Here is a 44452-nt window from a genome sequence, read left to right as displayed (position 1 = left end):
GGCCCGCGCAACGAGCGAGGAGCGGTGAGCGACCAATGAAACGGAGCGAACCCGACGCAGCGAGTGAAGTGGTCCGCGAGGAACGAGCGGCCCGCGCAACGAGCGAGGAGCGGTGAGCGACCAATGAAACGGAGCGAACCCGACGCAGCGAGTGAAGTGGTCCGCGAGGAACGAGCGGCCCGCGCAACGAGCGAGGAGCGGTGAGCGACCAATGAGGCTGCCGATCGCGGCGGGGCTGGCCACCGGCTCGGTCGCTCTGACGCTCTACGCCCTGTTCGAGGGCGGTGCCTGGTTCTGGGCCGGCGTGGGCACGCTTCTGGTCACGACGACGGTGGCGTCCCTCGCGTCGCGGTTCGTCCTGCCGAAGTGGGCGGTGCCGCCCGTGCTGCTGCTCGCGGTGGCGGTGTTCCTGTCGGCCACGTTCGCCAAAGAGGAGACGTGGGCGTGGGTGATCCCGACCAAGGCGTCGCTGCTGCGGGTGGGCGAGTTGCTCGCGGAGGGGTTCGCGGACATCCAGCATTACGCCGCACCGGTGCCCGCCGAGCCTGGCGTCAGCCTGCTGACGGCGACCGGCATCGGCCTGATCGCCATCCTGGTCGACCTGTTCGCGGTACGGCTGCGCCGCGCGGCGCTGGCGGGCCTGCCCCTGCTCGGCCTGTTCACCGTGCCCGCGGCCGTGCTGACCGAGCCCGTCGCCTGGCCCGCGTTCGTGATCGCGGCGATCGGCTATGTCGGGCTGCTGGTGGCGGACGGCCGTGAGCGGCTCAGCCACTGGGGCCGCACGGTGCTCGTACGGCGGTCGCGTATGGCGGGCGCGGACAAGGCGGACTCGGGGCGGCTGGCGCTGACCGGCAAGCGGATCGGCGCGACCGCGATCACACTCGCGATCGTCGTTCCCGCGTTGATCCCGGCGCTGAGCCCGGATCCGCTGTTCGGTTTCGGCGTGGGCAACGGCTCCGGGCGGGGCGGCGGCAGCATCGGCATCCCCGACGCCATCGCCAAGCTGAGCGGCCAGCTCTCGCAGCAGCAGAACGCGACGGTGCTGACCTACACCAGCGCCGACGACCTGCCGCGCTACCTGCGGATCTACTCGCTCGACGTCTTCGACGGGACGAAGTGGACGGTGAGCCCGCTTCGCGGGCGTCCCGAGGATCGCGTGTCCGAGGGACCGCTGCCCCCGCCGCCGGGCCTCGGGCCCGGGATCGCGACGAAGCAGGTGGAGGGCCGGATCAACGTGAGCGAGGACATCGACTCGCTGCGCTTTCTTCCCCTTCCCTATCCTGCGGTCCAGGTCGACGCCGACGGCGACTGGCGGGCCGACCAGGCGTCGCGGATGGTGTTCTCCACGAGGGACGAGGCCGCGGGACTGGAATATCGGGTGGTCGTGGACGAGCCGCGCCTCTCGCGCGCCCAGCTGGATGTGATGGGGACGGCCACGCCCGAGGCCCGCTATCTCGCGCTCCCGGAGCAGCTCGACCCCAAGATCGCGGCCATGGCGAAACGGGTGACGTCACAGGGCGTCACGCAGTACCAGAAGGCCGTCCTGTTGCAGGAGTGGTTCACCAAGAACGGCGGCTTCACCTACAGCCTGCAGACGAAGGGATCGGGTGGTGACGCGCTGTCGCGGTTCATCCTGACCGACCGCACAGGGTACTGCGAGCAGTTCGCCAGCGCGATGGCCGTGATGGCCCGGATGGTCGGCATTCCGGCCCGGGTGTCGATCGGCTACACGGGCGGCACGAAGATCGGGAACTCCTGGTCGGTGCGCACGCACGACGCGCACGCCTGGCCGGAGCTGTACTTCGAGGGCGCGGGCTGGCTGTCTTTCGAGCCGACGCCGACCGGCGCCGCAGGGCAGGGCACGGCCCGTGTGCCCGACTACGCCCTGCCCCTCGCCCCTGAGACCACGCCGTCGGCCGGCCCGTCCACGGGTTCGGTGTCGGATGACGACGACACCACCGGCGCCCACGCCCCGATCCGTCGCAATCCGCGGGACTTCGACCGCGATCTCGGGGCCGTTCCGGTCACCGTGGACCCGGGGCCGCCGATGTGGGCCAAGATCGCGATGGGAGTGGCCGCGGTCCTGCTGCTGGCGCTGATCCCGGCCGGGGTGCGGCTGGTGGTGCGCCGGCGGCGGGGCGCGCTGACCCGGCGCGGGAACACCGGCCGCGGCGGGGTGGAGCCCGCGATCAGGGCGGCCTGGGCGGAGCTCTGCGACACGCTGACCGATCTCGGCATGTCCCGGGAGCAGAGCGAGAGCCCGCGCGCGCTCGCCAGAAGGCTGACCGAGACGTACGAGTTCGACGCGGAGACGGGGAACGCGATCACGAGCATCGCGACGGCGGAGGAACGGATGCGCTACGCGGCGTCTCCGCCGTCCGCCGGGCCGGGGGCGGCTGATCTGGCGAGGGTACGGCGGGCGTTGGCGGCCGCGGTTTCGAGGAAGAGCCGGACCAGGGCGGTGCTCGCCCCACGATCGACGCTGCTGCGGCTCCGGTCGGCCGGCACAAGGGTCCTGGATGGGTTCGACCGCCTGGAGGGAATCCGGTTCCGGCCCCTGGGCAGGGGCGGGGCGGGCACCCGGATGGGCACGCGGTAGTCGGGCCGCTTGCCGGGGAACGGGTCACGCGCGACCGCAGTCCCCGAGGGAGCGTCGGTGGCGGCTCACATCGCGTGAGTCGCCACGACCGACTCCCCTGCGAACGTCGTCACCGGGAGGCGGTCACCGCTCGTCGGTGCGGCGGCGCCAGCGCTCCTCCATGCGGTCCATGAACCCCCTCCGCTGCGGGCGCCGGCCCCGCGGCTGGGCGACGCCCGGGCTCTCGCCGCCGAAGCCGTTCATGCGCTTCCAACTGGACAGGCCCCACAGGCAGGTCGCCAGCATGACCACGAATCCGGCGACGCCGAGCCAGATGTTGTTCGCCACGACGCCGACCATCAGCAGGACGATGCCGAGTACGAAGCCGATGGACGCCTTCACCAGGCGGCGCTTGTAGTGGCCGCGCGGATCACTGATCCGAACGGCGTTGGCCCACTTCGGGTCCTCGGCGTAAAGGGCCTGCTCGATCTGGTCGAGCAAGCGCTGCTCGTGCTCAGACAGCGGCACGGCGCCTCCCAAGGACGGCCCCATTTCGGGGAAGACGGCAACGAACGACACGGGGTGTCCGGACCTCGCGGTCGGTTATCCCCAGAATACGAGGCTGTAGACGTAGACGAAAGAAAACGTCCAACGTGGTCCAAACCGGAGGTGACGTCATAGATCCATTGGACCAAACGGACGCTGAACAAGCGAGGCCGGACGGACCGCATCGGGGCCGAAGCGCCGGATCGCCTTGTCCATCGCCTGTTCGGCCTCCCGCCAGCCCGTCTCCCGCTCGCCGAGGCTGAGCTGGCGGGCGGCCGAACCGGCGGGGCGGAGGTTCTCCACCCGCACTCCGACCAGCCTGAGCCGGACCCGATCCAGCCCGGCGGCCTCGAAGAGCTCGCATGATGTGGTGAATATCTCCTTTGCGACGTCGGTCGGCTCGCGCAGCGTGCGGGACCTGGTGATCGTGGTGAAGTCGGAGCGGCGCAGCTTGACGCTGACCGTCCGGCCGACGTTCCCGCTCGCCCTGAGCCGGGCGGCGACCCGCTCGGACAGCCGCAGCAGCTCCCGCCTGATCGTCTCCGGATCGTCGACGTCGAAGGGGAACGTCTCCTCGTTGCCGATGCTCTTGTCCGGGGTGTGCGGCACCACCGGGCGCTCGTCCCGCCCCCAGGCGAGGGCGGCCAGGTGGACGCCGGCCGCACCGAACTCGCGCTGGAGGGTGGCGACGGGCACCTGGGCGAGGTCGCCCACGGTGCGGATGCCGAGCCGGACCAGCGCCTGCTCGGTGCGCTCGCCGACACCCCACAGCGCGGCGACGGGCAGCGGATGGAGGAAGTCCACCACGCCGTCCGCCGGGACGACGAGCAACCCGTCGGGCTTGCACTGACGGGAGGCGAGCTTGGCCACGAACTTGGTGCTCGCGACGCCGACCGAGCAGGTGATGCCGTACCGCTCGGCCACCTGCTCGCGGATCATCGCGGCGATGGCCGCGGGACGGCCGAGCCGGCGCAGGGCGCCGCCCACGTCGAGGAACGCCTCGTCCGAGGCGATCGGCTCCACCTCTGGGGTGATCGACCGGAAGATCTCCATGACGCCCCTGGAGACCTCGGCGTACTTCCCGTGGCTGGGCGGGATGACCGTCGCCCGGGGGCAGACGCGCATGGCCCGGGTCATCGGCATCGCCGAGTGCACACCGAAGCGCCTGGCCTCATAGGTGGCGCTGAGCACCACCCCGCGGGCCCCCGCGGCGCCGACGATGACCGGCAGGCCGCGCAGCTCGGGCCGGTCGAGGAGCTCGACGCTGGCGAAGAAGGCGTCCATGTCCACGTGCAGGATCGGGCAGCCGCTGTCGTCGGCCAGCCCGCCGCCGCCTTGGGGGAGCATCTGCTTCCGGGACACGTCTCTGATCCTATCCGAACGTCCGTTCTATTGATAGGCGATGACGTGCACCTGCGTGGCGATGTCGCGTAGCACCGGGTGGGCCGCGGCGGCCTGCTCCAGCTCGATCAGCGCGGCCGGGTCGGCCTCGGCGAGCCGGCTGGGCACCAGGTCGGCGAAGACGCGGACGCCGTGCACCGCTCCGACGGTGAACCCGGCCTTGGCCAGGAGGCCCGTCACGGCCTCGCGGGTGTACCTGCGCGGCGTCGGGTCGCGGTCGCCCCAGCGCCCGGCCGAGTCGGCGAGCACCTGGCGCGCCTCGCCGAAGTTCCCCGACAGGGCGCGGTGGATGGCGGTGGCGACCGGGTTGGCGGCAAGGACGCTGACCACGCCGCCCCGGCGCAGGATGCCGGCGGCGGCGGTGAGCGCGGCGGCGGGGTCCTCGACGTACTCCAGGACGCTGTGGCAGAGCACCAGATCGGCGCTGTCCTGCTCCAGGAGGTCGCCGAGGTCTCCGGTATCCCCTTGCAGACCCTTGACGCTCACGCCCGTCTCAGCGGCCCGGCGCTCCAGAGCCGCCAGCGAGTCCGGTGTCGGATCGACCACGGTGACGGCGTGCCCGAGGCGGGCCAGCGGCACGGCGAAACCGCCCGTGCCACCCCCCGCGTCCACAATGTCCAGCGACCCACGGCCCGTGGCGGCCATCCGCTCCGCCAGGACCGCGCGGAGCGCCTCCCAGACGACGGTCTGCCGCGTGGCGTCACGCACTTTCGCCCCTCCCTCGTACGGCTCCAGCCAGCCTAACGGCACGGCCGAGCGCCGCCGGGCGGAGCCGGGAACGGCGCGGGAGCCGAGACCGTACGCGGGCAGCCCGCAGGGCGAGAGCGCACCCTACGCGGGCGGCCATCAGGGCGGACGCCGCGCGGGCGACCGTCAGAGCGAGAGCGACGGCTTGAGCTGCTTGAAGCGGGCGAGCAGTCCGTTGACGAACTGCGGCGACTCGTCCGTGGACAGCTCCGCGGCGAGATGGACCCACTCGCTGATCACGACGCCCTCGGGCACCTCGGCCGACCAGAGCATCTCGTAGGTGCCGCCGCGCAGGATGTTGCGGTCGACGGCGGGCATGCGCTCCAGCGTCCAGCCCTCGGCGTACGTCGCGAGGAGCTCGTCGATGCGGGTCAGGTGTCTGGCCACGCCCTCGACGAGGGTGGAGGTGTACTCGTTGACCGGCGGCTCGGCGCGCTCGACGCGCTCGGCCAGGACGTTCAGCGGGCTCTCGTCACGCGCCTCGGCCTCGAAGAGGATGTCGAGCGCGCGCCGTCGGGCTTTGCCCCGAGCTGACACGTCAGGCCCGACCGAGGTATTCGCCGCTGCGGGTGTCGACCTTGACCTTCTCGCCGGTCGTGATGAACAGCGGAACCTTGATCTCGGCGCCGGTCTCCAGCTTGGCCGGCTTGGTGCCGCCGGTGGAGCGGTCGCCCTGCAGGCCGGGCTCGGTCTCGGCGATGGTCAGCTCGACGGCGGCGGGAAGCTCGACGTAGAGCACGTTGCCCTCGTTGATCGCCACCGTGGCCAGCATGTTCTCCAGCAGGTAGTTGGCGGTGTCGCCGACCGCGGCGCGGGAGACGTGCAGCATGTCGTACGTCTCGGTGTCCATGAAGACGTAGTCCTCGCCGTCGAGGTACGAGTACTGCATCTCGCGCTTGTCGACGTTGGCCACCTCGACCTTGACGCCCGCGTTGAAGGTCTTGTCCAGGACCTTGCCGGACATGACGTTCTTCAGCTTGGTGCGGACGAACGCGCCGCCCTTGCCGGGCTTGACGTGCTGGAACTCCACGACGGTCCAGAGTTCGCCGCCGTCGAGCTTGAGCACCAGTCCGTTCTTAAGGTCGTTCGTCGTCGCCACGTGGTTCTCCTGAGTGCGGCTGCCCTAGATGACGAGCAGCTCCTTGGTCGTCAGTGTGAGGAGCTCCGGACCGTCGGCACGAGCTACCAGCGTGTCCTCGATGCGCACCCCGCCCCTGCCGGGCAGGTATACCCCCGGCTCGACGGTGAGCGGAACCCGATCGTCTATTCTACCGGTCTTGCCGGGGCCGAGGAACGGCAGCTCGTGGATCTCCAGGCCGACCCCGTGTCCCAGTCCGTGGCCGAAATGCTCGGCGTGCCCGGCCTCTTCGATCACGGCGCGCGCGGCCGCGTCCACGTCGTGCACCGTCACCCCTTGCCGTACGGCATGGCGGCCCGCGCGCTGGGCCTGCCGTACGAGCTCGTAGAGGTCGCGGAGCCAGTCGGCGGGCCGGCCGACGGCGACGGTGCGGGTCATGTCGGCGTGGTAGCCGTCGACGCGGGCCCCGAAGTCCATGGTCACCAGATCGCCCGGCTCGATCGCGCGGCCGGACGGCGTGTGGTGCGGGATCGCGCCGTTGGGGCCGCTCGCCACGATCGAGTCGAAGGCGGGCTTCTCCGCGCCGAGCTCCGCCATGGCGGACTCCAGCCATCGGGCGACCTCGAGCTCGGTGACGCCGGGCGCGATCCGCTCGACCACCCGGGAGAACGCCTCGTCGGTGATCGCGCAGGCCCGGCGGAGTGCCTCGATCTCGCCCTCGTCCTTGACGATCCTGACCTCCTCGACGAGGCCGCTGACAGGGGCGAGGTCCGGGTGGGCGTCGAGGAGCCTGTGGTACTCGGCCACCGACATGTCGTGCGCCTCGATCGCGATGCGCCCCGAACCCTCCGGACGCCCGGCAAGCGCTCCGCTGACGTCGCGGGCCTCGACCTGCTCGACGTCCGCGCACTCGCGCCTGGCCGTCTCGATGTAGCGGGAGTCCGTGGCGAGCACGGCCTCCCCGTCGGCGGTGACGAGGACCGCCGCGTTGGAGCTGGACAGACCGGTGAGGTAGCGGACGTTGACCGGCCGCGTGACGAGCAGCGCGGTCACGTCGTGCTGGGGCAGTGCCGCGGCGACCCTGGCGCGGCGCGAGGCGAATGGCATGGGAGTCCTCCGATCCGACGGCATGGACTCTACGCGCTCCGCGGATCATCATGCCCATGCCCGCCTTCTCGCGCGCTGATCAGGCCTCGCGTGGGCATGGCGGGCGCGGTCCGCGTGAGGGGGACGCGGCGGCACGAGATCCACGGCGTGATCACATCGGTCAGCCGGGCAGCACGCTGACGTCACCGGAGCCCGCGGTCATCGTCACCTTGTGCGGCGAACTCGCGTCCTTTTTCACGGAGACCCGTACGTCACCTGATCTCACGCTGGTTTTCACGTCATACGGCCCGTCGGGGACGTAGAGGGTCGCATTGCCCGAACCGCTCTTGGTCTCGACGCTGTCAGGGGCGGCGGTGTACCTCAGCTCGGAGTCGCCCGACCCGGTCCGGGCGAAGATTTTCTTCCCGGCCAGGCCGGTGCCGCTCACGTCACCGGAACCCGCCGAGACCTCGATCGGCCCCGTCAGGGATCTGAGCGTGATGTCGCCCGAGCCGCTGGTCACGTCCACCCGCAACCCCTGGGGTATCTCGATCTTGTAGTTCACGTAGCAGTTGTCCCATTTCGCCGGGCAGTTGTAGCTCATGAGCAGCAGGTCGCCGTCGACCTTGTGCACGGTCTCGGGCTTCTCGCCGCGCCACCGGAGCGTCTCGACGACCCGGACGGCGCTGCCACCGGTCTCGCTGATCACGATGTCGCCCGCGCCGCCCTTGACGTTCAGCTCCGCCACCTTGTCCGTGACCTGGTAGGTCACGGTGTCCTCGCTGGTGGGGCCGCCGATGCCCGTCAGCCCGCATCCCGTCAACAGCGCCGCGGCGGCCAGCGCGCCGCCCGCCATCATGATCCGCTTCATACCGCCGATCGTTCCACGCGCACGGCGGGCCGCACATCGGGGATGCCCCTGAGAGGCCCCTCGATGAGCACCGACCCACGCTCCGGGAACGGACCGCCCGGGCCGTACGGCTCAGGCGCTCTCGGCTCCGGCGCTCTCGGCCCGTGCGGGCCGCCGGGACCGGGTCCCGCCGGAGGACCGCAGGGGGACCTCGCGCAGGAGCAGCACCGCCGCGAACCCGAGGAGCGCGGCGGGCACGCCGACGAGGAAGACCGTCTGCATGCCCCGGGCGAACGCCTCCAGCACGATCGCGTGTATGGGGTCGGGGAGCGTCGCGATCGCGTCCGGGGTGCCGAGGCTGAGCCCGGACCCGGAGGGCCGGATGTGCGCGTCCGCCATCAGCGAGGTCATCTCGCTCTTGACCTTGTTGGTGAGGATCGCACCGTAGGCGGCCACGCCGATCGCGCCGCCGAGGCTGCGGAAGAACGAGACGCCGGAGGTCGTGGAGGCCATGTCGCGCGGCTCCGCGGCGTTCTGCGCGGCGAGGATGAGCATCTGCATGGTCAGGCCGAGACCGAGGCCCAAGACCGCGATGTCCAGGCCGATCACGACCCCGCTGGAGTCGACGTGCAGCCGGGAGAGCAGGCCGAGGCCGACGGCGACCAGCAGCATTCCGGCCACGGGGTAGGCCTTCCAGCGACCGGTCCTGGTGACGATACGGCCGGAGACGACCGAGGCGAGGAACAGGCTCACGACCATGGGCAGGGTCATCAGGCCGGAGGCCGTCGGGGACATGCCCTTGACGATCTGGAGGTACTGCGGCAGGTAGATCATCGCGCCGAACATGGCGATGCCGACGAAGAGGGAGGCCACGCTCGTCAGGACGAAGGTCCGGTTACGGAACAGCCGGGGCGGGAGAATCGGCCCCGCCGCGCGGCGCTCGGCGACCACCGCGAGCAGGGCCAACACCACGCCGAGCACGCACAGGCCGTACGTCCAGGGGGAGTTCCACTCGAACTCGTGACCGCCGAGGGAGAGCACGAGCATGAAGGCGGTGGACGCGCCGGTGATCGTGAAGGCGCCCCACCAGTCGATGCGGGCGTCGCGGTGCTTGTGGTCGAGGCGGAGGACCTTCTGGATGACGGCGAACGCGACGACGGCGAGCGGGACGCAGACGTAGAAGCACCACCGCCAGCCGAGCCAGGACGTGTCCACGATGAACCCGCCGAGCAGCGGCCCCGCGACGGTGGAGACGCCGAACACCGCACCGACGTATCCGGAGTAGCGCCCCCGTTCCCTGGGCTCGACCACGTCGCCGAGGATCACCTGGGTGAGGGCGGAGAGGCCGCCCGCGCCCACGCCCTGCGCGGCTCTCGCGGCGATCAGCATGCCCATGTTCTGCGACAGGCCGGCGATCACCGAGGCGGCCACGAACAGCACGAGGGCCGTCTGGAACATCAGCTTGCGCCCGAAGATGTCGGAGAGCTTGCCCCACAGCGGGGTGGACACCGTCATCGTGAGCAGCGTGGCGCTGGCGACCCAGGACAGCTGGTCCTGGCCGCCGAGCTCGCCGACGATCGTGGGGAGCGCGGTGCCGACCACGGAGGTCGAGATCATCGAGGTCAGCAACGCGAGGAGCAGTCCCGAGAGGATCTCCATGACCTCTCGGTGGGTGTACGTGCGCCGGGTCTCCGCCCGATTCGCCACGTCAGTCACGGAGTCCCCCAGATTAGTTAGTTACTCTAAGAATTAGTAGACGCTTGTTTACATGTCAAACCAGTTAGGGTTGCGCGTCATGAGAGATCGTGCGGCGACCAGCCGGCGGATCCTGGAGGCGGGCAGGGAGCTCTTCGCCGAGCACGGCTACGAGCAGGTCACGATGCGGATGATCGCCGCCGCGGCCGACGCCAACGTCTCCCTGATCAACCGCTACTTCGGCACCAAGGCGGGACTGTTCGCCCAGGTCGTCGCGACGGGCTCGACCCTGGAGGCCGTCATAGAGGGGGACCCCGAGGGACTGCCCGCGCGGCTGGCGGCGAGGATGGCGGCGCGACTGCACACCGGGACCGTGGAGCAGCTCGCCCGCACGATCGACCGGGCCGGGACGAGCCCGGAGATCAGGGCGGTGCTCCGGGCCCGCGTCGAGGACGCCATGATCGGCGCGATCGCCGAGCGCCTGAGCGGACCGCGCCCAAGGGAGCGGGCCGCGCTGGCGGTGACCTTCATCCTCGGCGTCAGCTCGCTGCGCCGCCTGCTGGGCCCCGAGCCGCTCCGCGACTCCGACCGCGCGGCCGTGGAGGCCCGGCTCACCGCCGTCTTCACCGCGTGTCTCCGCCCCTGAACAGCGATTTGTTCCGTTTGTTCCGTTTGCACGAATATGTTCATGCCCATGCTCCGGCGGGTCTCACCTGTCGCGGCCTGGCACGGAAGATGAGACCCGCCGGAGCGGAGCGGCCGGGCGGGGGTGGCCGGACCGCCAGGCCGCGGGGGCGCCAGGGGCGTGGGGACGGCAGCGGTGCGGGGACGGCAGGACCGCCATTCCGGAGGGCAGGTCCGCCATTCCGGAGGGCAGGACCGTCAGGCCGCGATGTCCCTGATCTTCTCGATCAGGGCGAGGCGCTCCTCGTGGGTGTGCGCGATCGGCGAGATGTTGATCGTGGTCACCCCTGCCTCCCGCATCGCCGCAATCCGTTCGCGGACGTGACCCTCGGAGCCGATCAGGGACATCCGCTCCAGCAGCTCGCCCGGAACCAGGGCGGCGGCCTCCTCCTTCTTGCCCTGGAGGTAGAGCTCCTGGATCTGCTCGGCCTCCTTCTCGTAGCCGTAGCGGCGGGCCAGGTCGTTGTAGAAGTTCTTGCCCTTGGCCCCCATGCCGCCGATGTAGAGGGCGGCCATCGGGCGGCCCAGCTCGCGGAGGCCCTCCACGTCGTCGCCGATCGCGAGGAAGGCCTGCGCGATGACGTCGAGCTCCCCGAGCGCCGGGTCGCGCCTGGCCTTGCCCGCGGCCAGCGACGGGCCCCACACGTCGGCCGCCTTCTCCGGCATGAAGAAGATCGGCTCCCAGCCCTCGGCCAGCTCGGCGGCCAGCTCGACGTTCTTCGGGCCGATCGCGGCGAGCACGATCGGGATGCGCGGGCGCACGGGGTGGTTGATCAGCTTCAGCGGCTTGCCGAGCCCGGTACCGCCCTCCAGCGGCAGCGTGTAGTGCTTGCCGGAGTACTCCAGCCGCTCCCGCCTCCAGACCTTGCGGCAGATCTCGATGATCTCGCGGGTGCGGCCGAGCGGGGCGGTGTACGGCACACCGTGGAAGCCTTCGATGACCTGGGGGCCGGAGGCGCCGATGCCGAGCGTGAACCGCCCGTCCGAGATGTAGTCCATCCCGGCGGCCGTCATCGCGAGCAGGGCGGGGGTGCGGGAGTAGATCGGCAGGATGCCCGAGGCGATCTGGAGGCGCTCGGTCCTCGCGGCGATGTAGCCCATCTGGCTGACCGCGTCGAAGCTGTACGCCTCGGCGACGAAGACGATGTCCAGCCCGGCCTTCTCGTAGTCGGCCAGCTCGGCCACCGTCTCCTTGAACCCTCCCGAGTAGTTGAGGGCCATCCCGATCCGCATCCCGTACGTCCTTCCGCGCGCAGCACCGGAACCGAATGATGTTCCGTTTCCTTGGGCCTTCAAGGCTAACGATCGGACCGGCGGCGGCCAACTCACGGGGTTCCGGCGCGACGCCGCCGGCGGGCGTCGAACTCGCGCAGGTCGTCGGGGGTGTCGAGGTCCGCCGGGTCGCCCACGTCGTCGCAGGCCACGCGGACGACCAGCTCGGGATGCGCGCGTAGGAAGGGGCGTGCCCCCACGTCGCCCTCCGCGAGCGCGGACACCGCCGCGAAGTGCTCACGCGCGATGAGCACGGGGTTGCGTGGCGCGCCGCCGTACGCCGCCACGGCGACCGTGGCGCCCGCGCGGAACGCCTCGACCAGCCGGCGCACCGCTTCGGGGCGGACGAGCGGCTGGTCCACGAGGGCGATCACCGCCGCTGAGGCGGAGGTGGGGAGCGCGCCGAGGCCCACGCGCAGCGACGAGCCCATGCCGGTCGCCCAGTCCGGGTTGCGCACGGCCACCGCGCCCGTGACTCCGACCTCGGCGGCCCCGACCACGATCAGGACGGGGTCGCACCCGCCCTCGGCGAGCAGCCGCACGCCCCGGTCGGCGAGCCGCTCGCCCTCGAACTCGACCAGCGCCTTGGGCGTGCCCATCCTGCGTCCCGATCCCGCCGCCAGCAGCACGCCCGCGACGGCGCCGCGGTCAGGCGTGTCCACCGGGCACCTCGCCGTCGCCGTGGATCCGGCCCGTGGTCTCGGTCAGGGCGCGGCCGGAACCGCCCCAACGGAGCTGGATCAGCTCGGCGGCGATCGACACCGCCGTCTCCTCGGGCGTACGCGCGCCGAGGTCCAGCCCGATCGGCGAGCGCAGCCGGGCCAGCTCCGCCTCCGCGATACCGGCCTCGCGCAGCCGCCGGAGCCGGTCCTCGTGGGTGCGCCGCGACCCCATGGCCCCCACGTACGCCGCCGGAGTGCGCAGCGCCACCTCCAGCAGCGGGACGTCGAACTTGGGATCGTGGGTGAGGACGCAGATCACGGTCCGCTCGTCGACCACGGCGGTGGACAGGTAGTCGTGCGGCCACTTCACCACGACCTCGTCGGCCTCGGGGAACCGCCTCGACGTGGCGAAGACCGGCCGGGCGTCGCAGACCACCACGTGGTAGCCGAGGAACTTGCCGATCCTCGCGACGGCCGCGGCGAAGTCGATGGCCCCGAACACCAGCATGCGCGGGGACGGCGCGAACGACTGCACGAAGACCTGGAGGTCGTCCAGCCGCCGCTCGCCCTCGGGGCCGTACCTGCGGACCCCGGTGAGTCCCTGCGCGAGCATGCCGCGGGCGTCGTCGTCCACCGCGTCGTCGAGCCGGGAGGAGCCGAGCGTCCCCGAGGCGCGGTCGGCCCGGACGACGCGGCGCGCGCCGATCGGGCCCGGCCCGGAGACGATCGTCGCGACCGCGACCGGTTCGCGCCGCTCGATGGAGGCCGCGATCTCCCCCAGTTCGGGATAGGTCTCGCGCGAGACCGGTTCGACGAACACGTCGATGACGCCGCCGCAGGTCAGGCCGACGGAGAAGGCGTCGTCGTCGCTGACGCCGTATCGCTGGAGCACGGGTGTGCCGTCGCCGACGACCCGCTGGGCCAGGTCGTACACCGCGCCCTCGACGCAGCCGCCGGAGACGCTGCCCGCGGCCTCGTCGCCGAGCACGGCCATGGACGCGCCGGGCGGGCGCGGCGCGCTGCGGAACGTGTCGACCACCGTGGCCAGGCCGAACCGCTCATCCGCCTCCCACCACCGCATGATCTGGGACAGCACGTCACGCATCCGGCATTCCTCTCCCATCACCGGCCGGAATCCCATCACCGGCCCGAACCGCGTCGCCGGCAGCCCGCACCGCGTGGCCCCCTGGTCGCGATCCGCCCTCGCCGAGGAGGCGCGCGAGCTCCTCGTACGCCGCCAGGCTGTGCCCGGCGACGAAGTCCGTGATGTGCGGCAGCGCCGCCCGCATCCCGGCGGTCAGCGGCCGGTAGGCCGGATCCCCCTTGTGAGGGTTGACCCAGATCACCCGGTGGGCGAGCCGCGACAGCCGTTCCATCTGCCGTCCGAGCAGGCTCGCGTCGCCCCGCTCCCAGCCGTCGGAGGCGATCACCACGATCGCTCCCCGTACGTCGGAGAGCCGGAGCAGCTCCTTGAGCTCCTCCCCCAGCCGGGTGCCGCCGCTCCAGTCGGGAATCGCCGCGGAGACGGCGTCCATGGCGACGGCGGGGTCACGGTGGCGCAGCTCGGCGGTCACCCTGGTGAGGCGGGTGCCCACGCTGAACACCTCGGTGGCGCGCGGCTCGGCGCGGACGAGGGCGTGCGCGAAGCGCAGCAGCGTGTCGGCGTAGGCGGCCATCGAACCGCTCACGTCCACCAGCATGACGACCCGCCTGGGCTTCTCCTTGCGATCGCGGAAGCGCAGCCGGGCGGGCTCGCCGCCGCGGCGTACGGCCTCGCGCACGGTCCCTCGGCCGTCCAGCGCACCCCGGTGCGACGGCGCGCGGCGCCGCGACCTGCGCTGCTCGCGGGCGCTCCTGAGCATGCCGAGCAGCCGGGCCACCTCCCGGCGCTCGGCGGCGGTCATCCGGGCGACGTCCCGGTGGCGCAGCACCTCGATCTCGCTCGCCGTGGCCGCCGCCGCGTCCGCTTCGTGCCTCTCGTCCTGGTCCCCGGTGTCGCCCGGCCGCGCGACGAAACGGGTCACCGTCACGGCCGGCACGCGGTGGGCGGGGCCCGGCCGCTCGCCGCCGAAGTAGGCCGCGAAGCACCGGTCGTACCGGTCGAGGTCGTCGGGGCCCGAGCACAACGTGAGGCGTCCGGCCCAGTAGACGTCGCGCCGCTCGCGCACGTCGAGCTCGCGCAGCGCGGCGAGGAAGCCCTGGGTCCGCTGGTGGTCCGCCGCGACCCCGGCCGCGCGCAGCGTGCGGGCGAAGCCGGTCAGCGTCGACACGAGGGCGGCCCGGTCGTCGCCCGTCCCCCCACCGCGGAGCTCAGGCACGGCCGCCTCCGCCTCCCCCGCCGCCCGGGGACGCCGCGCCCAGCAGGCCGTCCCGCCATACGGTCTCCTGGTCCTCGCGGTACTTCAGCAGCGCGCCCAGGGTGACCGCGGCCAGGCCGGGGTCGAGCCGGGCGGCGCCGAGCGTGAGCAGGGCCTCCGTCCAGTCGAGCGTCTCGGCCACGCCGGGCGGCTTCACCAGGTCGGCCCGGCGCAGGCGTCCCGCCGCGTCGGCCACCTCGGCGGCGAGCTCCTCCGTACAGGCGGGCAGGCGCCGCAGCAGGATCGCGACCTCGCGCTCGAAGGCGGGGTGCTCGATCCAGTGATACAGGCAGCGCCGCTTGAGCGCCTCGTGCACCTCGCGGGTGCGGTTGGAGGTCACGACCACGACCGGGGGCGTCTCGGCCCTGATCGTGCCGAGCTCGGGCACGGAGATCGTGAAGTCGGACAGGACCTCCAGCAGGAACGCCTCGAACTCGTCGTCGGCGCGGTCGACCTCGTCCACCAGCAGCACGCACGGCCAGGTCTCCAGGGCACGCAGCAGCGGCCGGGCGACCAGGAACCGCCGGTCGTAGATCTCGCCCTCCAGCGCCCGGACGTCGGTGACGCCGGCCGCCTCGGCGGCCTTCAGGTGGAGCAGCTGGCGGGCGAAGTCCCAGTCGTAGAGCGCCTGGGCGGCGTCGAGCCCCTCATAGCACTGCAACCTGATGAGCGGGGCGTCCAAGATCGACGCGAGCGTCTTGGCCAGCTCGGTCTTGCCGACCCCCGCCTCTCCCTCCAGGAAGAGCGGGCGCCCCATCCGCAGCGCCAGGAACGCCGCCGTCGCCAGCCCCTCGTCGGCCAGGTAGTCGTGCTCCTCCAGGAGCGTGGCCAGCTTCGCGGGCGAGTCGATCTCCGCCGCCCTCCCGGTCAGCCGATCGATGCCTGCCGCCGTGCCGGCCACCGTGCCCGTCCGCGGGTTCGTCCTATGCGACACACAGTCAGGCTACGTCTCCCGCCCCTCGCACCGCTGTGGCCGATTTCGCCAAACAGGGGGCGGATTCCTATGAGTTCGCCGGTCGGATCCGACGATGGGTTCCTCGACATGAACCAGCCCGTGCGGCCCCCCGATCAGTCGCGGTCGGGGGCCTCGCCGTGGGCGTGGATGAGGGCGCGCAGCTCGGAGACCGCCTTCCGGGAGCGCGCCTTCTCCGCGCCCTGGATGCCCATCGCGCCGACGCTGTGGCCGTCGGCCAGGTCGAGCTTGGGCCAGGGGTCGCCCTCGACCAGGTTCACGTCGAGCACCTGCGCCCACTCGAAGCGGTGGGTGCGCAGCGCGTTGACGACCTTGATGCCCCGCTCGTCCGCCTCGACGCGGAGCCGGCCGAGCAGGTGCAGCACGGCCGCGACCGCGCAGCCGAAGAGCACCATGCCGATCCGGTCCGGAAGATGGAACTGCTCGGGCAGGATCACCGCGAGGATCACCGAGCCCACTACCATCACCGCGGCCATGGCGTACGCGATGACCCGGGCCTGCCGGGGACGCCAGATCACCGGCAGCGGGGGCGGCGGCACCTCAGCCATCATGTCGCACCACGCGATCGTCGACGTCGTGGCCGGTCGGAGGGATACCTGAGAACTTCTGCATGATCACCGAACTGCGTTGGTCGGACGGGTCGCATGCAAGCTAACAGGATCCCGCGGTGCTCCGGCCTTCGGGCCGGGGGTGAAGCGGACTCTCCCGCGTAATGGGGTCGCGGAGGAGGAGCGCGGTCTCCAGTGCCGCGACCGTGGCCTCGTACCCCTTGTCCTCGTGGCCGCCCGGCACGCCGGAGCGGTCGAGGGCCTGATCGAGCGTCTCGCAGGTGAGCACCCCGTTCCCGACCGGGGTGGACTCGTCCAGCGACACCCTGGTCAGACCGGCCGTCACCGAGTCGCAGACGTAGTCGAAGTGCGCGGTCTCGCCGCGGATCACCGCGCCCAGCGCCACCACCGCGTCGTGTTTGCGCGCGAGTGCCTGCGCCACGACGGGGATCTCCAGCGATCCGGCGACCCGGAGGACGGTCGCCTCCGCGCCGCAGTCCCGCGCCGCCTGCTCCGCACGTGCGACCAGCCGGTCGGTGATCTCCGCGTGCCAGCGGGCCGCCACGATGCCGACGGTCAGCCCGCGCGCCTCGACCGGCGCCGCCTGCGGACGCCCTTCGCCACTCATGCCTGCTCCTCCCTGGGGATGTCGTGGCCGAGCCGGTCGCGCTTGGCCGTGAGGTACTTCTCGTTGTACGGGTTGACCGCCACGGGCATGGGCTCGCGGCCGAGCACCTTGATGCCGTAGCCGTCCATGCCGCGCACCTTCGCGGGGTTGTTGGTCAGCAGCCGCACGGACTTCACGCCGAGGTCGGCGAGCATCTGGGACGCGTTGGAGAACTCCCGCGCGTCCACCGGCAGGCCGAGCTCCACGTTGGCGTCGACGGTGTCGCTCCCGTTGTCCTGCAGCCCGTACGCACGGAGCTTGGCGAGCAGGCCGATCCCCCGGCCCTCGTGCCCGCGCAGGTAGATCACGACGCCCCGGCCGTCCTTGGCGATGGCCTCCATGGCGTGGTCGAGCTGCACCCCGCAGTCGCATCGGAGCGAGCCGAGCACGTCACCGGTGAGGCATTCCGAATGCGCCCGCACCAGAACGTTCTCGCCGTCGTCCAGGTCGCCGTAGACGAGCGCGAGGTGCTCGCCGCCGTCCAGCGCGCTGGAGTAGCCGTAGGCCCGCCAGACGCCGTACCGGTTGGGGATGCGGGTCTCGGCGACCCTGGAGACCACACGCTCGGTCCGCTTCCGGTGGTCGATGAGCTGCTCGATGGACACGAGCGCGAGGTCGTGCTCGTCGGCGAACTCCCGCAGGGCGGGCAGCCGCTTCATGGTGCCGTCGTCGTTGACGACCTCGGCCAGGGCGCCCGAGGGGGCCAGCCCCGCCAGCCTGGCCAGGTCAACCGCCGCCTCGGTGTGGCCGGGGCGGACCAGCACGCCGCCCTCCCGGTACCGCAGCGGGAAGATGTGCCCGGGCCGGACCAGTTCGTACGGCTCGGTGGCCGAGTCGCAGAGGGTGCGAATCGTCCGCGCCCGGTCGGCGGCCGAGATCCCGGTGGTCACCCCGTCCCTGGCGTCCACGCTGATCGTGTACGCGGTGCGCAGGCGTTCCTTGTTCTCGTGGACCATCAGCGGCAGGCCGAGCCGGTCCAGCTCGCCGCCCTCCATGGCCACGCAGATCACGCCGCTGGTGTAGCGAATCATGAAGGCGACGAGCTCGGGCGTGGCCTTGGCGGCCGCGAAGATGATGTCGCCCTCGTTCTCGCGGTTCTCGTTGTCGACGACCACGACCGGCTTGCCCTCGCGGATGTCGGCGACGGCCCGCTCGATCGGGTCCAGGCGGATGGTCATGCTGTCACTGCCTCCAGCGTGCGGGACTGGCGCAGCCAGTCGCGGAACCCGATCAGAACCATGACGAAGAAGACGGCGTAGACCGCGCCGGAGACGACCAGTCCCGACCGGAACGCCAAGGGGACGCCGACCAGGTCGACGGCGACCCAGAGCAGCCAGAAGTCGACCAGCGCCCGTCCCTGCGCCCAGGTCGCCACCGCGCTGCCGACGAAGATGTACGCGTCCGGCCACGGAGCCCACGACACGTCCAGCCCGCGTGAGTTGAGGAACTGGAAGAGCAGGGCGACCACGACCGTCCCGGCGGCCAGCACGGCGAAAAGCGCCGCGCGCTCCCGCGGGGTGGCCGAGCGGATGGCCAGGGGAGCGCCGTCGCGGAGACGGCGCGACCAGCGGATCCAGCCGTAGATCGCGAGCACGCCGAACAGCGCCTGCTTCAGCGCGTTGCCCGTGATGTGGGCGCTGATCGAGGCCGCGAACAACAGCACCGCGCCGGCGAGCTGGACCGGCCAGGTCCAGATCGTCTTCCTGATCGCGAGCCACACGGTGGCCAGCGCGCACACGTTGCCCACCAGGTCGGCCCAGCGGACGTGCTGCCCGAGAACGGCGAACCCCGCCTCGGCCCAGTTCACGGCCGGGTCCCCAGACCGTGCGCGCCGATGAGCTTCTCAACGTATTTGGCGATGACGTCGACCTCGAGGTTGACCGGGTCGCCCGGCTGCTTGCGGCCGAGGGTGGTCAGCTCCAGCGTGGTCGGGATCAGGCTGACGGCGAAGCCCCCCGCGTCCACTCCCGCCACGGTCAGGCTGACGCCGTCCACCGCGATCGAGCCCTTCTCGACGACGTACCGGTCCAGCGCCGCCGGAAGCGAGATCCGTACGATCTCCCAGTGCTCGGCGGGCTCGCGGGAGAGCACCACACCGGTGCCGTCCACGTGCCCCTGCACGATGTGGCCGCCCAGCCGCTGGTCGGCGCGTACGGCGCGCTCCAGGTTGACCCGGGAGCCGGGCACCAGCACGCCGAGGCAGGAGCGGTCCAGGGTCTCCTTCATCACGTCGGCGGTGAACACGTCGCCCGCGACGTCGACGACGGTCAGGCAGACGCCGTTGACCGCGATGGACCCGCCATGGACGGCGTCGGCGGTGACGACCGTGCCACGCACCGACAGGCGGGCCGAGTCGGCCAGCGGCTCGACCGCGGTGATCTCGCCCAGTTCCTCGACGATTCCGGTGAACATCTCAGTTCTCCTTCGATGGTGCCGGCCGGGGGGACGCGGTGGCGCCCCCGGAGCCCTGGCGGCCTCCGGGGCGGAGCACGACCCGCAGGTCCGGCCCGATGGGGGTGACATCCTCGATTTCGAGGCGGTGGATCTCGCTGATCGTGGCGACTCCGGCCGGGCCGAGCGCCGCCGATCCCGCGCCCAGCAGCGCCGGGGCGAGATAGCCGACGACCCGGTCCACCAGGCCCTCCCTGACGAAGGACCCGGCGAGGCTCGGCCCGCCTTCCACCAGCACGCTGACGACCTGCCTGCGGTGCAGCTCGGCCAGCAGCGCGTGCAGGTCCAGTCCGTACGGCGTGCGCGGCAGCCGGACGACGTCGTGAAGGTGCGGCGGGACGTCGGCGTCGAGGGCCACCGCGACCAGGGTGGGCGCGTGGCCGGAGAGGACCCGGGCCGCGGCCGGCGTGCGCGCGCCGGAGTCGACGACGACGCGCAGCGGGAGGCGCTCCCGTGGCTTCTCTTCCTCGGGGGTTCTGGCGGTGAGCAGCGGGTCGTCGGCGAGGACGGTGCCGATCCCCGCGACGATCGCGTCGCACTCGGCCCGCAGGCGGTGGACATCGGCGCGGGCCTCGGGAGAGGTGATCCACTTGCTGGTGCCGTCCTCCGCCGCGGACCTGCCGTCCAGGGTGGCCGCGAACTTCCAGGTCACGTACGGCCGGCGGGCTCGGACGGAGGTGAGCCAGGCCGCGTTGACCCGCTCGGCCTCCTCGGTCAGCACGCCGACGTCGACCTGGACGCCGCGTTCCCTGAGCCGTTCGACGCCTCCGGCGGCCATCGGGTTGGGGTCGGCGACGGCGATCACGACCCGGGCGACGCCCGCGTCGAGGAGCGCCTCGGCGCAGGGGCCCGTCCTACCGGTGTGGTTGCAGGGTTCCAGCGTCACGTACGCCGTGCCGCCCTTGGCCCGCTCCCCGGCCTCGCGCAGTGCGACGACCTCGGCGTGCGGTCCTCCGGCGTAGGCGTGGAAGCCCTCCCCCGCGACGGCTGCGGCGGCGTCGAGGACGACGCAGCCGACCACGGGGTTGGGGCTGGTGGTGCCGAGGCCGCGGGCCGCGAGCGCGATGGCGCGCCGCATGTGCGGGACGTCTCGGGGGTCCGCGGGGTCCGTGGGATCCCTGGGATCCGTGGGAATGGCCTCACCGGCACGTGCGGGGATCTGCTCGCTCACCCCGGTCATTCCTCCTCGCCTGTGTCGCCAGGCGGGCCCCGGGGTGGGATGGATGCGGCCATGCGGCCACATCGACGGGTGACGACGCCGCCGACCTGTCCGGCCATGCCGGACCGGCCGTGAAACGGCCCTGCCACCCGTTCGCGCGCTTCCTCCCATCCGGACTATGACCGTCGGTCCTGGAATCACACCAGGTCCACCGGCCGATGGCTTCGGCCGGGTCGCGGACTTCACCGCGTTCCCGTGAGGAAACGGATGTCACCGCCGGTTCGGAATTTCACCGACCCCGGAGCACGCTTTGCTCTCTGTTGTTCAGTGGTCGCGCGCCCGATGCCGGGTTCGCTCCCGCTATCAGTGTGCCATGGCCTGGCAAACCGCTCCCAACCCACCCCCCAAGGGCGTCCTGGTCAGGTGCGGGCCTCGCCGTACGCGGCCGTGACCTCCCTCGCCCGCAGCGCGGAGGGCGAGTAGCGCACCTGGGCGGGCACCAGGCCGAGGCCCAGGTGCAGCGTCTTGAGCGTGGCGCTCGCCCACAGGTCGCCGAGCGGCGTGGCGGGCAGGCCGTACAGGCGGCGGGCCCAGCGCGGCAGCGAGGCGAAGGCCAGCATCATGATCGCGGGGAACGCGGGCTTGAGCGGGGCGAGGCGCAGCGGCAGCGGCGCGTTGAGCGAGAGCCGCAGCGGATGCGACGCCTCGGGAACGAAGTAGAGGCCGGGCCGCTGCGCCTCCACGTAGTCACGCAGCTCGGCGACGGACCCCGGCACGTCGCCTGGGCGCAGCCCCACGACCTCGGCCGCGCGCCGCCACTCGGCCACGAACCGGTCGGCGTCGGCGTCGCTCAGCGGGACGCCCGCCCGGCGGGCCACCGACAGGTAGGAGTCGACCTCGCCCACGTGGACCCAGCGGAGCGCGTCCGGGTCGTCGAGCCGGAACCGCTCGCCTCGGTCGGGGTCGAACGCCGTCAGGGCGGCGTGGATCCGCCGCACCCTGGCTCCGGCCCTGGCCACCTCGGCGGTGGTGCCGAACGTCCGGACGCGCACGAAGTCGGTGGTCCGCTGGAACCGGGCCCACGCCTCGGCCGCGTCGAGGAGCGCGGAGTTCTGCAGCACACCGCGCATCGCGCGCGGGTGTAGCCCCTGCAGCAGCAGCGCCCGGAACCCGCCGATGAGGAGGATCGGCTCGCCCATCACCCGCCAGGTCACCGAACCCGGCCCGAAGAGCCCGTGGTCCGCGCTCTTGCCAGGGCCCTTGCCGGTGCCGCCGCCCGTGCCTTCGCGCGCGCTCGTGGCGCCGTCCGTGCCGCCCGTGCCTTTGCGCGCGCTCGTGGCGCCGTCCGTGCCGCCCATGCCGGCCTCCCACCACCGCGCCGAGAACGGGCCGCGGGCCCGGTACGGCCACCGGCCCGTGATCGGCCTCCGATAGCTACCCCGGTCAGGTGACGGCGACACACGCCCTGACCGGACATCTCATGCCACACAGCACAATGTCTTGATTCTGTGCTGATCCCGTCACCGTTCCACGATCTATGGTGATCAGGTTGTCACATATTTGGACAAGTCATTACAGATCGTCGTAATCCTGACATCAGATCGGCAACGTCTGTTCTCCTGCTCTTCCTCCGGGATTCCAAATGGTGCTAGTTATCCCGGAAGAGTTGTGACAGGTCATGCCAATGAGGAGAATTTTCGTGTCATACGCACGGAGGACCGGTAGGTTCCTCGCGGCCGCCACCGGAGCGGCGATCCTGCTGACCGCCTGCGGCACCGGCGAGGAGAAGCCCGCGGCCAAGGACTCCGGGTCTGCGAGCAGCGCCCCGGCCGCCGACGCCACCGTCATCCACGCCCACGAGCAGGAGCCGAACTCCTACAACGGCTTCACCGCCGAGGAGTACTCCTCGCAGAACCACATCGTGTTCAACACCCGGGTCCTGCAGGACGTCTGGGGCTACAGCACCGACGGCGGCGTGGCCCGCAACACCGAGGTCGCCACCTACGAGAAGGTCTCCGACGACCCGCTGACGGTCAAGTACACCTTCAACCCGAAGGCCGTCTGGTCCGACGGCGCCGACCTCGGCTGCGCCGACGTGATGCTCACGTGGGCGACCGGCTCGGGCAAGTTCACGGACTTCTCCTACATCAGCACCGAGCAGTGGGGCCTGGTCGAGCTGCCCGACTGCAAGGTCGGCGACAAGGAGATCACGCTCAAGTACAAGTCGCCGTTCGTCGACTGGGAAGCCCTCGATGTCGTGACCATGCCGGCGCACATCGTCGCCGAGCAGGGCGGACTCACCGTCGAGGAGATGGTCGACGCCATCAAGGGCGGCGACAAGGCCAAGCTGAAGAAGGCCGCCGAGTTCTACAACAAGGGCTGGCTGTTCAACGGCAAGCTGCCGGACAAGAAGCTGATGCCCGCGAGCGGTCCGTTCATCATCGACTCCTACTCCCCCGGCCAGTCCATCACCCTGGCCAGGAACGAGAAGTACTGGGGCGAGCCGGCCAAGTCGGCCAAGGTCACCATCCGCTTCATCCCGCAGGACGAGCAGGTCCAGGCGCTGCAGAACGGTGAGACCAACATCATCGAGCCGCAGTCGAACCCGGACATCGTCGCCCAGCTCGAGGGCCTGAACGGCGTCACGGTCAAGACGGGTGACCAGTTCCTCTACGACCACCTGGACTTCAACTTCAACAAGGGCCCGTTCAAGGACGCCAACCTGCGCAAGGCGTTCGCGCTCTGCGTGCCGCGTCAGCAGATCGTCGACAACCTGATCAAGCCGCAGAACCCCGAGGCCAAGACGCTGGACACGCGCAACGTCGTCGGGTTCCAGTCGCAGTACGCCGACACGGTCGCCTTCGCGGGCGGCGACAAGTGGGGCACCGTCGACATCGAGGGCGCCAAGAAGCTGCTCACCGACGCCGGCAAGTCCAAGCTGAAGGTCCGGATCGGCTACAACCAGCCGAACCCGCGCCGCACCCAGGTCGTCGAGCTGATCAAGGCCTCGTGTGACCAGGCCGGCTTCGACATCGTCGACACCGGCAGCGAGAAGTTCTTCGCCGACGGCGGCGACCTCGCCAACGGCAACTTCGACGTGGCGCTCTTCGGCTGGGCGGGCTCGGCCCTCAACAGCGGCTGGACCTCCACCTACCACACCGTCGAGAAGTGCACCCCGTCCGGCAAGGGCAACAACAAGGGCTGCTACTCCAACAAGGAGCTCGACAAGGTCCTCGAGCAGATCCTCGGAGAGACCGACCCCGCCAAGACGATCGAGCTCGTCAAGCAGGTCGAGAAGACCCTCTGGGACGACCTGGCCACCATCCCGCTCTACACGCAGCCGGCGCTGACGGCCTGGAGCGAGACCGTCCAGAACGTCGTGCCGAACGCCTCCCAGGCCTCCGTCACCTGGAACATGCACGAGTGGTCCATGCAGTAATCCCGAAGACAAGCCGGGAGACCGTCTGACGACCTCGGGGCCGGGTGTCCGCCCGGCCCCGTCCGGCGCCTGACGGCACTCTCACATCTCATGAACACGGGGCCGCCGCGTTCCGCCTCACCCCAGGCGGGCGCGGCGGCGCCCGGCCTACCGGGTCCGCGCCCCGACACCCCTCTATGGCCGGCCCGTCACCGTAGGAGGTCGGGGGGAATGCTCGCATTCATCGCGCGGCGGCTGGCCATATCAAGCCTCGTCTTGCTCGCCGCGACTTTCATCATGTTCGTCCTGGTCGCCCTGTCGGGGGACCCGCTCGGCGACCTGCGTGAGCAGTCGACTCCGCAGGCGCAGGCGCAGATGGCGGCCCGTATCAAGGCCCTGAGACTCGACGTGCCGATCCCGGTGCGCTATTTCGGCTGGCTCGGCGACCTCTTCCGAGGCGACCTCGGCGTCGACAAGAGCGGCCACGCCGTGAGCTCCCAGCTCGCCCTGGCCACCACCGCCACCATGCAGCTCGTCATCGTGGCGACCCTGCTGGGTGCCTTCATCGGCATCACGATCGGTGTCGTCTCCGCACTGCGGCAGTACAGCAGCTTCGACCATGGGATCACCTTCGCAGCCTTCGTCTGCTTCTCGCTACCGGTTTTCTGGGTGGCGACCATGCTCAAGCAGTACCTGGCGATCGAGTTCAACGACTGGCTGCGCGATCCGGTGATCCCGCTCTGGGTCATCGGGCTCGTCGCCGTGTTCGCCGGGCTGGTCTGGGCCTCGATCTACAAGGGCCGGTGGAAGGGGAAGCTCACCACCTTCGGCATCGGGTTCGCCGTCACCGCCGTCGTCCTGTACGCCCTGTCCGCGAGCCACTGGTTCGCCGACCCCGGTCTCGGCTTCCCCTTCGTCCTCGTGGTGTCGCTCGCCGCCGCGGCGGGCGCGAGCGCGCTGATCGCCGGCTGGGAGAACCTCCAGCCGATGTACGCGGCGCTGGCCAGCGCCGGTGTGGGCGCGCTGCTGTACTACCCGCTGCAGCAGGTGCTCTCCGACGCGAACCTGCTCTCCATCCTGGGGCTCGCCCTCCTCACGATCGTCGTGAGCTGGGCGCTCGGCCACACGCTGGGCGGGCTGCTGCGCCGCCAGGCCATCCCGTTGGCCGTCTTCAGCGGGCTGCTCACCGGCGGCCTGATCTTCGTGGACCGGATCCTGCAGGCGTGGCACAGCTACACCGTCTCGGTGCGCAACCGCCCCATCGCCACGATCGGCTCGGAGACCCCCAACTACTCGGGTGACTTCTGGCACGTCTCGCTGGACTCGGCGATGCACCTGCTGCTGCCCACGTTGGCGCTCATCCTGATCGGCCTGGCCGGCCACTCCCGGTACAGCAGGGCCAGCATGCTCGAGGTGATGAACCAGGACTACGTCCGCACCGCGCGCGCGAAGGGCCTGCCGGAGCGCACGGTGATCGTCAAGCACGCCTTCCGCAACGGGATGATCCCGATCACCACGATCGTCGCGCTCGACTTCGCCGGGGTCTTCAGCGGGGCGGTCGTCACCGAGCACGTCTTCGGCTGGCGGGGACTGGGCGCGATGTTCACCAAGTCGCTCAGGGAGGTCGACCCCACCCCGGTCATGGGCTGCTTCCTGGTCGCGGGCGCCGCCATCGTGATCTGGAACATGATCGCGGACATCGCCTACGCCTACCTCGACCCGCGTATCCGGCTGTCGTGACGGAGCGGAGACACATTCCATGACACTGAACACAGAGCAGGTCGAGCCCGCCGAGCCCAACGTCGGCACGCAGGGCATGACCGTCACCGCCCGCACCCAGCGCCAGCTCGTCACCCGCAGGTTCTTCCGGCACAAGGGCGCGCTGTTCGGCCTGGTCCTCTTCGTCTTCGTCTTCGTCCTCGCCTTCTCCTCGATCGGCTTCGGGCCGATCCCGGGCTGGTGGGACAAGCCGTGGACCGGCAGCGGAACCCTCCTGGACCGCGGACGCCCCACGCTCAGCGTGATCCCCGAGTTCCTCGGCGGCTCGGGCATCCACCTCGGCGAGCACCCGTTCGGCCAGGACAACCTGGGCAAGGACTACTTCGCGCTCACCATGCGCGGCGCGCAGATCTCGATCATCGTGGCGCTGACCATCGGCCTCGTCTCCACCGTCGTGGGCACCGTCATCGGCGCCCTGGCCGGCTATTTCCGCGGCTGGGTCGAGTCGGTGCTGATGCGGCTCACGGACGTGATGATCACCATTCCGGTCCTCATCATCGGCGCCGTGGTCGGCCAGATGGCGGGCAACCTCGGCCCCTACTTCCTGGCCCTGATGCTCGGCGTCATCACCTGGACCAGCGTCGCCCGCCTGGTACGCGGCCAGTTCCTGTCGCTGCGGGAGAAGGAGTTCGTGGAGGCGGCGCAGGCCGTGGGCACGTCCGCCAAGCGGATCATCTTCAAGCACATCCTGCCCAACACGCTCGGCGTGATCATCGTGAGCGCGACGCTCGCGGTCTCCTCCGGCATCCTGCTGGAGACGGCGCTGTCGTTCATCGGATTCGGTGTCAAGCCCCCGGACACCTCGCTTGGACAGCTCATCGAGACCTACCGCAGCGCCATGGTGACCCGGCCGTGGCTCTTCTGGTGGCCCGGCATCTTCATCATCGCCATCGCGCTGTCGGTCAACTTCATCGGCGACGGCCTGCGCGACGCCTTCGATCCTCGACAGAACCGGGTGCGCAACTGATGACGACCACCAACCCGCAGGGTGTCCACATCGGCAGGCGCCTGTCGGATTCCAGGCGCCCGGGCGAGACCGAGATCCTGAAGGTCGAGAACCTCCAGGTCTCCTTCCCCACCGACGACGGCCTCGTGCAGGCCGTACGCGGGGTGTCCTACACGGTGCGCGAGCGCGAGGTGCTCGGCATCGTCGGCGAGTCCGGCTCCGGCAAGTCGGTCTCGTCGATGGCGGTCATGGGCCTGCTGCCCAAGAGCGCCAGGATCAGCGGCAGCATCCGCTACCGGGGCGAGGACGTCCTGACCATGAGCGAGCGCAAGCGCCGCGGGCTGCGCGGACGCAAGATCGCGATGGTGTTCCAGGACCCGATGACCGCGCTCAACCCGGTGCACACCATCGGCGACCAGCTCGCCGAGGCGGTGCTGGCCCATGAGCTGATCCCGCGCAAGGACGCGCTGGCCCGCGCCAAGGAGATGCTCGACCTGGTGGGCATCCCCCAGGCCGAGGCCCGGCTGCGCAGCTACCCGCACGAGTTCTCCGGCGGCATGCGGCAGCGCGCGATGATCGCCATGGCGATCATCAACAACCCGGATGTGATCATCGCCGACGAGCCGACCACGGCCCTCGACGTGACCGTCCAGGCCCAGATCCTGGAGAAGCTGCTGGAGGTCAAGGACGCGGTGGACGCCGCGATCGTGCTCATCACGCACGATCTGGGGGTCATCGCCGGAATGGCCCACCGCGTCCTGGTGATGTACGCCGGTAAGCCGGTGGAGATCGGCGAGGTCGACCAGGTCTTCACCCGGCCCCGCATGCCGTACACCGTGGGCCTGCTCGGGTCGATCCCGTCCGCGGCCGTCTCCGGCGAGCGGCTGCAGCCGATCAAGGGCACGCCGCCCTCGTTGATCAACCTGCCGCCGGGCTGTCCGTTCTCCCCGCGCTGCCCGCTCGCCGACGACCGGTGCCGTACGGCGGAGCCGGCCATGGAGGAGACCGGCAGCGGCACGCAGCAGGCCGCCTGCCATCACTGGTCACGACTGGCCGACGTCACAGACCCGACCGCGTTCTTCCGCACGAACAGCGAGACCTCATGACCGAGAACACGCCCCTGTTGGAGGTCAACGACCTGGTGATGCGCTTCCCCGTCAGGGGGACCGGCCTCATCCGCCGGGTCGTCGGCCACGTCCAGGCCGTCAGCGGCGTCTCCCTGCACGTGGACACGGGCGAGACGCTCGGAGTCGTCGGCGAGTCCGGCTGCGGCAAGTCCACGACGGGCCGGGCCATCCTGCAGCTGCACCGGCCCACCTCGGGCTCCGTGCGGTTCGACGGCAAGGAACTGACCACGATGACCGCCCGGCAGATGCAGGCTGTACGGCGGGACGTCCAGATCGTCTTCCAGGACCCCTACGCGTCGCTCAACCCGACGATGCCGGTCAACGACATCATCGCCGAGCCGCTCAAGGTCCACGGCCTGTGGAGGTCCACGGGGCCGGAGAAGGTCGCCGAGCTGCTCCGCATGGTCGGGCTGAGCCCCGAGCACGGCAACCGCTACCCGCACGAGTTCTCCGGCGGCCAGCGCCAGCGCGTCGGCATCGCCCGGGCGCTGGCGTTGGAGCCGAAGCTGCTGATCCTCGACGAGCCGGTCTCCGCGCTGGACGTCTCGGTCCAGGCCGGCGTGGTGAACCTGCTCGAGGACCTGCAGGACAGCCTCGGCCTCGCGTACGTGTTCATCGCGCACGACCTGTCGGTGGTCCGGCACATCTCCGACCGGGTCGCGGTGATGTACCTGGGCAAGATCGTGGAGACCGCCTCCCGTGACGATCTCTACGAGCGACCGATGCATCCCTACGCCCAGGCCCTCCTCTCGGCCGCCCCCGTGGCCGATCCGGCGGTCGAGCGGCGCAGGGAGCGGATCATCCTCACCGGTGACGTGCCGAGCCCCATCGACCCGCCGAGCGGCTGCCGGTTCCGCACCCGCTGCTGGAAGGCGCAGAGCATCTGCATCAACGAGGAACCCCCGCTGACCGACCGCGGCGACGGCCACCACGTGGCCTGCCACTTCGCCGAGATCAGCACGGCCGTCGGCTAGCCGTCCGCCGATCTCGGGCCCCCGGCCGCTTCCCCCCGGCCGGGGGCCCGTTCCGTCCGCGCTCGGCGAGGGCGGCGAGCGGTTCCCGGCACGGAGCCGGTGACCGGACCGCACCCGGACCGCACCCGGACAACGCCGCCGAGCGTCAGGGCTCGCACATCGGGCGCGGCAGGGGGTCGATGCCGTCGGCCAGGTCGCGCATGGCGACGGCCAGCCGGTGGCGCACGCCCTCGAGAAGGCGCGCCGCCTTCCGGTCGCCGTCGTCGCCCGCACGGACGCTCCGTGCGGCGCGGAGGCGGCGGCGCAGGTCGGTCTCCGCGGCGAGTTCGGCGTGGGCTCGGTTGATGTCGGCCAGCCCTATCTCGGCGGCCTTCAGCATGTCGTCCATCGTGCTCATCTGCTTTCGATCGGGGGGTCGGATACGGGGCCGCCGCGGCTCGGCGCGCTATGCCCGCGCGGCGGTGTCGTCGGTCACTCCGTCTCGGCGTCCTTCTCGGGGCCGTCCTTCCCCGGATCGTCCTTCTCCGGGGTGTCGGCGGTGGAGGGAAGCGGAGACCCGTTCGTCAGGATCCGGACGAAACGCGCGCCCTCCGGGGCCGGAGCGCGCCCGGCGATCCGGTCGGCGTACGGCTCCAGGAGCTTCCTGAACGCGTCGCCCAGTTCGTCGAGCTCCTCGGCCGTCATGGGAGCCGTGACGGTGGTGGAGAATCCGGCCTTTCGCCACTCTTCCGGGGCATGCTTGCGGCCTTCGATCCACTCCAGCATGCGGACGGCCTCACGTTCGATGAAGACCCGCTCGAACTCGGCCGCCGCCGGGCTGCCCGAGGAAAACTGCTGCTCGACATCGACGATCTTCCACGGCCGCTCCCGCTGGTCGGTCGACGAGGGGGCCTCGGCCACGAAGCCGTACTTGGCGAGCTGACGCAGATGGAAGGAACAGGACGCCTGACTGGTGCCCAGGTGCCGCGCGCAGCTCGCCGCCGTGGCGGGTCCGACGCGGCTCAGGAGGTCGAGCAGGTCCAGTCGCAGGGGGTGCGCCATCGCCCGCATGGCGCGAGGATCGGTGACTCGCATATGCCAAAGCTATCTTTGACGATCTGAGGTGTCAAACACTTCTTTGGCATCGACACGGAGGGGCGCGGCAAGCGGGGGCGGCGTCGCGACGCCGCGAACTCTCGGCAGACGATTTCGACCAGAAAGATGGATGTCCGAAATGCCATGCAGTAACAAAATGTGACCTTTCAATGGAAAGGTCGCTCCGGCCACCCGTGCCGCAATTGCGTCCTGATTGCGTCACAACATCGTGACACAAATTGATACGCGTACGGACATGATCGCCCCGCGCATCGGCCCAGGTCAACGGTTTTCCGGGACACAAGCTGATTTACTTTGGAGCACGAAGTAGGCAAAAAATCGATGGTGGCGACCCTCGCATTGACCTACGGAAAATAACTTGCGAAGGTTCCCTCAAGTCGGGATTACTCCCGATCTTTAATGTCGCTCCCGGGAGCACCTGCACGATGACGATCCCTTCAGAGACCACCGATCCGCCCGTGGCCACGGCACCCGCCGCATCCGGCGGAGAGCTGGTCGGACGGTCCCCCGGCCAGCTGATGTGGCGGCGCTTCCGCCGGGATCCGACGGGCATGATCTCGGCGGTCATCGTCCTGTTCTTCATCCTGGTCGCCGTCGCCGCTCCGCTGATCTCCACGCTGTACGGCAAAGACCCCTACACGACGTACGGCCAGGACCGGCCGGGCCTGCTGAACGACTTCGGCTTCCCGCTCCTGCCCAACGGCGGCATGAGCTCGGAGTTCTGGTTCGGCATCGAGCCCGGACTCGGTCGCGACGTCTTCATGCAGCTCGTGTACGGCATCCGCACCTCACTGCTGATCGCGCTGGCGGCCACGATCGCCACGACGCTCATCGGCATCGTGGTCGGCATCGTCGCCGGCTACGTGGGCGGCAGGACCGACTACTTCATCGGCCGTGTGATCGACGTCCTGCTGTCGTTCCCCTCGACGCTCTTCATCATCGCGTTCATGCCGGTGCTGGAGAACCTCATGGTCAAGCCCGAGGAGGAGACGCCGGTCTGGCTGCGCGCAACGGCGCTGATCATCTTCCTGACGGTCTTCGGCTGGGCCGGACTGGCGCGCCTGCTGCGCGGCAACGTCCTGTCCCTGCGCGAGCGGGAGTTCGTCGAGGCGGCCAGGGTCACCGGCGCCTCCCCCGCGCGGATCGTCTTCAAGGAACTGCTGCCCAACCTGTGGACCCCGATCCTGATCCAGTCGACGCTGCTGCTGCCGGCCCTCGTCACCTCCGAGGCCGCACTGTCCTTCCTGGGCGTCGGCATGATCGAGCCGACCCCCGACTGGGGGCGCATGTTCCTGCGCGGGACCGAGGTCTACACCGACGACATCACCTACCTGATGTTCCCCGGCATCGCCCTGCTGATCTTCGTGGTCGCCTTCAACCTGCTCGGCGACTCCGTCCGCGACGCCTTCGACCCGAAGATCAGACGCTGACCATCTCCGCCGCAGATCCCCCAGATTGGAGCGATATGTCCATCCGAAAGCGGTCGACAGTGGCCGTTCTCGCCGTAGGCGTCCTGGCCCTCACCGGCGCCTGCGCCAAGGGCGGAGGCGGCGGGGCTCCCGCCGACAACGCCGGGCCCAGCGCCGCCTCGACCCAGGGACCGTCCGCCGATTCGGCCCCGAAGGTCACCATCGGCACGGCCGACGACTCCAAGGGTCCCGCGATCGAGCCGGAGGGCGTCGTCAAGGGCGGCACGATCACCATGATCGACCGCGACGACTACGCCCACCTCGACCCGGGCCGCATCTACGTCAACGTCGACTCCACCTTCGCCCTGCTGTACGCCCGCCAGCTCACCGGCTACAAGCGGATCGCGAAGAACGAGTTCCAGCTGGTCGGCGACCTCGCCACCGACACCGGCGAGGTGTCCGACGGCGGCAAGACCTGGACGTTCACGCTGAAGGACGGCGTGAAGTGGCAGGACGGCAGCCCGATCACCTCTGCGGACGTGAAGTGGTCCATCGAGCGCCTCTTCGCCTCCTACAGCACCGAGGGCGCCCCCTACGTCCAGCAGTGGCTGACGAAGGAGGACTACAAGAAGGCCTACAAGGGCCCCTACGACGGCAAGCACCTCGACAACATCGAGACTCCCGACGACAAGACCATCGTCTTCAAGTTCAAGGAGCCGCACGCCGACGCCAACTACGCGCTGGCGATGACGACGTACGGCATCGTGCCGAAGGCGAAGGACACCAAGGAGAAGTACGACAAGGAGCCCTTCTCCAGCGGTCCCTACATCATCGCCGGCCACGTCACGGACAAGACGATGGAGCTGGAGCGCAACCCGAACTGGGACGCGGCCAGCGACCCGATCCGCGGCGCCTACCCGGACAAGTGGCACCTGGAGTTCGGCTACCAGTCCCTCCAGGTCACCGACCGGTTCATCGCCGACGCGGGTGACGACAAGAAGACCTTCAGCTTCTACAGCCACGTCGCGCCCGAGCGGATGCAGCAGGTGCTGACCGACCCCAACCTGAAGCCGCGCCTGATGGTGCAGTCGTCGCCGTACGCGAACTACTACTACTTCAACCTCGACCGCGTGACGGACATCAAGATCCGCCAGGCCGTCAACTATGCGTGGCCGACCAAGCAGATCCAGCAGATCACGGGTGGCCCGGCCGCCTCAGTGATCGCCACCACGATCCTCAACCCGACCGTGTCGGGCTTCGAGGACTACGACCTCTTCGGCAAGAAGGCCAAGCCGGAGGGTGACATCGAGAAGGCCAAGGAGCTGCTCGCCCAGTCGAGCAACCCGACGCCGACCCTGGTGTACGCCTACAACCAGACGCCCACGCAGGAGCGCGCGACCGTCGCGATCAAGACCGCCCTCGAGAAGGCCGGCATCAAGGTCGTCGCCAAGCCGCTCAACACCAAGACCTGGTACGACTCGGTCACCACGGTGAAGAACGAGTTCGACATCTACTGGGGTGGCTGGGGCGCCGACTGGCCCACCGCGGCCACGGTCTTCCCGGTGATCTTCGGTCCGGTCGTCGACGGCGGGCAGAACATCTCCCACCTGAAGGACCCGGCCATCACGGCGGAGATCAAGCGCATCGAGGGCCTGAGTGACGCCAACGAGGCCAACAAGGCCTGGGGCGCGCTGGACAAGACCATCATGGAGACGGTCACGCCGGTGGTCGTCGACCTGAACAACATCGGCCAGATCCTGCACGGCTCGCAGATCGGCGGCGCCGAGATCGACCCGATCAGCTGGGTCGTCTCCCCGAACACCATCTTCGTGAAGCAGTAACCCACGCCTCCGGGGCGCTCCTCACGGGGCGCCCCGGAGCACCGCACAGGAGCTCCAGTGCTTCGTTTCCTGACTCGTAGAAGTCTCGGCGCGGCGTTCATCCTGCTGATCGTCGCCGCCGTGACGTTCTTCCTCTTCTTCGCCGTGCCCGGCGACCCTGCCCGGCTGGCCTGCGGCAGGGTCTGCCCGCCGGAGACGCTCGCCCAGGCCAGGCACAACCTCGGCCTGGACCAGCCGATCTTCGTCCAGTTCGTCGAGTGGGTCTTCGGGATCTTCGCCGGCCGCGACTACGAAGGGCTGGGGCACTGCCCGGCACCCTGCCTGGGCTATTCGTTCGTGAACCGGGAGCCGGTCTTCAACACGATCGTCGACCGGTTGCCCGTGACGCTCTCGCTGACCATCGGCTCGGCGATCGTCTTCCTGATCTTCGGCATCGGCACCGGCATCATCGCCGCGCTGAAGCAGGGCAAGCCCCTCGACAAGATCGCCAGCGTCTCGTCGCTGATCGGCGCCTCGGTGCAGATCTACTTCGTCGGCACCCTCGCCATGTACTTCCTCGTCTTCCAGTGGCAGGTCATCGAACGGCCGCGCTACGTACCGATCACCGAGGACCCCATCGGCTGGGCATACGGCCTGATGCTGCCGTGGGTCGTCCTGGCGATCATCTTCACCGCCAACTACACCCGTATGACCCGCTCGACCATGGTCGAGCAGCTCGGCGAGGACTACGTCCGTACGGCACGGGCGAAGGGCCTGTCCGCGCGCACGGTGGTGATGCGGTTCGCGCTGCGCGGCACGCTCACACCCATCGTGACGATCTTCGGTATCGACCTCGCCGGTCTCATCGGCGGCGCGATCATCACCGAGACGACGTTCAGCCTCCAGGGCATCGGCCGCCTGTCGATCCAGTCGGTCCTCAACAGCGACCTGCCCATGCTGATGGCCACCGTCCTGCTCGCCGCCACCGCGATCGTCGTACTCAACGTCATCGTGGACGCGCTCTACGCCGTCATCGACCCGCGCGTCCGCCTCAGCTAGGAGCCATAGCTTGACCGCCGTCACGCTCACCGAGACAGGCCCGGGCCGCCGGGGCGACTCCTTCCTGTCCGTCCAGGACCTGCACGTCTCCTTCTCGACCGAGGACGGGACCGTCAAGGCGGTCGACGGGCTCTCCTTCGAGGTCGAGAAGGGCACGACGCTCGGCATCGTCGGCGAGTCCGGCTCCGGCAAGTCCGTGACCAACCTGGCGATCCTCGGGCTGCACAACAGCGAGCACGCCGAGATCGGCGGCGAGATCTGGTTCGAGGACCGGGAGCTGGTCGGCGCGAGCCGTACCACCCTGGAGCGGCTGCGCGGCAACCGCATCGCCATGATCTTCCAGGACCCGCTGACCGCGCTGTCGCCGTTCCACACCGTGGGCCGCCAGATCGGCGAGGTCTACCGCAAGCACAAGGGCGCGAGCAAGCGCGAGGCGCGCGACCGGGCGATCGAGATGCTCGACCGGGTGGGCATCCCCAACGCCAAGGTCCGGGTGGACGACTACCCGCACCACTTCTCCGGCGGCATGCGGCAGCGCGTGATGATCGCGATGGCGCTCGTCTGCGACCCCGCGCTGGTCATCGCCGACGAGCCGACCACCGCGCTCGACGTGACGGTGCAGGCGCAGATCCTCGACCTGCTCAAGGACCTCCAGGACCAGATGGGCACCTCCATCATCCTGATCACGCACGACCTCGGCGTGGTCGCCCAGGCGGCCCACAACGTGCTGGTGATGTACGCCGGGCGGGCCGCCGAGCGGGGCACCGTCCGCGAGGTGCTCGGCGCGCCCCGGCACCCGTACACGTGGGGGCTGCTCTCCTCGGCCCCGCGGCTCGGCTCGGCGGTCGACGTGCCGCTCAAGCCGGTACGCGGAACGCCTCCCAGCCTGCTCAACCCGCCCTCGGGCTGCCGGTTCCACCCGCGATGCGACTACGTGAAGCAGGTCGGCCCCGACCTGTGCGCCGCGGAGCTGCCGGAGCTGTCGCCGGAGAGCGGGCACGGCGACGCGTGCTACCTCACGCTGAAGCAGAAGCAGGAGATCCACACCCAGCTCATGGAAGGCCGCTGATGGAACCGCTGCTGGAGCTCAAGGGACTCACCAAGTACTTCCCCGTGACCGGCGGCTTCGTCATCAAGCGCCAGGTCGGCAACGTGCACGCCGTGGACGGCGTCGACCTCAAGGTGGGCGCGGGCGAGACGGTCGGCCTGGTCGGCGAGTCGGGCTGCGGCAAGTCGACGCTCGGCCGGCTGGCCGCCCGGCTGTACGAGCCGACCTTCGGCAAGGTGCTCTACCGGGGCCGGGACATCAGCCACGCCTCCCGGCGCGCGCTGAAGCCGATCCGCCCCGAGATCCAGATGATCTTCCAGGATCCGTACAGCTCGCTGAACCCCCGCCAGACCGTGGGCACGATCATTCGCGGCCCGATGGAGATCAACGGCCTCAACCCGCCCGGCGGCCACGAGAAGCGGGTCAGGGAGCTGCTGGAGATCGTCGGGCTCAACCCCGAGCACTACAACCGGTTCCCGCACGAGTTCTCCGGCGGCCAGCGGCAGCGCATCGGCATCGCGCGGGCGCTCTCGCTGAACCCCAAGCTGATCATCGCGGACGAGCCGGTCTCCGCGCTGGACGTGTCCATCCAGGCCCAGGTCATCAACCTGCTCCAGGAGCTCCAGCGCGACCTCGGCATCGCGTTCCTGTTCATCGCGCACGACCTCGCCGTGGTCCGGCACTTCTCGCAGCGCGTCGCGGTCATGTACCTCGGCAAGGTCGTGGAGGTCGGCGACCGAGAGTCGATCTACGAGCGGCCCCGGCACCCGTACACGCACGCGCTGCTGTCGGCGGTCCCCGAGGCCACGGTGGACGGGGAATCGCGCCAGCGGATCCGGCTCGCGGGCGACGTGCCCTCGCCGATCAATCCGCCCACCGGCTGCCGGTTCCGCACCCGCTGCTGGAAGGCCCAGGAGCGGTGCGCCGAGGAGGCTCCACCGCTGATCCAGATCGCGGGCAACCGCGAGGGGCACCTCACCGCCTGCCACTTCCCCGAGGCGCCCATGACGCACGGAGAGGACGTGGTCCTCGACCCCGCCCTCGCCTGACCGCGTGGGAAAGGGCCCCGGACAACCGCCCAGGGCCCTTTCTCATGCTGCGCATGCCCGCCGCGCTGCTATGCCTGTTGCGCGCCGGCGGCGAGGGCCCGCAGGTCGCGTACGGCCTGGGCGGCGTCGTGCGCCCCGTAGACCGCGCTCCCGGCCACGAACACGTCGGCTCCGGCCTCGGCGCAGCGCTCGATCGTCTCCGCCGAGACGCCGCCGTCCACCTGGAGCCACACCTCGCCGCCGTGCTTCTCGATGAGGGCGCGGGCGCGGGACAACTTGGGCAGCACCACGTCCAGGAACTTCTGGCCGCCGAATCCCGGCTCGACCGTCATCACGAGGAGCATGTCGATCTCGGGCAGCAGATCCTCGTAGTAGTCGATCGGCGTCGCGGGGTTCAGCGCGAACCCCGAGCGGGCGCCCGCCGACCGGATGGCGCGCAGCGTACGCACCGGCGCCTTGGCCGCCTCGGCGTGGATGGTCACACTGCCCGCGCCCGCCTCCGCGTACGACGGCGCCCACCGGTCCGGGTTCTCGATCATGAGGTGGCAGTCGATCGGGAGCGACGTCGCCTTGAGCAGCGACTCCACGATGGGCAGGCCGAGGGTGAGGTTGGGCACGAAGTGGTTGTCCATGACGTCCACGTGCAGCCAGTCGGCGATGCCCTCCACCCGCGTCGCCTCGTCGGCGAGCCTGGCGAAGTCTGCGGACAGGATGCTGGGCGAGATCTGTACGGCCATGATGCCCGAGTTTAGCTGGGACGGGCCCTGGCCCCGCCGACGGTTCCCCTCGGCGGGACCTGCTGCGGCCGCCCGCGCGGCTCAGCTCACCTGCGGCGGAGCAGCGCGAGGAACATCGCGTCCGTGCCGTGGCGGTGCGGCCAGAACTGGGCGTACGGGCCGTCGCCGAGGCCGGGGACCTCAGGGAGGTACTCCCTGGCGTCCAGGAGCTCGGCCCGCCCGGCCCCCTCCCCTGTGAAGTCGCCGACCACCGCGCGGGTCTCGGCGAGATGCGGCGAGCACGTCACGTAGGCCACCACCCCGCCGGGCCGTACGGCGTCGAGCGCGGTGGCCAGCAGCCGGCGCTGCAACGCGGTGAGCTCGGGAATGCTGCGCGGGTCGCGCCGCCAGCGCGCCTCGGGCCGGCGGCGCAGCGCGCCCAGCCCGGTGCACGGGGCGTCCAGCATCACCCGGTCGAAGGCGCCCGGCCGCCACGGCGGCTCGGTGCCGTCCGCCACGATGACCTTGGCTTCCGCGGTGGTCTGCCACACCAGCCTGGCGCGGTGATACTGCACGTCGGCGCCGAGCAGGCGCGCCCCCCGCTGGGTGGCCACCGCGTCCAGCAGCCCGGCCTTCCCACCCGGCCCCGCGCACATGTCGAGCCACCGCGTGTCCTGCTCCAGGGGAACCCTGGCGAGGGCGAGGGCGACGAGCTGGCTGGCCTCGTCCTGCACGGCCGCCCGCGCCTCACCGATCGCCGGGATCGCGCCCGGGTCGCCCTCGCGCAGATAGGCGCCGTACGGCGAGTACGCGGCGGGCTCCGCCCCGGCGGCGACGAGCTCGTCCAGCGAGCACCGGCCGGGCCGGGCCACGAGCGCCACCCTGGGCCGGTCGTTGTCGGCGGCGAGGAGGGCGGCGGTCTCATCGAAGTCGCCTCCGACGGCGTCCCGCAGGGCCGCGACGATCCAGCCGGGGTGGCTGTAGGTCACCGCCAGGTTCCCCACGGGGTCGTCCTCGCGCGGCGGCGCGACGATGGGCAGCCACTCGTCCAGGGTGCGGGTGGCGACCTTGCGCAGCACGGCGTTGGCGTACCGGGCGGGGCCGCCGCCGACGCGGAGCCGTACCAGGTCGATCGTCGCGCTCACCGCCGCGTGCGCCGGGATGCGGGTCCGCAGGAGCTGGTGGACTCCGAGCCGGATCGCGTCCAGCAGCGGCGGGTCCACGTCCTCGGGCGCGCGGTCGCTGCACATGGCGATGATCTCGTCGTAGGTGCCGAGCCCGCGCAGTGTTCCGTACGCCAGCTCGGTGGCGAGCGCGGCGTCCCTGCCGGTGATCTTCCGCTGCCTGAGCAGCGTCGGCATCAGCAGGTTGGCGTACGCGTCACGCTCGTCCACCGCGCGCATCAGGTCGTAGGCGGCGTTGCGCGCCTCGTCCCTGACCGGTCTGCCCGGGCCGCGCCGGCCGCCTTGGCCTGCGCCGCCGCGCCGCTGCGGGCCGCCTCGTCCCTGCCCGGCCCTGTCCTGCCCGCCGCGGCGCTGCTCGGCGGGGCCGCCTCCGGCGCGGTTCTGCCCGGAGCGGTTCTGGCCGCCGCGGTTGTCGTTGTTCACGGTCGCTCAGCCCAGCCGATCCTCGTCGGTTACGCGCACGCCGCGCGCCCACTCCGCCGCCGCCATCAGGCGCTTGCCCTGCGGCTGCACCTCGCCCAGCTCGACCGGGTGGCTCCCGGTGCCCACCAGGACGCTGTTCTTGGCGGCTCTGACCTCTCCGGGGCCGAGCCGGTCGGCGCCGGGCGCGAGCCGTACCGGGCCGAGCTTGACCCGCTGGCCGCGGAACTCGGTCCACGCGCCCGGAGCGGGCGTGCAGGCGCGCACCAGGCGGTCCACCCGCATGGCGGGAGCCGTCCAGTCCACCCGCGCATCGTCCACGCCGATCTTCGGGGCGAGGCTGATGCCGTCCTGCGGCTGCTCGCGAGCCTCCAGCGTGCCGTCCTCGATGCCGTCCAAGGTCGCGAGGAGCAGCTCGGCGCCCGACTCGGCGAGCCGGCCGAGCAGGTCGCCGCTGGTGTCGTCGGAACGGACCGGCTCGGTGACCACGCCGAAGACGGGCCCGGCGTCGAGCTCCTTGACGATCCGGAAGGTCGCCGCGCCGGTGATCTCGTCGCCGTGCAGGACCGCATGCTGGACCGGCGCCGCGCCGCGCCAGGCCGGCAGCAGGGAGAAGTGCAGGTTGACCCACCCCTGCGGGGGGATGTCGAGGGCGGACTGCGGCAGCAGCGCGCCGTACGCGACGACGGGGCAGCAGTCCGGGCCGATCTCACGCAGCCGGGCGAGGAAGTCGGGATCCCCGGCCTTCGCCGGCCTGAGCACCTCGATGCCGGCCTCGTCGGCGAGCTGCGCCACAGGGCTCGGGTGGACCTTGCGCCCTCGGCCGGACTGCGCGTCCGGGCGGGTGACGACGGCGGCCACCTCATGCCGGGGCGAGTCCAGCAGCGCGCGCAGCGAGGGAATCGCGGTGTCCGGGGTGCCGGCGAAGACGAGGCGCACTACAGGGCCCTCCCCCGCGTCGCGTGCGGAGAGAACTTGACGGCCGGGGCGGACAGACCGCTCCACTCGGCCGCACGGATCGCCCGCATCGCCATCTTGCGCTGCTTGACGTCCATCCGGTCGATGAACAGCACGCCGTCCAGGTGGTCGGTCTCGTGCTGGAAGCAGCGCGCCATCAGGTCGGTGCCCTCGACCACGACGGGCTCGCCGTGCATGTTGAAGCCCTTGGCCACGGCCCCGATCGCGCGAGGCGTCGGGAAGGACAGCCCCGGGAAGGACAGGCAGCCCTCCTCACCCTCCTCGTCGAGCTCGGAGGAGAGGTCGAGGTCGGGGTTGATCAGGTGCCCGAGCTGGTCGTCGACGTAGTAGGTGAAAACCCGCAGCCCGACGCCGATCTGCGGTGCGGCGAGCCCGGCGCCCGGCGCGTCCATCATCGTGTCGGTGAGGTCCTTGACGAGCCTGCGCAGCTCCTTGTCGAAATCCACCACCGGCTCCGCCGGGGTGCGCAGCACCGGATCGCCGAACAGGCGGATCGGCTGAATGGCCAACAGACGGCTCCGTTCACATCAGGTCATGTCAAGTTCCAGGGATCAGCCCAGTTTACGGCCCTCCGGCACCGGAGCCGAAAGACGAGCACGGCGCGTGACCGCGCCCCCGCCCCCCACACACACGCCCGCGCGACCGCCGGAGGCCGTCGCCGTCCTGTTCTCATCGAGCGGGGCAGTGGACGGCAGGGGACGGCAGGGGACGCGGTCAGGCGTGCCGCGAGCGGACCTTCATGGCGGTCTTGCGGGCCGCCTTGGCGATGACCACGTCGGGGTGATGACGGCCGAGCATCTCCAGGACGGCGAGGGAGTCGGGGTGATCGGCGCGCCCCATCTCGGGGATCAGCGTGCGCAGGTCCTCCCCCAGCATGTCGATCTGGCCGACCGACTCGCCCTGGACGCCGATGTAGAGCAGGGCGGCCAGGGTGTCCACAGCCACCCACGCGCCGTCACCCTCGCCCAGCGCGGGCGCCTCCAGGTCGCGGACGCCCAGCCAGGCGGCGGCGTACCGCCACATCAGCGGCTCGCCGAGCGCTTCACGCACGGCGGGCTCGGCCTCCGGGCCGAGCTCCTCCAGGATCGTGCCCGCGGTGCCCCGCTGCGCGGCGTTGCCCGACGCGGCGATCTTGATCAGCTCGCGGGCGGCGTCCTCGGGGATCCGCCGCTCCAGCCACAGCGTGGCCACACTCGACGACGCCTTGCCGGCCAGCATCGCCTCGATCAGCTCTGACGCGCTCAGCTCGGCGAAACCCGCCACCTCGTGCAGCGAAGGCGCGTCGTGCCCCTCCCTCAGGAGGTCGCGCCGCACCGCCCACACTCCCGGCGGCGTCAGCCGTACGAGATCGGCGGAGGGCTCGATCAGCCCGCAGTACTCCAGCAGGGCCAGCGCGTCGGAGAGCTCGGCCGGGAGCGTCATCCGCAGGCGCCGCAGCTCTGCCGGGCGGGCCTCGCAGCCGACCTCGTGCGCCTGCAGGATGCCGGAGGCCAGGGCGGCCACCGGCATGCCCGAACGGACCGAGTAGATGGTCGCGAGGATCTCCGTCAGGTGCTCGTCGATCACGCTGGAGCCGGTCAGGCCCTCGTCGGTCCGATCCAGCACGTCCATGACCACGCCGTCCCAGAACTCCAGCAGGTCGTGCACCGCCGGGCCGGGCTTGGCACCGGCCCGGGTGATCTCGATGAGCCGGCCGTTCACCGCGACGATCCACACCAGGCGGAGCCACCGGGCCTCCAGACCGAGCTCGCGGACCGCCGCCGCGGCGTCCTCCTCGGTCAGCAGCCCGCCCTCGGTGACCTCGCGCACCCCGGTCCACCGCGCGAGCCGTACGGCGTCGCGCACGAGCGGAACCGTGGGCACGGCCTGGACCAGCTCCTCATCGGGGGCGAGGTCGACGGGCGGGAACGTGAGCGCGTCGCTGTCGGCCATTACAGCAACTTACTCCACACCCGGCGAAGCCCGTGCCGTCCGCCGCTTGCTCCTCAGGCGTCTCGGCGGAGCCGCGCAGGCAGGCGACGGTTCGCGCCGCGAACCTTCCGCCGGATCTACACCAGGAGAGCGGGCGGCGGCCCGCCGCCCCGCACTCCCCGCCCCACGCGCCTCCACTCGGAGGCGCGTGGGTCAGTGGATGCCGCGTGAGCGGGCCTTGAACGCGGCCTTGCGGGCCGCCTTGGCGATGACCTTGTCCGGAAGCGTGTTGCCGAGCAGTTCGAGCACCTCGACCACGTCGGGGTGCTCCACCCGCCACATGTCCTCGATCAGATGCGGAGGTGGGCCCGACGCCGCCATGTTCTCGGCGAAGCCGTCGGGATCGATCTGCGCGGCGGGCAAGGCGAGGGCGAGCATGTCCACGCTCACCCAGAGCAGCTCGTCCTGGGTGAGTACGGGCGCCGGCAGGCCGCGGGACGCGAGCCAGTGGATGGCGTGCGGCCGCAGCTCGGGATCGTCGAGGCAGCGCGTCACCGCGGACTCGGCCTCGGCGGGGAGCCGGTCGACGATGGTGACGGCGATGCCGCGCATCTCGGCCGGGGCACCCGCGACCGCTCCGAGCAGCTCCGCGGCCGCCTGTTCGGGCGTGCGCCCGGCCAGCCATCTCTCGATGTCGCCCTCGGCCACCTCCGTGGGCAGGCCGCTGGTGATGAGACCCGAGATGAGCCCGCTCGCGTCACCCTCGGCGAGGTCGGCCGCGATGGGCGGCTCCAGCCCGATCTCCAGGTAGAGCTCGCGCAGGCCCCACAGCCCGTGCGGGGTGAGCGCGACGCCGCCGGCCAGGTGATGCACCGTCCCGGTGTAGACGAGCCGGTCCAGCGCCTCGTCGAGCCCGTCCACCCGCTCTCCCACCGCCAGTTCGCGGAGGTACTCCGCGACGCCGTCCGGCGGCACCGGCACCTGGAGCCGGTAGAGCAGGTCATGGACCGCGTAGATCGACTCGTCGACGGCCTCGTTGCCGGTGATTTCGACCGGGGCCTCGATGAGGAACTCCACGGTCGCCGCCCACAAATCGAGCAGGTCCTCCTCGTCGCGGGACTCCAGGGGGACGAACCCCTCCTCGACGAGCACCGTGGTGCCCTCCAGCCGGGCGAGGCCGAGGTCGAGGGCCAGCCGCCACGCCAGCGCGGGCCGCTCCACGCCGAGCTCCTTCGTGACCTGGCGCGCGTCCCTGATCCGGAGGGCCTTCCTGACCGTGGTGGTCCGGCCGCCCTCGGTCATCCACGCCACCAGCCGGTGCGTGTCCCGCAGCAACGGCACGTCCCGTACGGCACTGGCGATCTCGGACGGCGGGGCGAGCCGCACCGCCGGGAGCGGCGCGCAGCCAGGGCAGTCGCAGGTGTCGTCGTCCAGGCCGTCGAACTCCTCCACCGCGCGCTGGACGGCGGTGGGATCGGCCAGGTCGAGCGGGTCGGCGTTGATGGCGCTGAAGATGCTCTTGGCCATGCCGAACTTGCTCGTGTCGGCGAGCGCGGCGGGCATCTCGGGCTCGATCTCGTCGAGCGCGGTCCGCATGCGTGTCGCCGTCTTGGCGCCGATCTCGCCGGTGTCGACGAGGAACTCGACGAGGGTATGTGCCGCCGCGACGGTCTCGCCCGCGCTCTCGGGCGGCGCGATGACCTTGCGCGGGTAGATCTCCAGCAGAAGCTCTTCGAAGGTTCCCGGCCGGAAATCGCCGAGCTCGTTCACGTCCAGGTAGTCACTGGCGTAGTCGCACAGCAGCCGCACCTCGTCGACGTCGACCTCGACGCCCTTTTCACGCCCCCACGCGCGCAGGCCGTCGACAGCGCGGTTCACCCATTCGATCGACACAAGGAGACGCTAACGGGTTACTGACAGCATCGCGAATCGACGAGGAAGCGGCGGGAAATCGCAGGCCGGGACGCTGGGTGCGCCCTGGCGAGGCCCACGATCCGCCGTCACATGGGATCGAGCGGGTCGACACGGACCCGGACCAGGTCGGCCGCCTTGCGGGCGGACCGCACGCCGCTCGCACCCTTGAGGGCTCGGGCCAGCGCCGCGCCCTGGGGGCGCGGCACCCGGATCATGGCCCGCTCCAGCTCCTCCTCCCGGTCGCCGCCCGCGCGCGCCCCCTCCACCCGTACGGGACCGAGGACCTGGGCCACGGCGGGCAGCTCCAGCGAGGCGAGCATCTCCCGGACCGCCGACGGCGGCCCGGTCAGCGTGGCCATGCGGGTGACCGGAGGGAACCCGAGCTGCGCCCGGTCCCCGAGCTCGCGCTCCGCATGCGTGACCGGATCCCATCGCAGGAGCGCCTGGACGGCGGGGAGCGCCGAGTCGGCCAGGACCACCACCTCGGCCCCTGGCCGGAGCAGCGCCGCCGCGTTCATCCAGCGGCGCAGGGCCTCCTCGGCGGCCCGGAGATCTGGACGGCCGAGCAGGGCCCAGCCGTCCAGCAGCACGGCCGCCGCGTATCCGCCGTCGGGGACGGGCTCCGCCCCTGGCGTCGCGACGACCAGCGCGGGCGCCCCGCCGACCGTGGCGAGGACCCCGTCCCGGCCCGATGTGCGCACTTTGACCGAAGGGAACGCCCGGCCGAGTTCCTCGGCGGTGCGGCGGGATCCGGTGACGACGGCCCGCACCCTGCGCCCGCCGCACGAGCCGCAGTGCCAGTCCCCCGCGATCCGCCCGCACCAGCGGCAGTACGGCGCCGCGTGGCCGGC

At 70.9% G+C, this 44452-nt stretch carries 41 protein-coding genes and 1 riboswitch (1 of these 42 running past the window's edge); of the genes, 12 read left to right on the top strand and 29 right to left on the bottom strand.

The features are described from left to right. Nucleotides 1-211: 211 nt before the first annotated feature. Nucleotides 212-2599, top strand: coding sequence for a transglutaminase TgpA family protein (locus tag QSK17_RS06820; RefSeq protein WP_285703587.1), 2388 nt, complete (start codon nucleotides 212-214; stop codon nucleotides 2597-2599). A gap of 123 nt (nucleotides 2600-2722) precedes the next feature. On the opposite strand, the gene QSK17_RS06815 is transcribed toward QSK17_RS06820, so the two are convergent. From QSK17_RS06815 to QSK17_RS06780, 8 genes are all read right to left on the bottom strand, one after another. Next, nucleotides 2723-3106 carry an SCO2097 family morphological protein gene (locus QSK17_RS06815; protein ID WP_285703586.1) on the bottom strand — a complete coding sequence of 128 codons (384 nt, stop codon included), beginning with the start codon at nucleotides 3104-3106 and terminating at the stop codon, nucleotides 2723-2725. 147 nt (nucleotides 3107-3253) lie between these two features. Then, nucleotides 3254-4486 (bottom strand): DNA polymerase IV, encoded by a 1233-nt coding sequence (locus tag QSK17_RS06810; RefSeq protein WP_502889149.1) that lies wholly within the window; start codon nucleotides 4484-4486, stop codon nucleotides 3254-3256. A gap of 27 nt (nucleotides 4487-4513) precedes the next feature. After that, complete coding sequence (locus QSK17_RS06805; RefSeq protein ID WP_285703585.1) at nucleotides 4514-5233, bottom strand: methyltransferase domain-containing protein; 720 nt, start codon at nucleotides 5231-5233, stop codon at nucleotides 4514-4516. A 165-nt stretch (nucleotides 5234-5398) separates the two neighbouring features. Beyond that, a complete protein-coding gene (nusB, locus tag QSK17_RS06800) occupies nucleotides 5399-5809 on the bottom strand; it encodes a transcription antitermination factor NusB (RefSeq protein ID WP_285703584.1) in 411 nt (136 codons plus the stop codon). A gap of 1 nt (nucleotide 5810) precedes the next feature. Continuing rightward, complete coding sequence (gene efp, locus QSK17_RS06795; RefSeq protein WP_285703583.1) at nucleotides 5811-6371, bottom strand: elongation factor P; 561 nt, start codon at nucleotides 6369-6371, stop codon at nucleotides 5811-5813. A 24-nt stretch (nucleotides 6372-6395) separates the two neighbouring features. Then, the gene (locus QSK17_RS06790) at nucleotides 6396-7457 is read right to left on the bottom strand and encodes a M24 family metallopeptidase (RefSeq protein ID WP_285703582.1); all 1062 of its coding nucleotides are present in this window, start codon (nucleotides 7455-7457) and stop codon (nucleotides 6396-6398) included. A gap of 160 nt (nucleotides 7458-7617) precedes the next feature. Next, nucleotides 7618-8307, bottom strand: coding sequence for a DUF4097 family beta strand repeat-containing protein (locus tag QSK17_RS06785; protein WP_285703581.1), 690 nt, complete (start codon nucleotides 8305-8307; stop codon nucleotides 7618-7620). Nucleotides 8308-8418: 111 nt separating this feature from the next. Next, nucleotides 8419-9945 (bottom strand): MDR family MFS transporter, encoded by a 1527-nt coding sequence (locus QSK17_RS06780; protein ID WP_502889160.1) that lies wholly within the window; start codon nucleotides 9943-9945, stop codon nucleotides 8419-8421. A gap of 136 nt (nucleotides 9946-10081) precedes the next feature. Between QSK17_RS06780 and QSK17_RS06775 the strand changes: the two genes are divergently transcribed. Next, a complete protein-coding gene (locus QSK17_RS06775) occupies nucleotides 10082-10627 on the top strand; it encodes a TetR/AcrR family transcriptional regulator (protein ID WP_285703579.1) in 546 nt (181 codons plus the stop codon). Between the two features lie 236 nt (nucleotides 10628-10863). On the opposite strand, the gene QSK17_RS06770 is transcribed toward QSK17_RS06775, so the two are convergent. The 12 genes from QSK17_RS06770 to QSK17_RS06715 all read right to left on the bottom strand — a co-directional run bounded on the left by QSK17_RS06770 (nucleotide 10864) and on the right by QSK17_RS06715 (nucleotide 22112). Next, nucleotides 10864-11898 (bottom strand): LLM class F420-dependent oxidoreductase, encoded by a 1035-nt coding sequence (locus tag QSK17_RS06770; RefSeq protein ID WP_285703578.1) that lies wholly within the window; start codon nucleotides 11896-11898, stop codon nucleotides 10864-10866. Nucleotides 11899-11990: 92 nt separating this feature from the next. Then, complete coding sequence (locus QSK17_RS06765) at nucleotides 11991-12536, bottom strand: nucleotidyltransferase family protein (protein ID WP_502889159.1); 546 nt, start codon at nucleotides 12534-12536, stop codon at nucleotides 11991-11993. A 49-nt stretch (nucleotides 12537-12585) separates the two neighbouring features. After that, complete coding sequence (locus QSK17_RS06760; RefSeq protein ID WP_285703576.1) at nucleotides 12586-13704, bottom strand: XdhC family protein; 1119 nt, start codon at nucleotides 13702-13704, stop codon at nucleotides 12586-12588. Next, a complete protein-coding gene (locus QSK17_RS06755) occupies nucleotides 13697-14917 on the bottom strand; it encodes a vWA domain-containing protein (RefSeq protein ID WP_285703575.1) in 1221 nt (406 codons plus the stop codon). Before QSK17_RS06755 ends, QSK17_RS06760 begins: the two co-directional genes overlap by 8 nt. Next, entirely contained in the window at nucleotides 14910-15806 is an 897-nt protein-coding gene (locus QSK17_RS06750; protein WP_285703720.1) for an AAA family ATPase, read from the bottom strand. Before QSK17_RS06750 ends, QSK17_RS06755 begins: the two co-directional genes overlap by 8 nt. A gap of 218 nt (nucleotides 15807-16024) precedes the next feature. After that, a complete protein-coding gene (locus tag QSK17_RS06745; RefSeq protein ID WP_285703574.1) occupies nucleotides 16025-16477 on the bottom strand; it encodes a PH domain-containing protein in 453 nt (150 codons plus the stop codon). Nucleotides 16478-16580: 103 nt separating this feature from the next. After that, nucleotides 16581-17105 carry a 6,7-dimethyl-8-ribityllumazine synthase gene (gene ribH, locus QSK17_RS06740; protein WP_285703573.1) on the bottom strand — a complete coding sequence of 175 codons (525 nt, stop codon included), beginning with the start codon at nucleotides 17103-17105 and terminating at the stop codon, nucleotides 16581-16583. Continuing rightward, the gene (locus QSK17_RS06735; protein ID WP_285703572.1) at nucleotides 17102-18322 is read right to left on the bottom strand and encodes a bifunctional 3,4-dihydroxy-2-butanone-4-phosphate synthase/GTP cyclohydrolase II; all 1221 of its coding nucleotides are present in this window, start codon (nucleotides 18320-18322) and stop codon (nucleotides 17102-17104) included. The genes ribH and QSK17_RS06735 overlap by 4 nt, the downstream gene beginning before the upstream one ends. Beyond that, a complete protein-coding gene (gene pnuC / locus QSK17_RS06730; protein ID WP_285703571.1) occupies nucleotides 18319-18951 on the bottom strand; it encodes a nicotinamide riboside transporter PnuC in 633 nt (210 codons plus the stop codon). The genes QSK17_RS06735 and pnuC overlap by 4 nt, the downstream gene beginning before the upstream one ends. Further along, nucleotides 18948-19556, bottom strand: a complete 609-nt coding sequence (locus QSK17_RS06725) for a riboflavin synthase (RefSeq protein WP_285703570.1) — start codon at nucleotides 19554-19556, stop codon at nucleotides 18948-18950. Before QSK17_RS06725 ends, pnuC begins: the two co-directional genes overlap by 4 nt. A 1-nt stretch (nucleotide 19557) precedes the next feature. Further along, complete coding sequence (gene ribD / locus QSK17_RS06720; RefSeq protein WP_285703569.1) at nucleotides 19558-20766, bottom strand: bifunctional diaminohydroxyphosphoribosylaminopyrimidine deaminase/5-amino-6-(5-phosphoribosylamino)uracil reductase RibD; 1209 nt, start codon at nucleotides 20764-20766, stop codon at nucleotides 19558-19560. Between the two features lie 141 nt (nucleotides 20767-20907). Next, a riboswitch (FMN riboswitch) is annotated at nucleotides 20908-21065 on the bottom strand. A gap of 108 nt (nucleotides 21066-21173) precedes the next feature. After that, a complete protein-coding gene (locus QSK17_RS06715; protein WP_285703568.1) occupies nucleotides 21174-22112 on the bottom strand; it encodes an oxygenase MpaB family protein in 939 nt (312 codons plus the stop codon). A 341-nt stretch (nucleotides 22113-22453) separates the two neighbouring features. Between QSK17_RS06715 and QSK17_RS06710 the strand changes: the two genes are divergently transcribed. The 5 genes from QSK17_RS06710 (at nucleotide 22454) to QSK17_RS36085 (ending at nucleotide 28998) form a co-directional block, all read left to right on the top strand. Next, nucleotides 22454-24193 carry an ABC transporter family substrate-binding protein gene (locus QSK17_RS06710; RefSeq protein ID WP_285703567.1) on the top strand — a complete coding sequence of 580 codons (1740 nt, stop codon included), beginning with the start codon at nucleotides 22454-22456 and terminating at the stop codon, nucleotides 24191-24193. 210 nt (nucleotides 24194-24403) lie between these two features. Next, nucleotides 24404-25912, top strand: a complete 1509-nt coding sequence (locus tag QSK17_RS06705; RefSeq protein ID WP_285703566.1) for an ABC transporter permease — start codon at nucleotides 24404-24406, stop codon at nucleotides 25910-25912. A gap of 19 nt (nucleotides 25913-25931) precedes the next feature. Beyond that, nucleotides 25932-26918, top strand: a complete 987-nt coding sequence (locus QSK17_RS06700) for an ABC transporter permease (RefSeq protein ID WP_285703565.1) — start codon at nucleotides 25932-25934, stop codon at nucleotides 26916-26918. Continuing rightward, on the top strand, nucleotides 26918-28003 hold the full coding sequence (locus QSK17_RS36090; protein WP_352231773.1) for an ABC transporter ATP-binding protein: 1086 nt from the start codon (nucleotides 26918-26920) through the stop codon (nucleotides 28001-28003). Before QSK17_RS06700 ends, QSK17_RS36090 begins: the two co-directional genes overlap by 1 nt. Beyond that, nucleotides 28000-28998 carry an ABC transporter ATP-binding protein gene (locus QSK17_RS36085; RefSeq protein ID WP_352231772.1) on the top strand — a complete coding sequence of 333 codons (999 nt, stop codon included), beginning with the start codon at nucleotides 28000-28002 and terminating at the stop codon, nucleotides 28996-28998. The genes QSK17_RS36090 and QSK17_RS36085 overlap by 4 nt, the downstream gene beginning before the upstream one ends. A 145-nt stretch (nucleotides 28999-29143) precedes the next feature. Here QSK17_RS36085 and QSK17_RS06690 read toward each other — a convergent pair whose 3' ends face one another. Continuing rightward, nucleotides 29144-29395: a hypothetical protein gene (locus tag QSK17_RS06690; protein ID WP_285703564.1), complete on the bottom strand. Its 252-nt coding sequence runs from the start codon at nucleotides 29393-29395 to the stop codon at nucleotides 29144-29146. Between the two features lie 74 nt (nucleotides 29396-29469). Beyond that, nucleotides 29470-30072, bottom strand: coding sequence for a winged helix-turn-helix domain-containing protein (locus QSK17_RS06685; protein ID WP_285703563.1), 603 nt, complete (start codon nucleotides 30070-30072; stop codon nucleotides 29470-29472). Nucleotides 30073-30518: 446 nt separating this feature from the next. On the opposite strand from QSK17_RS06685, the gene QSK17_RS06680 reads away from it, so the two are divergent. From QSK17_RS06680 to QSK17_RS06660, 5 genes are read left to right on the top strand one after another with little or no spacing between them, the layout of a single operon-like run. After that, a complete protein-coding gene (locus tag QSK17_RS06680) occupies nucleotides 30519-31523 on the top strand; it encodes an ABC transporter permease (protein WP_285703562.1) in 1005 nt (334 codons plus the stop codon). Between the two features lie 35 nt (nucleotides 31524-31558). After that, nucleotides 31559-33343, top strand: a complete 1785-nt coding sequence (locus QSK17_RS06675; RefSeq protein WP_285703561.1) for an ABC transporter substrate-binding protein — start codon at nucleotides 31559-31561, stop codon at nucleotides 33341-33343. Nucleotides 33344-33400: 57 nt separating this feature from the next. Beyond that, on the top strand, nucleotides 33401-34381 hold the full coding sequence (locus QSK17_RS06670; protein WP_285703560.1) for an ABC transporter permease: 981 nt from the start codon (nucleotides 33401-33403) through the stop codon (nucleotides 34379-34381). A gap of 10 nt (nucleotides 34382-34391) precedes the next feature. Beyond that, nucleotides 34392-35450, top strand: coding sequence for an ABC transporter ATP-binding protein (locus QSK17_RS06665; protein ID WP_285703559.1), 1059 nt, complete (start codon nucleotides 34392-34394; stop codon nucleotides 35448-35450). Next, on the top strand, nucleotides 35450-36478 hold the full coding sequence (locus QSK17_RS06660) for an ABC transporter ATP-binding protein (RefSeq protein ID WP_285703558.1): 1029 nt from the start codon (nucleotides 35450-35452) through the stop codon (nucleotides 36476-36478). Before QSK17_RS06665 ends, QSK17_RS06660 begins: the two co-directional genes overlap by 1 nt. 68 nt (nucleotides 36479-36546) lie before the next feature. Here the strand turns inward: QSK17_RS06660 and rpe are convergent, their stop codons facing one another. The 7 genes from rpe to QSK17_RS06625 all read right to left on the bottom strand — a co-directional run. After that, on the bottom strand, nucleotides 36547-37215 hold the full coding sequence (rpe, locus tag QSK17_RS06655; RefSeq protein ID WP_285703557.1) for a ribulose-phosphate 3-epimerase: 669 nt from the start codon (nucleotides 37213-37215) through the stop codon (nucleotides 36547-36549). An 86-nt stretch (nucleotides 37216-37301) separates the two neighbouring features. Further along, complete coding sequence (locus QSK17_RS06650; protein WP_285703556.1) at nucleotides 37302-38801, bottom strand: RsmB/NOP family class I SAM-dependent RNA methyltransferase; 1500 nt, start codon at nucleotides 38799-38801, stop codon at nucleotides 37302-37304. A gap of 6 nt (nucleotides 38802-38807) precedes the next feature. Next, nucleotides 38808-39737, bottom strand: a complete 930-nt coding sequence (fmt, locus tag QSK17_RS06645; protein ID WP_285703555.1) for a methionyl-tRNA formyltransferase — start codon at nucleotides 39735-39737, stop codon at nucleotides 38808-38810. Next, nucleotides 39737-40285 (bottom strand): peptide deformylase, encoded by a 549-nt coding sequence (gene def, locus QSK17_RS06640; RefSeq protein ID WP_285703554.1) that lies wholly within the window; start codon nucleotides 40283-40285, stop codon nucleotides 39737-39739. Before def ends, fmt begins: the two co-directional genes overlap by 1 nt. A 205-nt stretch (nucleotides 40286-40490) precedes the next feature. Next, a complete protein-coding gene (locus tag QSK17_RS06635; protein WP_285703553.1) occupies nucleotides 40491-41708 on the bottom strand; it encodes a hypothetical protein in 1218 nt (405 codons plus the stop codon). 192 nt (nucleotides 41709-41900) lie between these two features. Then, nucleotides 41901-43580, bottom strand: coding sequence for a hypothetical protein (locus QSK17_RS06630; RefSeq protein WP_285703552.1), 1680 nt, complete (start codon nucleotides 43578-43580; stop codon nucleotides 41901-41903). 107 nt (nucleotides 43581-43687) lie between these two features. Then, nucleotides 43688-44452: the end of a primosomal protein N' gene (locus tag QSK17_RS06625; RefSeq protein WP_285703719.1), read on the bottom strand. 1503 nt of this gene lie beyond the right edge of the window; only the last 765 of its 2268 coding nucleotides appear in the window; its start codon lies beyond the right edge, outside the window — the gene reads right to left on this strand; it ends in the stop codon at nucleotides 43688-43690.

This window comes from Microtetraspora sp. NBRC 16547 (assembly GCF_030268965.1).
Taxonomy (GTDB): Bacteria; Actinomycetota; Actinomycetes; order Streptosporangiales; family Streptosporangiaceae; genus Microtetraspora.
This window is presented reverse-complemented; position numbering and strand designations above follow the sequence as displayed.

Bases quoted from the DNA above. Each gene is read 5' to 3' on its own strand.
- QSK17_RS06820 (WP_285703587.1), top strand. From the start codon at position 212: ATGAGGCTGCCGATCGCGGCGGGGCTGGCCACCGGCTCGGTCGCTCTG.
- QSK17_RS06790 (WP_285703582.1), bottom strand. From the start codon at position 7,457: ATGCCATTCGCCTCGCGCCGCGCCAGGGTCGCCGCGGCACTGCCCCAG.
- QSK17_RS06785 (WP_285703581.1), bottom strand. From the start codon at position 8,307: ATGAAGCGGATCATGATGGCGGGCGGCGCGCTGGCCGCCGCGGCGCTG.
- QSK17_RS06780 (WP_502889160.1), bottom strand. From the start codon at position 9,945: ATGGAGATCCTCTCGGGACTGCTCCTCGCGTTGCTGACCTCGATGATC.
- QSK17_RS06775 (WP_285703579.1), top strand. From the start codon at position 10,082: ATGAGAGATCGTGCGGCGACCAGCCGGCGGATCCTGGAGGCGGGCAGG.
- QSK17_RS06770 (WP_285703578.1), bottom strand. From the start codon at position 11,898: ATGCGGATCGGGATGGCCCTCAACTACTCGGGAGGGTTCAAGGAGACG.
- QSK17_RS06765 (WP_502889159.1), bottom strand. From the start codon at position 12,536: ATGGGCACGCCCAAGGCGCTGGTCGAGTTCGAGGGCGAGCGGCTCGCC.
- QSK17_RS06760 (WP_285703576.1), bottom strand. From the start codon at position 13,704: ATGCGTGACGTGCTGTCCCAGATCATGCGGTGGTGGGAGGCGGATGAG.
- QSK17_RS06745 (WP_285703574.1), bottom strand. From the start codon at position 16,477: ATGGCTGAGGTGCCGCCGCCCCCGCTGCCGGTGATCTGGCGTCCCCGG.
- ribH (WP_285703573.1), bottom strand. From the start codon at position 17,105: ATGAGTGGCGAAGGGCGTCCGCAGGCGGCGCCGGTCGAGGCGCGCGGG.
- QSK17_RS06735 (WP_285703572.1), bottom strand. From the start codon at position 18,322: ATGACCATCCGCCTGGACCCGATCGAGCGGGCCGTCGCCGACATCCGC.
- QSK17_RS06725 (WP_285703570.1), bottom strand. From the start codon at position 19,556: ATGTTCACCGGAATCGTCGAGGAACTGGGCGAGATCACCGCGGTCGAG.
- QSK17_RS06715 (WP_285703568.1), bottom strand. From the start codon at position 22,112: ATGGGCGGCACGGACGGCGCCACGAGCGCGCGCAAAGGCACGGGCGGC.
- QSK17_RS06705 (WP_285703566.1), top strand. From the start codon at position 24,404: ATGCTCGCATTCATCGCGCGGCGGCTGGCCATATCAAGCCTCGTCTTG.
- QSK17_RS06700 (WP_285703565.1), top strand. From the start codon at position 25,932: ATGACACTGAACACAGAGCAGGTCGAGCCCGCCGAGCCCAACGTCGGC.
- QSK17_RS36090 (WP_352231773.1), top strand. From the start codon at position 26,918: ATGACGACCACCAACCCGCAGGGTGTCCACATCGGCAGGCGCCTGTCG.
- QSK17_RS36085 (WP_352231772.1), top strand. From the start codon at position 28,000: ATGACCGAGAACACGCCCCTGTTGGAGGTCAACGACCTGGTGATGCGC.
- QSK17_RS06690 (WP_285703564.1), bottom strand. From the start codon at position 29,395: ATGAGCACGATGGACGACATGCTGAAGGCCGCCGAGATAGGGCTGGCC.
- QSK17_RS06685 (WP_285703563.1), bottom strand. From the start codon at position 30,072: ATGCGAGTCACCGATCCTCGCGCCATGCGGGCGATGGCGCACCCCCTG.
- QSK17_RS06680 (WP_285703562.1), top strand. From the start codon at position 30,519: ATGACGATCCCTTCAGAGACCACCGATCCGCCCGTGGCCACGGCACCC.
- QSK17_RS06675 (WP_285703561.1), top strand. From the start codon at position 31,559: ATGTCCATCCGAAAGCGGTCGACAGTGGCCGTTCTCGCCGTAGGCGTC.
- QSK17_RS06660 (WP_285703558.1), top strand. From the start codon at position 35,450: ATGGAACCGCTGCTGGAGCTCAAGGGACTCACCAAGTACTTCCCCGTG.
- rpe (WP_285703557.1), bottom strand. From the start codon at position 37,215: ATGGCCGTACAGATCTCGCCCAGCATCCTGTCCGCAGACTTCGCCAGG.
- QSK17_RS06635 (WP_285703553.1), bottom strand. From the start codon at position 41,708: ATGGCCGACAGCGACGCGCTCACGTTCCCGCCCGTCGACCTCGCCCCC.